This window comes from Clostridium sp. 1001283B150210_160208_E6, assembly GCF_015669365.1.
Taxonomy (GTDB): domain Bacteria; phylum Bacillota; class Clostridia; order Clostridiales; family Clostridiaceae; genus Clostridium; species Clostridium paraputrificum.
On record NZ_JADPAA010000001.1, the window covers coordinates 403,700 to 445,045 of the forward strand.

At 26.7% G+C, this 41,346-nt stretch carries 51 protein-coding genes and 1 pseudogene (1 of these 52 running past the window's edge); 13 read left to right on the plus strand and 39 right to left on the minus strand.

Annotated features, from left to right (window positions below; all coding sequences use genetic code 11):
- Positions 1 to 297: the 3' portion of a hypothetical protein gene (locus tag I4V16_RS02065; protein ID WP_111937656.1), read on the plus strand. Its footprint begins 135 nt before the window's first position; the window shows 297 of its 432 coding nt (coding positions 136-432); its start codon lies off the left edge, out of view; it ends in the stop codon at positions 295 to 297.
- A gap of 131 nt (positions 298 to 428) precedes the next feature.
- Here the strand turns inward: I4V16_RS02065 and I4V16_RS02070 are convergent, their stop codons facing one another.
- The 4 genes from I4V16_RS02070 to I4V16_RS02085 form a co-directional block, all read right to left on the minus strand.
- Positions 429 to 1,175, minus strand: a complete 747-nt coding sequence (locus tag I4V16_RS02070) for a hypothetical protein (RefSeq protein WP_099329681.1) — start codon at positions 1,173 to 1,175, stop codon at positions 429 to 431.
- Entirely contained in the window at positions 1,147 to 1,716 is a 570-nt protein-coding gene (locus I4V16_RS02075) for a sigma-70 family RNA polymerase sigma factor (protein ID WP_099329682.1), read from the minus strand. The genes I4V16_RS02070 and I4V16_RS02075 overlap by 29 nt, the downstream gene beginning before the upstream one ends.
- Before the next feature lie 290 nt (positions 1,717 to 2,006).
- Positions 2,007 to 2,189: a hypothetical protein gene (locus I4V16_RS02080; RefSeq protein ID WP_049180075.1), complete on the minus strand. Its 183-nt coding sequence runs from the start codon at positions 2,187 to 2,189 to the stop codon at positions 2,007 to 2,009.
- A 204-nt stretch (positions 2,190 to 2,393) separates the two neighbouring features.
- The gene (locus I4V16_RS02085; protein ID WP_049179644.1) at positions 2,394 to 2,729 is read right to left on the minus strand and encodes a hypothetical protein; all 336 of its coding nucleotides are present in this window, start codon (positions 2,727 to 2,729) and stop codon (positions 2,394 to 2,396) included.
- Between the two features lie 138 nt (positions 2,730 to 2,867).
- Between I4V16_RS02085 and I4V16_RS02090 the strand changes: the two genes are divergently transcribed.
- On the plus strand, positions 2,868 to 3,437 hold the full coding sequence (locus I4V16_RS02090) for a hypothetical protein (RefSeq protein WP_099330165.1): 570 nt from the start codon (positions 2,868 to 2,870) through the stop codon (positions 3,435 to 3,437).
- A gap of 140 nt (positions 3,438 to 3,577) precedes the next feature.
- Here I4V16_RS02090 and I4V16_RS02095 read toward each other — a convergent pair whose 3' ends face one another.
- Both I4V16_RS02095 and I4V16_RS02100 read right to left on the minus strand, forming a co-directional pair.
- Positions 3,578 to 4,066 (minus strand): hypothetical protein, encoded by a 489-nt coding sequence (locus tag I4V16_RS02095; RefSeq protein ID WP_099330166.1) that lies wholly within the window; start codon positions 4,064 to 4,066, stop codon positions 3,578 to 3,580.
- A gap of 100 nt (positions 4,067 to 4,166) precedes the next feature.
- A complete protein-coding gene (locus I4V16_RS02100; protein WP_099330167.1) occupies positions 4,167 to 4,631 on the minus strand; it encodes a hypothetical protein in 465 nt (154 codons plus the stop codon).
- 174 nt (positions 4,632 to 4,805) lie between these two features.
- Between I4V16_RS02100 and I4V16_RS02105 the strand changes: the two genes are divergently transcribed.
- The 3 genes from I4V16_RS02105 to I4V16_RS02115 all read left to right on the plus strand — a co-directional run bounded on the left by I4V16_RS02105 (position 4,806) and on the right by I4V16_RS02115 (position 5,592).
- Positions 4,806 to 4,994, plus strand: a complete 189-nt coding sequence (locus I4V16_RS02105) for a YvrJ family protein (protein WP_099330168.1) — start codon at positions 4,806 to 4,808, stop codon at positions 4,992 to 4,994.
- A 105-nt stretch (positions 4,995 to 5,099) separates the two neighbouring features.
- Positions 5,100 to 5,330, plus strand: coding sequence for a DUF1659 domain-containing protein (locus I4V16_RS02110; RefSeq protein ID WP_027098061.1), 231 nt, complete (start codon positions 5,100 to 5,102; stop codon positions 5,328 to 5,330).
- 43 nt (positions 5,331 to 5,373) lie between these two features.
- Positions 5,374 to 5,592, plus strand: a complete 219-nt coding sequence (locus I4V16_RS02115; protein ID WP_055183723.1) for a DUF2922 domain-containing protein — start codon at positions 5,374 to 5,376, stop codon at positions 5,590 to 5,592.
- A gap of 138 nt (positions 5,593 to 5,730) precedes the next feature.
- On the opposite strand, the gene I4V16_RS02120 is transcribed toward I4V16_RS02115, so the two are convergent.
- From I4V16_RS02120 to I4V16_RS02140, 5 genes are read right to left on the minus strand one after another with little or no spacing between them, the layout of a single operon-like run.
- The gene (locus I4V16_RS02120; protein WP_027098063.1) at positions 5,731 to 6,228 is read right to left on the minus strand and encodes a GrdB-related putative oxidoreductase; all 498 of its coding nucleotides are present in this window, start codon (positions 6,226 to 6,228) and stop codon (positions 5,731 to 5,733) included.
- A gap of 15 nt (positions 6,229 to 6,243) precedes the next feature.
- A complete protein-coding gene (locus tag I4V16_RS02125) occupies positions 6,244 to 7,572 on the minus strand; it encodes a PTS sugar transporter subunit IIC (RefSeq protein ID WP_195541972.1) in 1,329 nt (442 codons plus the stop codon).
- A gap of 19 nt (positions 7,573 to 7,591) precedes the next feature.
- Entirely contained in the window at positions 7,592 to 7,912 is a 321-nt protein-coding gene (locus I4V16_RS02130; RefSeq protein WP_027098065.1) for a PTS sugar transporter subunit IIB, read from the minus strand.
- A gap of 18 nt (positions 7,913 to 7,930) precedes the next feature.
- Positions 7,931 to 9,028 carry a MupG family TIM beta-alpha barrel fold protein gene (locus I4V16_RS02135; RefSeq protein ID WP_195541973.1) on the minus strand — a complete coding sequence of 366 codons (1,098 nt, stop codon included), beginning with the start codon at positions 9,026 to 9,028 and terminating at the stop codon, positions 7,931 to 7,933.
- A 14-nt stretch (positions 9,029 to 9,042) separates the two neighbouring features.
- On the minus strand, positions 9,043 to 12,066 hold the full coding sequence (locus I4V16_RS02140; protein WP_347707991.1) for a glycoside hydrolase family 2 TIM barrel-domain containing protein: 3,024 nt from the start codon (positions 12,064 to 12,066) through the stop codon (positions 9,043 to 9,045).
- A 182-nt stretch (positions 12,067 to 12,248) separates the two neighbouring features.
- Here I4V16_RS02140 and I4V16_RS02145 point away from each other — a divergent pair, with 182 nt between their 5' ends.
- Complete coding sequence (locus I4V16_RS02145) at positions 12,249 to 13,088, plus strand: AraC family transcriptional regulator (protein WP_195572833.1); 840 nt, start codon at positions 12,249 to 12,251, stop codon at positions 13,086 to 13,088.
- A gap of 174 nt (positions 13,089 to 13,262) precedes the next feature.
- On the opposite strand, the gene lepB is transcribed toward I4V16_RS02145, so the two are convergent.
- From lepB to I4V16_RS02160, 3 genes are all read right to left on the minus strand, one after another.
- The gene (gene lepB, locus I4V16_RS02150) at positions 13,263 to 13,781 is read right to left on the minus strand and encodes a signal peptidase I (protein ID WP_195966466.1); all 519 of its coding nucleotides are present in this window, start codon (positions 13,779 to 13,781) and stop codon (positions 13,263 to 13,265) included.
- Positions 13,782 to 14,073: 292 nt separating this feature from the next.
- Positions 14,074 to 14,274, minus strand: a complete 201-nt coding sequence (locus I4V16_RS02155; RefSeq protein WP_195572839.1) for a hypothetical protein — start codon at positions 14,272 to 14,274, stop codon at positions 14,074 to 14,076.
- A gap of 95 nt (positions 14,275 to 14,369) precedes the next feature.
- Entirely contained in the window at positions 14,370 to 14,909 is a 540-nt protein-coding gene (locus I4V16_RS02160; RefSeq protein WP_099330174.1) for a hypothetical protein, read from the minus strand.
- A gap of 364 nt (positions 14,910 to 15,273) precedes the next feature.
- Here I4V16_RS02160 and I4V16_RS02165 point away from each other — a divergent pair, with 364 nt between their 5' ends.
- Positions 15,274 to 17,322, plus strand: coding sequence for a family 16 glycosylhydrolase (locus tag I4V16_RS02165; RefSeq protein WP_195966467.1), 2,049 nt, complete (start codon positions 15,274 to 15,276; stop codon positions 17,320 to 17,322).
- A gap of 58 nt (positions 17,323 to 17,380) precedes the next feature.
- Here the strand turns inward: I4V16_RS02165 and bilS are convergent, their stop codons facing one another.
- The 3 genes from bilS to I4V16_RS02180 all read right to left on the minus strand — a co-directional run bounded on the left by bilS (position 17,381) and on the right by I4V16_RS02180 (position 18,700).
- The gene (gene bilS, locus I4V16_RS02170) at positions 17,381 to 17,881 is read right to left on the minus strand and encodes a flavodoxin family protein BilS (RefSeq protein WP_049178826.1); all 501 of its coding nucleotides are present in this window, start codon (positions 17,879 to 17,881) and stop codon (positions 17,381 to 17,383) included.
- Between the two features lie 136 nt (positions 17,882 to 18,017).
- On the minus strand, positions 18,018 to 18,503 hold the full coding sequence (locus I4V16_RS02175; RefSeq protein ID WP_049178828.1) for a DUF6773 family protein: 486 nt from the start codon (positions 18,501 to 18,503) through the stop codon (positions 18,018 to 18,020).
- A 2-nt stretch (positions 18,504 to 18,505) separates the two neighbouring features.
- Entirely contained in the window at positions 18,506 to 18,700 is a 195-nt protein-coding gene (locus I4V16_RS02180) for a helix-turn-helix transcriptional regulator (RefSeq protein ID WP_027098072.1), read from the minus strand.
- 552 nt (positions 18,701 to 19,252) lie between these two features.
- On the opposite strand from I4V16_RS02180, the gene I4V16_RS02185 reads away from it, so the two are divergent.
- Positions 19,253 to 20,728 (plus strand): S41 family peptidase, encoded by a 1,476-nt coding sequence (locus tag I4V16_RS02185; RefSeq protein WP_195541976.1) that lies wholly within the window; start codon positions 19,253 to 19,255, stop codon positions 20,726 to 20,728.
- Positions 20,729 to 20,924: 196 nt separating this feature from the next.
- On the opposite strand, the gene I4V16_RS02190 is transcribed toward I4V16_RS02185, so the two are convergent.
- From I4V16_RS02190 to I4V16_RS02240, 11 genes are all read right to left on the minus strand, one after another.
- On the minus strand, positions 20,925 to 21,098 hold the full coding sequence (locus I4V16_RS02190; RefSeq protein ID WP_155849294.1) for a hypothetical protein: 174 nt from the start codon (positions 21,096 to 21,098) through the stop codon (positions 20,925 to 20,927).
- 212 nt (positions 21,099 to 21,310) lie between these two features.
- Complete coding sequence (locus I4V16_RS02195) at positions 21,311 to 21,526, minus strand: helix-turn-helix transcriptional regulator (RefSeq protein WP_027098074.1); 216 nt, start codon at positions 21,524 to 21,526, stop codon at positions 21,311 to 21,313.
- Positions 21,516 to 21,722, minus strand: coding sequence for a hypothetical protein (locus I4V16_RS02200; RefSeq protein ID WP_027098075.1), 207 nt, complete (start codon positions 21,720 to 21,722; stop codon positions 21,516 to 21,518). The genes I4V16_RS02195 and I4V16_RS02200 overlap by 11 nt, the downstream gene beginning before the upstream one ends.
- A gap of 291 nt (positions 21,723 to 22,013) precedes the next feature.
- Positions 22,014 to 23,045 carry a helix-turn-helix transcriptional regulator gene (locus I4V16_RS02205; RefSeq protein WP_027098076.1) on the minus strand — a complete coding sequence of 344 codons (1,032 nt, stop codon included), beginning with the start codon at positions 23,043 to 23,045 and terminating at the stop codon, positions 22,014 to 22,016.
- Between the two features lie 514 nt (positions 23,046 to 23,559).
- Positions 23,560 to 23,922, minus strand: coding sequence for a hypothetical protein (locus tag I4V16_RS02210; protein ID WP_008676058.1), 363 nt, complete (start codon positions 23,920 to 23,922; stop codon positions 23,560 to 23,562).
- Between the two features lie 47 nt (positions 23,923 to 23,969).
- Entirely contained in the window at positions 23,970 to 24,602 is a 633-nt protein-coding gene (locus I4V16_RS02215) for an ABC transporter ATP-binding protein (RefSeq protein ID WP_005212002.1), read from the minus strand.
- Positions 24,603 to 24,613: 11 nt separating this feature from the next.
- Positions 24,614 to 25,972: an FtsX-like permease family protein gene (locus I4V16_RS02220; RefSeq protein WP_032116772.1), complete on the minus strand. Its 1,359-nt coding sequence runs from the start codon at positions 25,970 to 25,972 to the stop codon at positions 24,614 to 24,616.
- A 208-nt stretch (positions 25,973 to 26,180) separates the two neighbouring features.
- Positions 26,181 to 27,623, minus strand: a complete 1,443-nt coding sequence (locus tag I4V16_RS02225; RefSeq protein WP_032116773.1) for a HAMP domain-containing sensor histidine kinase — start codon at positions 27,621 to 27,623, stop codon at positions 26,181 to 26,183.
- Complete coding sequence (locus I4V16_RS02230; RefSeq protein ID WP_005211993.1) at positions 27,623 to 28,288, minus strand: response regulator transcription factor; 666 nt, start codon at positions 28,286 to 28,288, stop codon at positions 27,623 to 27,625. Before I4V16_RS02230 ends, I4V16_RS02225 begins: the two co-directional genes overlap by 1 nt.
- Before the next feature lie 658 nt (positions 28,289 to 28,946).
- On the minus strand, positions 28,947 to 29,456 hold the full coding sequence (locus I4V16_RS02235) for a hypothetical protein (protein ID WP_099330152.1): 510 nt from the start codon (positions 29,454 to 29,456) through the stop codon (positions 28,947 to 28,949).
- A 333-nt stretch (positions 29,457 to 29,789) separates the two neighbouring features.
- On the minus strand, positions 29,790 to 30,197 hold the full coding sequence (locus tag I4V16_RS02240; RefSeq protein WP_207745401.1) for a hypothetical protein: 408 nt from the start codon (positions 30,195 to 30,197) through the stop codon (positions 29,790 to 29,792).
- Between the two features lie 324 nt (positions 30,198 to 30,521).
- Between I4V16_RS02240 and I4V16_RS02245 the strand changes: the two genes are divergently transcribed.
- The 4 genes from I4V16_RS02245 to I4V16_RS02260 all read left to right on the plus strand — a co-directional run bounded on the left by I4V16_RS02245 (position 30,522) and on the right by I4V16_RS02260 (position 33,974).
- Positions 30,522 to 30,839, plus strand: coding sequence for a PTS sugar transporter subunit IIB (locus I4V16_RS02245; protein WP_049177770.1), 318 nt, complete (start codon positions 30,522 to 30,524; stop codon positions 30,837 to 30,839).
- A gap of 68 nt (positions 30,840 to 30,907) precedes the next feature.
- On the plus strand, positions 30,908 to 31,834 hold the full coding sequence (locus tag I4V16_RS02250) for a haloacid dehalogenase-like hydrolase (protein WP_195966469.1): 927 nt from the start codon (positions 30,908 to 30,910) through the stop codon (positions 31,832 to 31,834).
- Between the two features lie 16 nt (positions 31,835 to 31,850).
- On the plus strand, positions 31,851 to 33,161 hold the full coding sequence (locus tag I4V16_RS02255; protein WP_049177767.1) for a PTS sugar transporter subunit IIC: 1,311 nt from the start codon (positions 31,851 to 31,853) through the stop codon (positions 33,159 to 33,161).
- Between the two features lie 93 nt (positions 33,162 to 33,254).
- On the plus strand, positions 33,255 to 33,974 hold the full coding sequence (locus I4V16_RS02260) for a GntR family transcriptional regulator (protein ID WP_053089714.1): 720 nt from the start codon (positions 33,255 to 33,257) through the stop codon (positions 33,972 to 33,974).
- A gap of 224 nt (positions 33,975 to 34,198) precedes the next feature.
- Here I4V16_RS02260 and I4V16_RS02265 read toward each other — a convergent pair whose 3' ends face one another.
- The 6 genes from I4V16_RS02265 to I4V16_RS02290 form a co-directional block, all read right to left on the minus strand.
- A complete protein-coding gene (locus I4V16_RS02265) occupies positions 34,199 to 34,519 on the minus strand; it encodes a hypothetical protein (RefSeq protein ID WP_049177765.1) in 321 nt (106 codons plus the stop codon).
- A 158-nt stretch (positions 34,520 to 34,677) separates the two neighbouring features.
- Complete coding sequence (locus tag I4V16_RS02270) at positions 34,678 to 35,019, minus strand: hypothetical protein (protein ID WP_143759169.1); 342 nt, start codon at positions 35,017 to 35,019, stop codon at positions 34,678 to 34,680.
- A 185-nt stretch (positions 35,020 to 35,204) separates the two neighbouring features.
- A complete protein-coding gene (locus I4V16_RS02275) occupies positions 35,205 to 35,921 on the minus strand; it encodes a hypothetical protein (RefSeq protein WP_049177762.1) in 717 nt (238 codons plus the stop codon).
- Between the two features lie 13 nt (positions 35,922 to 35,934).
- Positions 35,935 to 36,450: a YcxB family protein gene (locus I4V16_RS02280; protein ID WP_049177761.1), complete on the minus strand. Its 516-nt coding sequence runs from the start codon at positions 36,448 to 36,450 to the stop codon at positions 35,935 to 35,937.
- Between the two features lie 244 nt (positions 36,451 to 36,694).
- Positions 36,695 to 36,841, minus strand: coding sequence for a hypothetical protein (locus I4V16_RS02285; protein WP_153246614.1), 147 nt, complete (start codon positions 36,839 to 36,841; stop codon positions 36,695 to 36,697).
- A gap of 145 nt (positions 36,842 to 36,986) precedes the next feature.
- Positions 36,987 to 37,289, minus strand: coding sequence for a hypothetical protein (locus I4V16_RS02290; RefSeq protein ID WP_049177759.1), 303 nt, complete (start codon positions 37,287 to 37,289; stop codon positions 36,987 to 36,989).
- 343 nt (positions 37,290 to 37,632) lie between these two features.
- Between I4V16_RS02290 and I4V16_RS02295 the strand changes: the two are divergent.
- Positions 37,633 to 37,833 (plus strand): annotated as a pseudogene (locus I4V16_RS02295) (helix-turn-helix domain-containing protein); the annotation flags it as partial.
- Positions 37,834 to 38,004: 171 nt separating this feature from the next.
- On the opposite strand, the gene I4V16_RS02300 reads toward I4V16_RS02295, so the two are convergent.
- From I4V16_RS02300 to I4V16_RS02320, 5 genes are all read right to left on the minus strand, one after another.
- Entirely contained in the window at positions 38,005 to 38,460 is a 456-nt protein-coding gene (locus I4V16_RS02300) for a hypothetical protein (RefSeq protein WP_195619594.1), read from the minus strand.
- Between the two features lie 121 nt (positions 38,461 to 38,581).
- A complete protein-coding gene (locus I4V16_RS02305) occupies positions 38,582 to 39,136 on the minus strand; it encodes a DUF1629 domain-containing protein (RefSeq protein WP_049180078.1) in 555 nt (184 codons plus the stop codon).
- Between the two features lie 52 nt (positions 39,137 to 39,188).
- Positions 39,189 to 39,476 (minus strand): metal-sensing transcriptional repressor, encoded by a 288-nt coding sequence (locus tag I4V16_RS02310; protein WP_049180077.1) that lies wholly within the window; start codon positions 39,474 to 39,476, stop codon positions 39,189 to 39,191.
- A 33-nt stretch (positions 39,477 to 39,509) separates the two neighbouring features.
- A complete protein-coding gene (locus tag I4V16_RS02315; RefSeq protein WP_195541978.1) occupies positions 39,510 to 40,838 on the minus strand; it encodes an MATE family efflux transporter in 1,329 nt (442 codons plus the stop codon).
- 241 nt (positions 40,839 to 41,079) lie between these two features.
- Positions 41,080 to 41,262, minus strand: a complete 183-nt coding sequence (locus tag I4V16_RS02320; protein WP_195541979.1) for a hypothetical protein — start codon at positions 41,260 to 41,262, stop codon at positions 41,080 to 41,082.
- Positions 41,263 to 41,346 lie beyond the last annotated feature (84 nt).

Consider the following 41,346-nt stretch of genomic DNA (forward strand, 5'->3'; position numbering starts at 1 on the left):
GCTAAAGAAGAAAACGCAGTTTTTGATAAGAAAAAAGAAGAAGCTCAACCTGTCACTAAAATAAACTTTTCCTCCCCTCATCTTCAGGATAATAGACATAAACCTCAACCAAATGGTATTACCCCTCCTATAAATGGAGAATTTTTTGAAGTCCGTAGATCTTATTCTTTTAGAAAATCTACCATAATAAAGCTTAATCAAATTAAAGGCACAAGCCATGACTACAGTATTTATATGAATACTATACTAGATAATGCTATCTGCTTTTACTATGATCATATAATGAAAAAAAGTTGAGATTAATCTTTCTCAACTTCTATCTTCTAAGTAACTTTTTATTGCACAATTTCTTAGAATTGCGAAATAAAAAATACCGTTTATTCATTTTGAAATAATACAATATTTTCACTAATTTATATTTAATTTTATTAATCATTTTTATTTAACATTTTTAAATAGTTAATACATTCATCATAATCATCATTTCCGATTAATCCTTTTAATATAAATCCATCTTTTAAAACTATTTGGAATTTTTCAGATGTTACATCTTGAATTGATTTTAATATAGAATATATTATTGTTCCTAATCCTGATATAGTAAATAATATCCCTAAAAACTCAATTCTTAATTTTCTAGTTATAAAGAATCCTATTATTGCAATTATCGACCATATTATTGCTGCAATTTTTACTTTATTCATTTTTATCACTAACTTTGGAAATCCATTTTCATCTTCTTTAACCTTAACTATTTTATTAGTAAAAAGTATTCCTAATACATCATCTAACCTCACAAACTTGTGTTTTAATTCTTCATTTATTACGTTTGTATCTACAAAGAAAATTCTTTTATTAGTAAAAAATAAATCATCAAATACTCCGTATTGTAGTGAACCCCCTAAAGTACCTCCTGCAACTGAAGCCGCTGTAGTTGCATATATAGCTGTTATATTTCTTACCTTAATTATCTTTTCTATTTTCTCATCATCTTCTAACTCTTTTTCAATTCCACTAGAAATATTTTTTAAATTATTAATTATAAATTTTGATTTAACCGCACCACTAATCCTTTTATATTTTTCCTCCTCTTCTTCTGATAAATTTATATATTTTTGTATTTCAGATTCTTTATAATTTATCTTATTAAAGCTCTTTATTATATTGTCTGACATTTCTTACACCTCCCAATTCTTCTTTTATTTTTTTCCTTCCCCTAGATAACCGAGTATATATATAATCTTCACTTTTATTTAAACTTACTGCTATTGTTGCAATTTCTTCATCAAAATAGTATCGTCTAATAAATATTTCCCTGTCAAAATCACTTAAACAACCTAACAATTCATCAAAGTTCTCTTGCTCTATTATACAGTCATAGTTGTATGTGCAATATTGTAAATCGTTATCTAATTCTTTTTCAGAATAACGTTCTCTTCTTCTTGATACTTTTCTTATATAATCTATGGCTGTATATTTAGTTATACTTATAATAAAATTCCTCAGCACACTTTTTTCTTCATCATATTCAATTATTGAATCCCATATCTTCATTAATACCTCATAAAATATATCCTCAAAATCACTCTCACTATCCTTCTTATTGATAGTATATTTTATTACGCCGTATATTAATTTACCGTACTTATCAATAAGAATTTCGATTCCTTTTTGTTCCCTTTCTTTTAAACATCTTACAACTTCTTTATCATTCATTTACCTTTTTCACCCCTCCCTCTATATATTCGTTTTCTACTTAACAATTTCTGTCACATTTTTTTATATTAATTAAATAACTTCTCTAATATATGTAAGCTATATTATAGCTATATAATGAAAAAAAGTTGAGATTAATCTTTCTCAACTTCTATCTTCTAAGTAACTTTTTAATGCACAATTTCTTAGAACTACGAACAAAAAACACCGCATATTCAGTTTTAAATAGTACGGTGTTACCATTAATTTAATATTGCATTTTACTTTCTTAATATATTTAAGTTATTATTTTAAAATTCATTTTTATTTGAATCTAGTACTTTATCTATCTTAGATTCAAGTCTATTTATTCTTATATATAGTTCTTTAACATATAACGATTGTTTTTCTTCTTGTTCCTTTAACTTAGCTGGCATATAGAATATAACCATAAATATAGCTACTAAAATTATTCCTATAATAATTAACCCCATCTAATACTCTCCTTCTGAATTTATTTTATTTATATCTAGCTTTTTTACAATTATGAGTTAATTATAGCATATTTTTCAAATACCGTACTATTCAATTTTCTAAGATCACTTAGTTCGCAATATCTACATAGTTTGTACTTTCTTAGAATTACGATATAAAAAATACCGCATATTCTTTTGAATAATACGGTATTTTTATTTTAACTATTTTTTTTCAAAATAAAAAGCAATCTCTCCACCTACTACTATTATAGTATTTTTATTGGTTATAGTACCACCATTACATCTTCTATTACAATTAACATTTTTATAGGTAATATCATAATTCTCATCTAAAATAATAATAGCAGATTTTTGTCCCTTTTTTACAAATTCATAAGTTAAATTGTAGGAATTTTTATCACTTTTATTCAAAATATAGATACCTGGTTTATAAGTATTATTAATTGGAAAAATTTCTTCATCTGCCTTTACTTTAGAGCTTGATATTGCTAAGCATAATAATATTATTGACACACAAGTTAAAACTTTCTTTTTCATAAAATCACCTCAACTATATTATTTACTTATACAAAAAAATTATTATAACTCATATGTAAAATCACAATCTCATTTCACCTTCTTCCTAATATATGTTATATTTTGTATATAAATTATATTTATGGTAGGGGTGATTTTTTGTATAAATTCAATGAACTACTTTATAAAAAGACTAAAAAACCTTCTTTATTGGACTTTATATTTATTCCATTGTTATTAATAATTATTATTTTTGTATTCTTAAACTTAAATAACAAAACTGGTAATGATAAAAATCTATATCTTGTAGTTTTATGTATGTCTACTATTTTTTTATTTCTTATGTTATTTGAACTTTTAATTCCAAAAAGAATGAGTCCATTAACTAAAAAGTTATTAAAACCTGAAATAGATAAACTAATAGAGCAAGGAAAATCTTTAGAAGCTAATATATTAGATAATTCAGTAGAGTTTAGGGGCATAATGAAGGTAGCTGTTAATTCATCAAGTAACAATTATGTAGGAAAATCTTTTTCAGAAATAATTATTTATTTTAATGAAATAAATGAAGTTTTAATAAGAAATGATAATGTAATAATAAACTACAAGAAAGGTTCTTCTAGATATAATTTTGGAGTATCTAATTACTTTGAAAACTCTATAGATTTTGCACAGGAGCTAAAAGAAAAGCTTATAAGAAATAATGACTCTGTACATTTTAATTATTAAATTTATTATAAATATATAAATAACATATTGATGTTATTGAATTCTTACTCATCTTAATTTAATCCTTCAATTTCTGAAAAAAGAGGCCTGCCCATGCAAGCCTCTTTTACTTAAATTAAAACAATACTCTACTTTAATATTTATTTTTTGCTTTGGTTTATTGTATCAACAACAATTTCAATTCCTTTACTAAAGAAATTTATTTTTCGCTTGCTGAACACATCATTATTTGAAGAAATTGATACATTGGCAACTGCCAATTGATCTTTTTCCGTATATTTAGGATTTCCCATTAAAGTAGTCCATTCTATATTTACATCTGATTTAGAAATTGGTTTATCATAATCTAATACATATTGTGTTTTTTCAAAAAAGCCAGAATTAGAATCTGCATTAACAATGATATCATCATTTTCTGTATTCTGATAAATTTGTATTGTATAATTCACAATATCCTCACCTGAGGTTACATATTCCTTATTTGGAGATATGGTTTCCTCACATATTAACTCATCATTTGCAGTAGGTATGAACGAGCTATCATCCTTGTTGCTATTTTTTGATGAACAACCAATAAAAGTAGTAAATATCAATAAAATCAAAAGAACTGATATTCTACATCTCTTCATTTTATTTTCCTCCCTTGTTTATTTTTATCTCTTCAATAAGCTAATTAACAAACTGGAATTTATAAGGAAACATAGATTTAAATCCGTTATTTTTCAGAACTTAAATATTAATAAATCTCAATTCTTTTTCAGCTTCTAATTTAGATTCATAAAATATAACTTCATTGTATGGTTTAAGATTGTTTTTCCAATTTTTAGTTGTTTCTAAAAACTCTTTCCCGCTATTTGCAATTAGAAAACATTCTTTATTTTTGTTGATATAGCATATTGGTAAATCACGTTGTAAATCTGTAAATGAGCCAACAGTTCCAATTAAACCACCTTCGCTATCTGTTGCGAAAACATCTACTTGAGGAACCGTATAAAATGATAATTTAATAATATTATCATCAAAAATAAAATGTATATCATACTCATCAGCATATTGTTGATAAGTTTCATTTTTATCATTTGAATCCATATGATAAACAGTACTACCTGATTTAATAACTTCCGTATCTTTTATACCTATACATATAGCTGGACAATTTTCTCTTTTTGTTACATCTAAATATACTTTATTCATTTCCCCTCCATAAATTCTAATTTATCTGTCTATAACTTAATACTATTATATCATCTTTTCCAATACTCTATTATTCAGTTTTCAAAGTATATGATAGTAAATTTCCTAATAATTTCACAATCTAACTAAACACTCATCTCCTATGCATATATGAGTATTAGGAGGTGATTTTTCATGGAACTAAATGAACTTGTAAATTTAATTGGTAATGTTGGTTTCCCTGTTGCAGTTAGTGCTTATCTCTTGATAAGGCTAGAAAAACAAATAACCACCCTTACCTCTTCTATAAACAAGCTAAACACTATAATATCAACAAAATTAGGTGTTGTAATCCAAACTGAAAAAGATGATACAGTAGCTTAATTTACCATCAAAAAGGCATACATAGTTATGTCTTTTTATTTTACATATTACTTTTTTAACTTCTGCATATATCATTTATGAATACTTTGAAAGGAGGAATTTATTATGGCAATTACTAAGGTTTTAGCTAGTTCTGCTTTAGTTATTGAAGTAGAAAATGGATCAGACAAAAACGGAGCTCCAACTTATAGAAAGAAATCTTTTGCTGGAGTTAAGGGAAATGCTGCTGTTGAAAATGTATATGCTGTTGCAGATGCTGTGAAAGCAGTAATGAAGAATCCAACTAGAAACTACTACCTAAATGACTCTAACTTGCTTGACAACGACCAAGAGTAATAGGGGTAATTTCTAAATCTTAAAGAAAGGGAGGAACTAGGTTATGGAGTTTACTTTATCAATGACTTTCACTACTTCTAATGGAGATAAATCTACTATCTCTATTGAAGGAGTTAAGGAAAACTTAACTCAAGCTGAAGCTTCAACTTTAATGGATACCATCATAGAAAAAGATATTTTCCTTACTAAGAATGGTACATTAACTGGCAAGTATTCAGCTCAGTTAGTACAAAAACAAGTTACTAAGTTTAATGTAGCTTAATAAAAAATATGGGATAGATATTTATTTTCCTTGTTCCATCGCAAGCTCAAATTCACAGAAAAATAAAATTCTATCCCCTTCCTACTTAAGGTAAGGAAAATAGGCTTGCAAGTAACTGCAAGCCTATTTTTTCTATATCTATTCTATTTCATTACTATCTACTAATCTTTTTGCAACACTACAAATATTCTTAAAAGCTTCTCTAAGTCCACTTTCTCCCTTATTAGGTGTCTTAATAATTGTAATTTTATCATTATACATATCAATTACTTCTGAGCGATCTTCTGAAATTGCTGCTAAAGCTTTTGTACTAGTTGTTGTTACAATATCATAAGCTACTTTTGCACACATAGAAGCAGAATCTGCATAACTTAATGAAGGGCCACATATTACAACATCCGGATTTAACCTTTTAACCATGCCACAAAGTTTACGACTAACCTCCTCTGGATTTTCAAGATATGTTCCAGTTCCACAATAAAGTGTTGCAACTATATTACCATCTATTTCTTTTAAATAAGGCTTCATAATTACCCCTGGTCCAATTATCTCCTTTGTTCCAGTAAGAGGAATCATTTTATCATTTTTTGTTCCATATCCAGATTGAACTTGATCTAATATCATTATAACTTTCATAATTAACTTCCCATCCTATAAATCGTCAAATGATAAATCATCAAGAGAGATATCATCATCTGCGCTTTCACTTGCCTGTAATTCTTCCTTTTTATATTGCTTATCCATCATCTTTACAAATGGCATATAAATGAATACACCTAAAATTACAAGAATTAATTGAAGAAGTGCTCCTCTCCAGCCAGTTGTTAAAAATCCAGATATAATAACAGGAGTTGTCCATGGCATACTTACTCCGCTAGTAAATGGAACTAGTCCACTAACCATTGAAAAATATGATATTAAAATATTTATAAGTGGTGTTAATAAAAATGGAATTAAAATTGTTGGATTTAATACTACAGGTAATCCAAATATAACAGGTTCATTTATTCCAAATAATGCAGGTACAATTGAAATCTTACTTAAGTTTTTAATACGTTGTGATCTACATACAATAATCATCGCAATTAACATAGATAATGTTGATCCAGCTCCTCCAAATGTAGTGAACAAGTCATAGAACTGTTGATTTATTACATTTGGAAGTACAGTTCCTGCTTGGAATGCTGATAAATTTTCCATTGAAAGCGGTGTTAATATAGGCTGCATTATACTACCAACAATAGAACCTCCATTTATTCCAAAGAACCAGAAGAAATGTTGGAATCCCATTGCAACTAATACTGCACCTAATGTATTTCCTAACACTAGAAGTGGTTGTTGTAAAAATTTAAATATAAAATTAAATGCATTATCATATGGTGTAATTGCTATTAAACTATTAGCTAAAAAGAATACTCCAAGTACTACTGCTGAAGGAACTAACGCTGCAAATGATTGAGTAACTGCTGGTGGAACACCTTTAGGCATTTTAATTATCCATCCTTTTTTAATTACCCATGCGTATATATGAACTGATACAAATGCAGTTATTATTCCTATGAATATTCCTTTAGAACCAACCCAATCTAATGGAATTCCATTTAATGTTACACTTCCATCTGTAACTTTATATGGCATTAATATAAACCATGATACTACAGCTACAGCAGCTCCTGATAATTTATCTACATTTAATTCTCTTGAAAAAGAATATGCAATTCCAACTACAGCTAAGATAGCCATAATATCAAATGTTGCACTTGTTGGTTTAGCCATATAGGCTGTCCAATTTTCTCCAAAAAATCTTGCCCAAAATTCTGTCCAATTATTAATTGGGAAGTTTGCAATAAGTAAGAAGAATGATCCTATAATTAATAAAGGTGTTGTAAGTAAAAATCCATCTCTAATAGAAATTAAGTATTTATTTTTCCCAATCTTTTCAGCAAGTGGCATAAAAATTGATTCTAATTTATCTAACATTAATAATCACCTCACTTTTTTATTTATTACTTTTTATAAGCTTTATAGCATGTTTTAATATTTTTTCTCCATTCATCATTCCATAATCATCAGAATTAATTACTTCAATTGGAATCCCACTATTTTCATAACGTTTTGAAATTTCCTTATATCTATACTTTACTTGAGGACCTAATAAAATTACATCTGGATGTTTTTCTTCAACAACTTCATCTATCTTCCCATCTGGAAAAGCTTTTATTTCTAGTGGAAGCTTATGCTCATTAGCCACCTTTTGCATATTATTAGCTAACATACTAGTTGACATTCCTGCACTACAAAATAAATATATTTTTTTCATTCTACCCTCTCACTTTCTTTATAAGTTTTTCTTGAATGTAAATATTTTTCTAGGTTCCATATAATTAAGTAAAAATAATTCTTCCTTTGGTATATGCCCAATTACATTCTTTCTTCCATCATTAGGCACATCTTTTAGTACAATGTGAAGCTCACCTTTATATCTTGAATATTCATCATTTAATATAACAACGTCTCCTCTTTTCATATCCACAGCATTTGCTTTTTGAATAGATTCATTAGCAAATGTTCCTCTTGGAGCACTAGAACGAGCCATATATTCACTAACGTCTCCTCTATTTGCATGATTTTCCTTGTAATATAAAATTTCATATTCTACTTCAGTTAATTCTTTATCTAACTCAATTCCAAATGTTAAAATTCCAGGATTAATTTTTGAACATGCTTCTAATTCTTCTTCTGAAGCATAAGCATTTCCTATCATAACGTCATCAATCATTCTAGTAGCAAATAGATGTCTTACTTGTAAATCTATAGGCAAATCACGATGCATTTCTAAAGTACATAACCCTTCCCTTACTGGCCAAGGCCCAAATGTATCATTATTATTACTAGATACAAAAGCTGCTGTATGTAACCCATACTCTTTCATTGCTTTATTACAATTATTAAAGTGCTCTAAACTTAAACCTGTATATCTTTGTGGGTAAAAATTGTGACAAGTAATAACCTTATCTTTGTTTGGAAAATTACTCATTACATTATCTAAGTACCCACTACCTCCACTTGCATTTAGCTCTATTTTTAAACCACCTTGGTTATATGTCATAAGACTTTCTTTTACTCCATCAAAACCTTCATCTAATCTTATTCCATCTGCATGTATCTCACTAAATAAAGATAAATCATCATAAGATACACCAAGATCTTTAAAAACTACTGGATTAACATCAAGAATTACTTCCATGCCCTCTTCATGTGCAACATCAATTAATTCTCTAAATTCATCTATAAGCTCTTCCCTTGTCTTTTTTCCTATACTTAATAGACATGTAAAAACTCTTTTAAATCCATATTTTCCAGCTAAACGAATGTATTCAATATCCTTTTCCTTTGTTGAATGTTCTGGATATATAGAAATTCCAAGTCGTGCCATTTAAATCCCTCCTGTTACCTTTCTTCAAACTTTAAATAGAAATTAAACTTCATAGATTTTTCATTTAATCTGTATTTATGATCTAATTCTGGACCACAGCTATTAGACCCAATTCCACTTTGTTTGTAGTCAATTATTAAATAGGTTGCATCATCTTCAACTAATTCAAAGTTATGCTTTTTATTTGTTAATTCTTCAGTTGAAAAATGAGATACATTAAAACTGAAATCATCCTGTGACGCTACATAAATACTTGAATTTTCATTATAGATTTCAACTTCTTTACATAAACTTCTGCTTCCATTTTCCTGTGGACGAATATAGTCTTCATGGATTTTTGAAACACTTGAATTAAATCTTCCTAAATAACTAGCATAATGTTTATCTTGATAATTCTCATAAGGTCCTAACCCAAAATAACTTAAATTCTCATAAGATTTATCTAATTTAATTTCAACTCCAAACCTTGGTAAGAAAGGTGAATTAACATTTTTAACTGCATCAATCTCAGATTTTATCAAACCATTTGGTAATATAATCCACTTAATTACAATATCTAATACTTTCTCACGGTATATAGGAATCAAACTCAAATGACTGGTAATTGTTATAGAACTTTCTTTATTTTCTATTGTAGTTTTGTATACTCTTGACTCTAAGTTATTAAAGCCAGCTTCTATCCACTGAAATTTTATTTTTCTATCATTGTCAGTAGGAGCACGCCATACTTTAAACTTCATAGAATCTTCAATAAATCTACATTTTTTATTTTCTATTAATTTGAATAATGCAGTGTTTCTATCATAAATATAGTTAAAATCTCCATTGACTATATTTATTTCTTCTGCACTTTCATTCACTATAAATACTTCTTCACAACTTTTTACTTCTGTAATACTTTCAAAAGATTTAAGACTTTTCACATTATTTGACCAAACTATTTGGTCATGTCCTAATTTCAAGCCTTCTTTATATAATAGAAAATCAGCTTTTACAATGTATTCAAATAATATAGTTACAATTGTATTTGGTATTTCTGGCAAATCTAAAGAATACCATTTTTCTTCCTTAGATTTTAAAGTATCAATAAGCAATTCTTTGTCACTAATAACATTTCCATCAGAAAAAAGCTTATATTTAACCTTTAAAAAGTTACCTATATCCTTGAAATCCATCGTATTTTTAAGCTTAACTTTTTTATTAACTTCATCTACCTCAATTAGCCTTATTGGTCTATTAATGTTTTGATATTCCAAAAGTCCTGTATGAGGAACACGATTTGGATATACCAATCCATCAACACAGAAGTTTCCATCATGAGATATTTCTCCAAAATCACCACCATAGCCATACATTGTTTTGCCATCTTTACTTTTTCCCATATCTATAGCATGATCGCACCATTCCCATACATAGACCCCTGCAAATTCTTTATGATCTTGAATTAATTCATCATATTCTTTTAATCCACCAGGACCATTTCCCATTGCATGTGCATATTCACATAATATAAATGGCTTATCTATCCCCTTGTTGAAATACTCTTTTATTTCATCAATGCTAGGATACATTCTACTTATAACATCTATATTGCTAAAGTCATTTTCTCTATTTTTATCAGCATAAAATGCACCTTCATAATGTAATAACCTAGTGTTATCTAACTCTCTAGCTCTTATTAACCCTTTCTCAAAATTACACCCAAAACCTGATTCATTACCAACTGACCACATAAAAATACATGGTCTATTTTTATAAGGAATAATAGAAGCCTCAATTCTATCTTCTATAACTTTTTCATAAATAGGATCATTTGCTATCATATTATAGTTTTCAAGATATCCAAGGCCATATAATTCAACTACACCATGAGTTTCAATATCTGCTTCACTGATAACTAGGAATCCATACTCATCGCACATTTCATAAAAAATTGGTGATTTGGGATAATGAGCTGTTCTAATTGAATTAAAGTTATATTGTTTCATTAGCCTTAAATCTAAAAGTAAATCCTCTTCTGTCATAACATATCCATTTAAAGGATGGCTATCATGATGATTTACACCACGTAATTTCACATTTACTCCATTTAGCTTTAAAACACTATCTTCAACTGAAATTACTCTCATTCCAACTTTTTCTTTAATAACTTCATCCTCTGTCTTAATTAATAAAGTGTATAATAATGGTTCTTCAGGATTCCAAAGTTCAACATCCTCTATTTTTAAAGTAACATAATCATTATTTATAAGGCCTGACTGAATAACTTCACCTTTAGGATTTAATAAACTATAAGTAATATTAGGATTATTTACCTTGTCTGTAACTTTGAAATTTAAAAATCCTATTTTATTTTCTAAGTTAATATCAGTATCTATTTTATAATCTACAATTCTTGGCTTAGCTCTCTCCAAAATATATACATCTCTAAAAATACCAGACATTCTAAACTTGTCCTGATCCTCAAAATAAGTACCATCACACCACTTTAAAACAAGTACTGCCATTGTATTTTTTCCTTCTAATATTTCTTGTGTTATATCAAACTCTGAAATACTATGAGAAATCTGGCTATATCCAATAAACTTACCATTTAACCAAATATAAAAGCATGAATCTACTCCTTCAAAGTTCAAGTGGTAATCCTTATCCTTAGAGAAATCATCTATTTCAAAATCCCTTATATAAAACCCACATGGATTATTATTTGGCACAAATGGTGGATTAAAACCGATAGGATATTTAACGTTTGTATACTGATGATTATCATACCCCTGCATTTGCCAAACAGAAGGAACTTTTATTAAGTCAAAATTTTCATTTTTATTATTTAAAAGATTATCAATATTAATATTTCCTAAGCTATTGAAGTACTTAAAGTTCCAAGTACCATTTAGTGATTTAAAACTCTTTTGATTATCTCTACTAATCTCTTTAAGTGATTCATTAACACTTTCAAATGGAACATAATAACTTCGTCTAGGCATCATATTTACATGTAAAAAAGAAATATTTTCATGATATGAATTTAATAACACCTTTACCCACCTTTCTTCAAATATATAGATTATGAAAAGTCATCATAAACATATATTTTTGTTTTAAGAAAGCGCTTACTTAAATACATTTATATTATAATTGATAAATATTTACGTTTACATAGAATTATAGCGCTAAAATATGTTATAATGTTTCCAAATTATTTCCTGGAGGTAAAAAGATGCAAATTTTATGGAATAAATATAAAAGTAATAATTTTGAAGCAAATTTAGATGAATGTGGAATTGAACAAGGCACCCCTGGGGCTGGTTATAATTATAAAGTAGAAAAAAATGCTGTTATACATTATATTTCTAAAGGTAGTGGGACCTTTAAGATTAATGATAAAATTTATACATTAAAAAAGGGGGATGGTTTTATTCTATTAAAAGATATGAATGTAGAATATATCCCTTCTATTGATGATCCTTGGAAGTATTATTGGATAGGATTTAGCGGACAAAGTTTAAATGAATATCTAAAAAGAACTTCAATCATAGATTCATGCGTTATTAACTTTAGTAAAAAATCGAAAATTCCTAATCTGATAATTGATATGTGTAATATTTCAAAGAAATATGATCAAACTTCCTCTGATGATATATTACTATTAAGTAAATTACATCTACTTTTATACTACATATCATCAGAATTTCCTAAGGCTTTTAAATATGATAACAATCTAACTCATACTTATATCCAAGAGGCTACTAAATTTATAAATAATAATTATATGAACCCAATAACAGTACAAGAAGTAGCTGATCATGTAAACTTAAGTAGAAGTTATTTATATAAGATGTTTATTAAACATTTAGGTGAATCTACTCAAAGTTATTTGATTAATATTAGAATGTATAAGTCCTCAATATTATTAAAAGAAACTAGTTTATCTATTGCAGAAATTGCAAATAAGGTTGGCTACAGTGACCCCTTATTGTTTTCTAAAATTTTTTCTAAACACTTTTCTATGTCAGCTTCAAAATATAGAAAAAGCCATCAAAAAAATAAGAAATTATAGATTTTGTTAACTGGTAAGTATTCAGCTCAGTTATTACAAAGACAAGTACCTAAACTTGTTGTAGCTTAATATAAAATGTGAGATAGCTAATTAAAATTTTATACTTTCCGATATATAAAAAAATAAGAGGCTTGTATACGCAAGCCTCTTTTTCTTAAGTGGAAAAAGTATTCATCACTCTTTATATTTCCATATAATTGATACTATGTCATCTTTATCAATAGGACCAATACCCCTTGAATCGTAACTATTACTTCTATTATCACCCATAATGAAATATTGGTTTTCACCTAATTTAAATGTAAAATCATCAACACTTTCCTCCCTATAATATGCATATGGTTCTTCTAAAATATTATCATCTATATATACATTTTTTTCTTTTATATTTATGGTTTCATTAGGTAACCCTATTATTCTTTTGGCATAGTGACAATATCCATAAATAGGGTCTTCTACCCCAACAGAAACTAAGTCACCTCTTTTTATTTCTCCTATAGAAGCATTTACAACTAAAATTTTAGTACCATCAGAAAATGTTTTTTCCATTGAAGAACCGTTAATTACAGATGAATATACCCCTAACTTTAGAATTGTTCCCCCCCCAAGCATAAAGGAAGCTAAAGAAAATAAACTAATAATTAATATAAACAGTGCTTTATTTAGTTGCTTTTTTCTTAAATACTCTTTCATAGGAAATACCCCCAGCATCGAATAAAGAACATTACTATAATACCAAGCACATAGAATATAGGAATTAGGAAAATAAGATATTTAATTAAATCAATAAAGGAATACTCTTTCATTGTTTATGCCCCCTTTTTCAATTTTAAATAATAAAATATATAATACAATTACGTATTAATTATAACATATTTTGTAAATTTCCTATTATTCAATTTTCAAAGATCATTTAGGTCATAATATCTACACATTCACAAGTATATAAAAAAGAACCCTGCCATCAGGATTCTTCTAAAGCTTTCTATTCTATTTTCTCTATTTTATCAAAATAAAGAGATATTTCACCACAATTACTACATACAGCAGCCTTTACTTTTCCTTTGGTATCAGAAAAAATTCCAGTTCCTTTACCTAACATAACTGATGCTTGTGCAGTAATATTCTCTGTCTTTAACATATAACCTTCACTCATTGTTTCGCCACATCTTAAACATTTTCTCATAGCTAACCCTCCAAATTTTAAATTTATTAGTTATTTTTGAGTAATTATACCACAGCTCACATCACAATATAACCTTCCCCTACCATCTTTACTAACTAATTAAAAATCAAATACAATGTTAAAATTAAATTATACCCTATTAGCCTAAAATTCAGCTTTCTAATTAGCTTATTATCTCCAATTAATTTTATTATTACTAATGTTAAAGCAGCATAAATCCCAATAAAAACAATATATTGAAAGGTAACATTAGTACCCATTAAAATTGCTAACTGTCCTTCATCATTATTTTCCAAGATTGTAGTATTAAATCCTATTCCAATAAAGAAAATTATAATGCAATTAAACAATCTAGATATTATAGAAGCTAAGCCTATAGTCCCCCAAAGTTTGCTTCTCTTACTATCCATATAAATTAGGATTATGCAAATAATACTTAATATAACATTGAAAAACGTCCCCCCAAGCACCCCTAAAAACGTTATTCTATCAGATATAGTCATCCCATAACTAATTGTTGCTGGCACTCCATCAATAACAAATCCTAGTAAATGTCCAAATTCATGTAACATTGGTATAAGTATAACTAGTATAATTATTAAAATCTCCCTACTTTTTCTCATCTCAATCCCCACAATCTATCCCCCTTCATCTTTATTTTATCTACTCTATAAACTTAAATTTACTATAATAAATTTTCATGAAGTCCTAATTGCTTTAATAATTAACATAAATGCAATAACTACAGTTATTATTGCATATTCTAGCCATTGTTTCCCATTGCTACAGCCAATATTAATAGTTTTTTATAAAAATTAACATATTTTTTATAAGAATAGGTTTACATAAAAGCAATCATACTTTATAATTGGTTATATAAAATAATTAATTAACGCGTTTTTTAATGAATTTTATTAATAAAAATTATAAAATATTATTAATAAAAGAGATACTTTTACTACACTATTAACAAATTCTATGGCTTAAAGGAGATTAACTATGAAGAAACATAAAAAAGCATTATCTTTATTAGTTCTATCAGGTATTGTTGGAGGATTAATTACAAATATACCACTTAAAGAAGTATCAGCATCAACAGTAAAACATCAATATGAACTAGCAGACTTACAAAATAGTAACTTCATTAAGAATGGTAATTTTCAAGAAGAAAACAACTATTGGAATATAGTAGGACAAAATAGTTCTGTTATAACAGACAAGGATAATAACAAATATGGAAAACTAGGAAAAACTACAGATCCTCATGCTAATGGACATATATGGCAAGACGTTACATTAAAACCAAATACAACATATATATTAAAAGCAAAAGTTAAGGTTTTAAGTGATGATGAAAATAGCTATGTAACTTTAGATGTAAAAAAAGGAGGAAGTTCTGAAGCTAAGTATTTTAAAGATAAAAAAGTAACAGCAATAAATAATGAATGGCAAGAAGTTTCTTTAGAATTTACAACAGATGCAACAACTAAATATGCAGTAGGTATTGGACGTTGGGAAGATAATGCTTCAGCTTCATTAAAGGATTCAGAAGCATATATTGATGATGTAAGCGTTGAATATAAGGATTCTATTGATAAAGAAAAATATGATTTTGTATGGGCTGATGATTTTAATAATGAAAATTTAAATTTATCTAATTGGGAATATGAATTAGGTTCTATTAGAGGAATTGAGCAACAACATTATGTTAATGATCCAGAAAATGTTTCTATAAGAAAGAATGGAGACAATGGAGAATTAGTTTTAAAAGCAACAGACAGACCTAAAGAATTACAATATAATAACCCTAGAAATAATGATAGAAAAGTAATTTATGATTCTGGAAGTGTTAGAACTCATGGTAAGCAAGAATTTTTATATGGACGTATTGAAATGAAAGCTAAACTTCCTAAAGGTAAATCTGTGTTCCCTGCCTTTTGGACACTTGGATCAGATTTTACATTAGATGGTGACGTAAGTTCTAAGCAAGGATATGGATGGGCACGTTGTGGAGAAATAGACATCATGGAACTAATAGGTTCTGAAGAAAATCAAGCTGGTAACAAAACTGTATATCAAACTATTCATACATCAAATAAACCAGATTCAAATACTGACCATAAACTTTTAGGGACAAGCTATACAATAGATGAAGACTTTTATGATGACTACCATATCTTTGGAATTGATTGGTCAAAAGGAAAGTTAGATTTCTATGTTGATGATAAAATAGTTTCATCAGTTGATTATTCAAATGATGAAATTGCAAGAAAATGTTTAGATAGACCACAATATATTCAATTTAACTTAGCAATGGGAGGAGCTTGGCCAGGAGAAATTTCAGAAGGCTTAGCTGGTACTGAATTTGCAATTGATTATGTATACTATGCTCAAACACCACAACAAAAAGCTGATGCAGAAGCATATTATAAAGATGCTCCTAGATTAAGTGGATATAAAGATTTAACAATTTATGAAGGTGAAACAGATGCTATATTAGAAAATGTAGTTGCTGAAAATGGAGATGTAGATTTTTCAATAACTGACCAACCACAATTTAATAAAAAAGAGCAAAATGCAACATCTAATAATCCTCTTACAAGTGTAGACTTATTATGTACAGGAAAAAATGATTTAGATTCTTTAGCTAAGTTACCAGCTGGTGAATACACATTATATTACACTGCTTTACCAAAGAACATGCAGTTAGAAAGCTCAAACCCAGAAGATCCAAATAGTCCAATGGTTCCATTAGCAAGTGAAGAATATAAATTTGATAGGAAAGCCGTAAACTTAACAATTAAAGAACGTAATTCAAATGAAGAAATTCCACTTACCCCTATTGAGCCTGCTGATCCTATAGTTCCTGATAATCCTAATAATAACAATAACAGCAACAATAATAATGTTTCGGGTACTGAAACACCTGACCTTCCTAAAACAGGTGATACTTCTAAGACAAATTTATTATTTTATATATTAGTTGCATCTGGAGGATTAGCAATATTTTCATTCAGTAAAAAAGCTAAAAAGAAAATAATAGAATAGATACTTAAAAATAAAAAGCATTTTCTTAAATTTAAGAAAATGCTTTTTACTTTTTGCATTAATTTATTATACTTTCTATCCACTTTTTAACATTGCTTATATCATCATAGTTTGGATGTAGTAACGCTTCATCAAAATTTTCTATAGATACTTGAATATTCTTATCTTCAGGATTTTCAGTAATTAGTTTCACATATCTATCACGAATACTCATTGGCATTTTGCCTTGGCAATAAAAATATCCTAGTATAGTATTGCTACTGTCTATTACTTCTTTTACACGATTATATAGTTTTTCATAATACTCAATGGAACCTCCGAAGCCAGCTGTTCCAAAATAAGCAATTTTTTTATTTTTTAACTGCTTTAAAAATTCTGTAATCTTCTTTGAACACATTCCTTTATCTGTCCAAGAACCTACAATATACAAGTCTGCTTCAATTTCTTTTTCTGGTTCTCCAAAATAAACAAGATTTGATTCATTTATTTCTTTTTTTATCTCTTCTGCTATCTTCTTTGTATTTCCTGTTATGCTATCATAGATAATTGCTATTTTCATACGTCTTCTCCTCCTCAAATTCTAATTTATTAAGTAATGTAGTAAGCATCTAACCCATATAATAACGCAATTATACACCCATATGTCCACACTTTCCATATTTAAATTAGCATAGCTTTATTCAATTTTCATTTAATTACTTCTCCTCTTCATCATCTAACTTTGAATCAATTTTCATTTGTTTTTTCTTATTTATAAAGTACAATCCTTGAAGAACTACAAATGTTGAAGCTGATGCACATAGAAAAGTAATTAGTGATGCAAGTAACATATCCCCCATCTCATTTTTGAATAAATCTCTGAATTTAATATAATTAAGAGTAGTATTTATAATAGCTACTATGATTCCACAAATAATACTATTTATAATTACAAATCTTTGATTTACTTTATTAGACTCAAAAATATTGTTTCCAACTGTTATATTTCTTACTATAACATACAAGGCACCCACTATAAGTAGGATCACCTCAACTGCATATTGTGAAAAATCAGCATTAAATATATATGATTGCACAAAAATAGATAAAAATAAGCCTAAAAAAATTATTTGAAAGGCATCATTTCCAATTTTTCTTTTTTGTGATAAAACTCTTTCATCTTGAACTATTTCTTTCTTCATTACTATTCCTCCCAAAATAAATCGTTTAATGTTTTTCCAAGTGCTTTACATATTGATACACAAAGATTAAGTGTAGGGTTATAATCTCCTGATTCAATTAATCCAATAGTTTGCCTTGTGACACCTACAGCCTTTGCTAAATCTTCTTGTTTCATATCACACTCTATACGTGCTATTTTCATTCTCTTATTTTTCATATACACCCTCCTTATATTGCACATTGTAATATATATATTGTTAAATGTAAACTATATATTGCATTTGCTGTGTAATTTTATTTTTTATGATTCTCTTTTCCTCACTCTTTTTTAGTTCCATAAACACACCCCTTATATAAATTTTCTAATAAGGAAAAGCTAATCTTTACAAGTTTTTCAGTCTAATTACGTTGTAACTTATTCTCCTGTTTTTGTATCAGAGGTCACATTCTTATAGTCTCAATTTCATATTTCCTAATAAATTTCTCTAGAATTTATCTCAGACACAGTTCTTCAACCCCGCATTTTTACTATATATTTATATAAATATACATTTATATATTTAAAACAACACTTAAATATATATTTATCCAAGTAAAATTTATAGAAAAACGATTTTAAAATTGCTGCTAAATCACTAAAAAATAAAATGACAACTTCTCTTTCCTTAATGCTTAAAGTAATACGTACAAATGAAATCTAAATTAATATATTTAAATTGTTAGTTCTAAAAATAGTATAATAATCTTATAAGATAAGGAGATGTAGTTGATGAATAAAAAAACAGTGTTATTTGCTTTAATAGTTACTTTGTTTTTATTTGTTATTTTAAATTATAAAGATAACAAGAATTATGAATTTGTTCAGCAAGTTAATAGTGAGAGATTGTTAGAAGCTAAAGAAGCAAAGAACTCTATTTATGAATCCATAAAATTGCCCTCTTGTAATATGTCTCAAGAAGAGATGTATTCTTTGTTTATAACAAAAGATAATATGAATATAGCAAGAAATTATTATAACTATGATAATAATGTAGTATTAAAAAAGGATGCCAAAGAAGATATAAACTTACTTTTTAAGGCACTTAAGTTTGGCTATGGTGGTTATGAAATATTTGGTGGCGATGAAATATTCACTAAAGCTAAAAATAACATTCTAAAAGAAATTAATAATCATGATAATTTGCTTGTAAAAGATTTAGAAACTATTTTGATAAATAACTTAAGTTTTATAAAAGACAACCACTTTAGAATTAATGAAAATCCTGTATTTAAAGAAAAATATACTTATTATTATAATGACCACCCTATAATAAAAGATGGCCAAGAATATTACATGAACTTTGAGAATAAAAAATATAAGATAGAAAGTATAAATAAAGACAAAAATATTGAAAATTACATTCGCTATACTTTAAATAAAAATGGAGTACTATCTTATGAATTAGGAATTTTATCTTTAGAGAATAAACAGCTAGAGGTTCTGATTTCTAACAATAACCATAAGAAAACAATCTCTATTAATTTGGAACAGTCTAGTAACACAGTTAAAAATGCTAGTATAAAAGATAGCAGTATTGGCTATATAAAACTAAATAGTATGAAAAAAATATCGGATGATATTTTAAACAAAACAAAGTCTATTAAGAATAATAGAGTAAATATTTTAGATCTAAGAGGATGCTCAGGAGGTAGTGATCTTGAGGCACGTAAGTGGTTTGAAACTTATTTTAATTATAAAATAGGAATAAATGGTACTATTTTCTTTAAGTATACTGAATTTATAAAAGAGATGTATCTAAATGAAATAAAAACAACATATGATCTTGGTTTGTGTTCAGAAGAAGAATATAGTAATGAAGTTAAGAGAATATCTGATTTCTACTCTAAAGAAAAGATGAATAGTATTGTCCCATACACTGAAGTAGATGAGATTCTAGATAATGATAACTATCTATTAGTTTTAGTTGATAATACTGTTCCATCTTCTGCTGAAAGCTTATTAATTTATCTTAGAACAGTAAAAAATGTAATTTTTATAGGTACTAACTCTTCAGGAACCACAAAGATTATGGACAAACTTGGTTTTTTATTGCCTAATACTAAAATAGTATGTGCTTTTGGCACAAAGGCCTATAATTATAGTTCATTTGAAATAGAAGAAGGTAAAGGCTTAGAACCAGATATATGGCTTGGAACAGAAGATATTCTAGATAGAACATATAAATTTGCTAAAACTTTAAAATAAGTTTTAGATGTAAAATTATTGGAGATAGCAGAAGTAAGAGGCTTGCTAATGGAAGCCTCTTCTTTTATCAGATTACTACAACATTTCTTAGAATTGTGCACTAAAAAATACCGTATATTTTTTTAAATAATACGGTATTTCATGAATTCAAATTTTAACTTTTTGTATATAACAAATAATATTATTTTTAATTCTATTATTTATTTTCATGATTACTTCTATAATTAAAAATCATTCCGCTAATTAATATACACAGTGATAAAACAACACCACCTATTTTTATTGGTGTTGTAAAATCTCCATACAAAAATGATCCTATTAACCCAACTCCAGCACCAATCAGTAATGGATAAATAATTTTTTTTGCCATAATTATCTCTCCCTTTATTATCATTACGAATTCATTATAACATATTTTGTAAATACCGTACTGTTCAATTTTCAAAGATCATTTCCGTCCCACTTTTCACATATTACTTCAAAAAAATACCGCATATTCAATTTGAACATTGCGATTTTTAAACATAACATTTATTTTTCACTTCATAATTTAATTATCTATAAACTAAATTTTATTGATTCCTATTCAAAATAAAAAACTTCTTCAAACTTTTTATCTAATGCAATACATAATATTAATGCTAACTTTGCTGTTGGATTGAATTGCTCAGTCTCAATAGAACTTATTGTATTCCTAGAAACTCCAACACGATTTGCTAAATCAGTCTGTGTCATACCTTTTTCAGCTCTTATAGATTTTAAATTGTTGTTAAGTTCTAAGTTATGATTACGTTCCATTGCTAAGAGCATCTCCTACAAAAACTATAATCATAATAATTCTTTCTAGAATTACTAAAATCATAGCTACTTTTTCAAAAGATGATTGTTTTCTATCACTTTTTATAAAGCTGTATAAACATTTACCTATTACCATACTTATTAAAACTACTTTTGCAGAAGATGTATCATATGATTTAAGAAAGGAAAGACACATAACAAATATAAATCCTATTGTTCCAGTTATATATCCTCATTCAATAGCTAGTCTATCTGTATTTTTTTGACGCTCATCTCCTAGAAAATTTTCTTTTCTACTCTTTTCTAAAATTTGATTTTTATCTATAATCATCCTCCTTTACAAGTGCACTTTATATTTATAACATATCATACCAAGTATACTTGTTAACGACTATTATTAGTTTCTATAATTCATAGTATATTAGCGCCACTTACAAACTTCTCGTTTATCTTTTTTTATATTTATAAAATCATATAAACTTTGGACTTATAATAAGATAGATTTTATCCTAGAATCATTTTTTACAAAATCAAGAGTCTTATCTTTCTTAATTGCCTCTTTCACCATTTTCTCGTATTTATCTTTACTAATGCTTGAATTTACATTAAACTTCATATGTCTATATAATTTTGACTTCATAGAATTATTCATACTATTTGCTTCACTGACTATTTTTATAATCATTTCTATAGTTTTATCTTTATCACGTTTTTCTTTTGCTAAGGATAAGTCTAATTGATATTTATAGTATTCACCAAACTCAAATACTTCAATAATCTTTTTACAAAACTCAACATACTCTTCTGCTTCGTTAAATTTATTTTCTTTATATAATAGGTTTATTATAAAAGATAAAATTCCAAATACTTCATGAGAATCTTTCCATAACTTACTTTCATAAATGCTATAGGCTTTCTCATATTCTCCACTACTTTCAAATAATAATGCCTGCTGAATTTTTTTATCTATATCTATCTCTGGAATCTTATCTAATATTTCTTGAGCCTTCTTATATTCTTTTTTCTCTCTATATATTGCCGATAGGTCTAGTTTAGCCATAGAAGCTATTTTTTCTTTATTGCTTGATGCTACAAGTTCAAGCCACTCAATAATTTTAGTTTCATATTTATATTTATCCTCAATACTAGGTTCTAATAAATATATTCTTAACACTGTTGATATCCCAATTGTTAGCTCATCACAATTGGGATATTGTTTAATTAAAGCACAGCTTCTTTCAAATCCTTTTTTAAACCCTTCCTTGGATATTATTTCACCTATCTCTTTTGTAATTTCTTTCACTTCTGTGTCTGTTAACTCCTTATTAAATTCCAATAAAGTATTAACATCAATTTTTAATACGCGTGCAAGAGAAGATAGTAAAGTTATATCTGGATATGATATTCCATTCTCCCATTTATTAACTGCTGGTGCACTTATATTTAGATAATTAGCGACTTGCTCTTGAGTAAGATTTTCCTTTTTCCTATAATATCTAATTACTTCATTTATTTTCATAATAGCCCCCTATTTATATCATCCATTAAGTTTGAATTTGTTAATTAAATAATATCAAAGCTATCTATTTTAAACAATTGAAGTGTTTTCATATTTTTTTCACAAAAAATAACTGTTAGTTATTTTAATATTCCAACAAAGATACTACACTCTTGCTTATTATATATTTTTTTCACTTACAAAAATCACCTCACTTATTTATGGTATGGTTCTCCGTATCGGTGTTAAGTGAGGTTGTAAACTTGCTCATTACTTTTCTCCTTTTCTAATATACTTTTAAAATTATAATTTAATTATGATCTACATCCCCATATTATTCTATATAGTAATGTTCAAATTCAACATAGTTGCTCCAAAACTTCTTAACCTAAAAGAAGAAGGAGCACCCTTAACTGATACTCCTTCTCAAAACTTACTTTAGTTATCCCTTACCATCTTGCCCCATTACCCTAACATCATAATAACTTTCTCAAGTGAATATCAAGAGTTTTCTAAATTAATCCTTAACAGCTAGTTAATCTTTTAAATATTCTATTAATTCTTCTAATTCATTATCATCTTCATTTAATTTATTAAAGTCTTCTAAATCAGTTTTTATATCTTTTTCTACTTCCCTTTTAACATTTAATTCATTGATAATATATCCCATAGAAAATGTTGCTATTGAATAAAATGCATACGGTAATGATGAATTAATGTAATATGTTATTACCACTAATATACTTTTACTTACCACAATCTTACCTGATGCTACAAGTGATAATATATATACATGTGAATTATATATAGTTAATAATGTATATGCTAATATAATTATTGAAATAACATATAGTACTTTACTTATTAAATTTACATCTTTAAAATGTTTTACTTTCATACTTAATTATTCCTTCTAAAAACTTATTGTTAATAATATAATTTTTATTAATTAATCTGTGTTAGTTTTTTATTTTTTAGAACAAGTACAACATCTACTTTTTTAGCTAATTCCTTACTATGAGTAACCACTATTACACACTTTCCATGTTTATGTGCACTTGTTTTTAATATTTCTATAATTTCATCAGCTGTATCACTATCTAAATTCCCCGTTGGCTCATCTGCTAATATTACTGGTGAATCTGTAACAAGTGTTCTTGCAATGGCAACACGCTGTTGCTGTCCCCCTGATAGTTGTAATACGTTTCTATTAATTTCATCATCAGCTAACCCTAAATTGTTTAATATTTTCTTATTCACCTTGGGATTAACTATTTTTAAATTTTCTAAAGGTGTCATATAATCAATTAAATTATAATTTTGAAATATTAATGAAATATTGCTTTTTCTATGATTCTCATATCCCTTTACTTTTATATTTTGATTATTATATAATATTTCGCCATTTCTAGGTTCATCTAATCCAGCCAATAGTGATAATAACGTTGATTTTCCTGAACCCGAAGCCCCTAAAATAGCGTAAAGTTTTCCTTCTTCAAATTCCATGCTTATATCATTTAAAACTTTTTTTCCATTTTTATATGAATAATTAACTTTATTTAATGCTAAAATTGACATTTATTTTCCTCCTAGCTCATTTTGGATAATATTTCTTTTGGTTTTAATCTAATTATTGATGCTGATGATGCCATTACTGAAAGTATGATAATAACTGTTCCTATAACATATACATAAATTAATTCTTCAACCTCTACTTTTACATCTATTTCATCTACTGTACGAGTTGCTAAAGAACTATTAACATCATTTCCTAATGAAAATCCTCCAAATCCACTTTGAACGTCTTGAACCGCTTGCTTACCTGCTTGTGCAACTATTGTATTTCCTATATTTTGTGAAATTACCTTACTTGAGAAATATGATCCTCCAAAAGCTAATATACTTATAAGTAATAATTCAATTATATATTGAGAAATAATATTAAACTTTGAAACTCCTATTGAAAGTAATATACCGGTTTCATGAACTCTTCCTTGAATCCAAAATGCTAACACTAATGAAAGTATTATTACTCCAGCTATTATTGCTCCAATTAAAACCATATTTATAATCTTATCTAAAGAATCAAAAGACTTAGATAAAGCTAAAAATGTATCTTCACTTTTTACTATTGTATACTTATTCCAATCAGTAGAAATATCTTTAAATTTTGATGTTACTTTATCTACATCAGTATCTGTATTGAAAGTAGCATTTGTATATTTTACATTTCCATCTGAATATCCATATAAAGTTTTAATAGTATCTACATCAGTAATTAAAAGATTTTCTGGCATTTCTAATTTATGTCCAGCTCTTTCAGTATTTTCACTTTCAAAAATACCTACAATTTCAAGGTCATAATCACTTTTAGATAAAGTTGATGCATTAAAATCTCCAGCACTCTTTGTTGCTTTTATAGTATCTCCAACTTTTAAATTATTTGCTTCTGCTAAATCCTTATGAATTAATACCTTGTTTTTATCAGTAGCAACAATATGTCTACCATCAATCAGCTTTAATGATTTACTTATAAACTTAATATCATATTCTGAACTTTTATGTGCTTCTACAGAAAAAAGTTTTTCATATTTATAATCATCATTATATTGAACTACATTTTTTTCAGGTTTTATATAATTTACATTTTCTAAATCTAAACCAGCTCCTTGAATTGCTGCATCATAATTCTTAACACCTTCTACCTTTGAAACCTTATCAATTAAATTTTCTGGAATTGTTCCTTCAAAATTACCCGCAAAATTAGCTTGTAATTCAAAAGTATTTGCCATATCCTTATTTGAATCTTGTCTTGCTATATTTGCTGCCTTTTTAATTGAAATTCCACTTAAAACTGCCGTTGCTATTCCAAATAATATAAATAACATAATAATACTTTTTATTTTTTTTCTTGTTATATATAATATTGATCTCTTAAATACATTCATATTTATGTCCTCCTTGTTTATTAACTTGAGTACATTCTATCAACCTAATATGAAATATTTATGAAATTTAAAAATTAAGTTTATAAAATTCATTAAGAATCGTATTAATTAAATTATTTTTTATAAAAAAATAAGGATATTATTAATCTAATACCCGTTATTTTTCAACTATTTTATTTTTTATTAAACATGAACAAATTTCAAATATTTAATTAAAATCAACTTCAAAACTCATTCCAGTTAATATTGATTTAAAAGAATAATCTAAATTATACATTTTTAAAATTTGTTGAACTATGTATAATCCTAACCCATTCCCCCCACTACTCTTATTTCTATCAAAATCAACTCTATAAAATGCCTCAAAAATATGTGCTAAATATTCTTCTGAAATTGGCTTACAATCATTTTCTATAATAAGTTTTTTATCTTTTATATATATTCTTATTTCCTTTCCTTCATCAGTATAATTTACTGCATTAGAAATAATATTAGAAATTGCTTTAGTAAATAATTTTTCATCTACTTTAATATTAAAAGACTCTTTTAAATTCATTTTAATATTAATTTTCTTTGACTTAGCTATTAATTTATATGGTTCTATGTTCTTTTGAACTAAACTACCTAAATCTAATACACTTTCATTTTTATTATTTATTATATTAAGTTTTGAAGTATCTAAAATTTCCTGAACCATTTTACTTAATTCACTAACTATATCCTTACATTTTTCTAAATATATATAATGATTTTTATATTTTCCTATATCATATAGCATATTTTCAATCATTATATACATACTCATTAGTGGTGTCTTAAGCTCATGTGATGCGCTTCTTAAAAAATCCACCTTAATTTTTTCAGATTCACTTACATTTTTTATTTCCTCTTCCAATGATACAATTGTATTTAATAAATTTTCATATAAACTATTTACATTAGCTGCTAATATTCCTATTTCATCTTCAGTTTTTACCTCACAAAAGGCTTCTTTATTTAAATTCTCCATTTTTTTTGTAACATCACAAATTTCTTTTATTGGAGTTGTAATTTTTCTTGCATATATATATGATGCAATAAGTGCTATAAGCAAGCTTATAAAAATAGAATATGGAAGTATTTTTAATATAATATCTCTTGTTTCTGTGAATGATTCTAAATCCATTACTATTTTAGCACTTCCATTTACATCATTACTTTTTTTAAAGTCCCTACTTTTTATTATTGATAAATTATTTATATTAATATATTGACCGAATATTTCTCCATTTTCATCATCAAAACTTTCTATAATATTTTCACCACTTAAATTAGGAATTATTAAAGAGTTTTCTGTAATTTCCTCTTCATTAACATATATATCTACTTTGTGCAAACCTTGAAATACCCTTTTTTCATCTCCTATAGTAAGTAAAACTTGAATATTATATTTTTCAGCAAAATTCTTTGCTATCTTAAATGATTCCTTATTATCAGATTTATTTACTTGTTCAATTAAATCTTCAATAATTTTATCAGCTTCCTTTTGTTTATTATTCACATATACCTTGGGTAATGCTAAATAAATTAAAACATTTGAAATTAAAATTATTACACTTATTATCCCCATGGTAAATATATATGTTTTTGAAAATAGCTTTAACTTATTCATCATTGCTCCTCAAATTTATATCCAATTCCCTTAACTGTTACTATACAATCTAATAACAACTTTTTTCTTATATTTTTAATATATACATCAATAACCCTATCATTTGGTGCTTCTTCAATCCTCCATAAATTATCTAAGATTTGTGCTCTTGTTAAAACCTTTCCCTCATACTTTAATAATAACTCTATTAATTTTATTTCCTTAGGTTTTAAATCAATATTTTCGCCATTCTTTCTTGCTGAATATCCTTCAAAATCAATTTCTATATCTCCATAACACCACTTTTTATTTTCACTAACTTTTACTCCTCTTCTAAGAAGTGCTTCTATTCTTTTATGTAAAACTATTATTGAAAATGGCTTTGTAATATAATCATCTGCCTCTTCATCAAAACTCATAATTTGGGTATAATCATCACTCATTGCTGTTAACATAATTACTGGAACATTGCTTTCTTGTCTAATTTTATTTAAAACAACAAATCCGTTAGCCTTTGGAAGCATTATATCTAAAATTACTAAATCAATTTTATTATTCTTAAATAATTCTATTGCTTGCATTCCATCTTCTGCACTTATAACGCTATATCCAACCTCTGCTAGATATTCACTTACGCCTTCCCTTATTTCTTTTTCATCTTCAACAATTAATATATTAATTTTCATTTATATTTTCCTCCATTTTATATAATATATATCAAAATGAATTTATTTTATAAATACATAATAACATAAAGTTTCAATTATATTATAAATATAAAAGTGCTAATTTCATAAATTAACACTCTTAACATTAAATTAATAATATTATTTATATACCAATTCCACATATAATTTATCACTAAAGTTCTATATATAAAGGCTTACTTAAATGATAATATTCTCAACCCTCTCCTTCTCAAATTCCCTTATTTATTAACCTAATTTCAGTAAAAACCTCACTTACTTATGGTACGGTTCATCATTAATTATTCTAAACCACTACCTAAAATATTCTGCTCACATTAATTAACTATTTAAAACAATACTTAAATATACATTTATGCAGATAAAATTTCTAGAAAAACAATTTGGAAATTTGAGATTGCTAGAATAAAAAAGATTTTATGATATCAAAAGATGCTGTTGATAGTTTTTGTTTTACTTATAAAATTAGAAAAGAGACTTGTTAATTCAAGCCTCTTATTCTTATTTGCTATTCTATTTTCTCTGTTTTATCAAATTAAACATTTTCTCATAGCTCCCCCTTCAAACTCAAATTAATTTCATACTTATTTATCTACTCTATAAACTTAAATTTGCTATAATAAACTTTCATTAAGTCTTAAGGATTTATAAATATAATAATTAACATAATTGCAGATGCTAATGCAACTATAAATGCAATAACTACAGTTAGTGTTGCATATTCTCCACTATTTTGTAAGTCATCTCTAAAAAATCTTGAAATTCTTGCATCTGTGTATTTAACATCAATTATTGTACTCTTTTCCTCTCCTCCATATGGAGAAATAATCCTCCCATGAACTATAAAGTCCCCCAATAATATTGGATCATTTACTACTCCGTATGGCAAGTTTCCTATTAATTCAATATAATATGGTTCTATATCTTTATCAGGATACTTTTCTTTTAATATATTCTTTAGCTTATTTTTATCTTTATCTACTTTAAAAACTGGCCCAGTATTTCCGCTAGTTCTTTCAACTTTTATACTAATATCTTCACTTGTTAATGGAACCTTTGGTGTTATTCTCACGGGAATAAAATAAAATGCTAATATTCCTATACTAATTAATAATATAACAATTAAAACTTTTTTTATCTTTTTCATCTTATTAGAGCTCCCTTCAACACCTATTAACTTCCTAAAATTATTTATTAAATTTCTAATTTTATACCTTTGTAAAATTATACTCTTTCTTTTCTTATCTCATATGTAGATTATATACTTGATAAAAATATTATACTAAGCCATAGGTATATTAATGCTATACAACAAATAAATGTATTTGCTGATGTATTATTCTTATTATCTCTAATCTTATATAGAATAGAAATCACATTATTCACCAAAAGTACTATACATATAATACCAATAAGTAACACACAAAATATCATTTTAACTCTCCCATTATATAAATCTATAATAAACTTAATGCTAAACTTAATTATTTAATAACTCAATTACTTTCTTAATAGAATCTTTATCTTTAAAGTTATTTGATATCCTAACCATCAATTCAGATCCATTTTCTTCTTTAAATACTTTTTTTAATTTTTCTTTATTATTAAGCATAACTTCCTTTATCTGAATAAATAAATATTCAATACTTGTAGGCCACTCGTCTGAAGGAACACCTTTATATTCATTTAATGCAATATATGCCTCTTGTGCAGTAACAATACTTGCATACTCTTGCAAATAGTTTTTATCATTTTCTATATTTCCAGCAGTAGTAGCAAACTTTTGAATATGCTGTCTTGTAATTCTTGATAAGTTTTCTTTATAATTATTAATTTTATAATTCTGATAAAAAATATATCCAAATAGAATTATGAATACTATTCCCATCAAAATAAGTTTGGACTTATTCTTCAATATATCACCTCCCCTCCACCTGGTAATTATACACAAACGAACCTGTAATTTGAATATTTTAAAGCTATATTTTTTATATTTCCTTGATATAATCACTTAATATACCTTCCATTTTTATAGCATTATTGTTATAACAAGTAGAAGGATTCCTACAAATAAACTTGATATATTTGTAAAAAAATATAATAATTTAACAAAAAAATTCGTTGACAAAGCTTTGAAAACGATTATAATAAAAATATAAATCCTAACTTGTTATAACAAGTTCAAATATATATATTAGAAAGGACGATTAAAATGAAAAAATTTTATTTGTTTTGTAGTGCAGGTATGTCCACAAGTATGCTTGCAAAAAAGATGCAAAATTGCGCCAATCAAAATAACTTAAAAGTTGAAATTAAAGCTTTTTCAATATCTGTTATGGATGATATTGTAAAAACTGAAAATCCAGATTGTATACTACTTGGTCCACAAGTTAGATATTTATTGGATGAAACTATAAAGAAATATAGTCCAATACCAATTATGGCTATTAATATGATTGACTATGGAAAAATGGATGGAGAAAAGGTATTAAAGTCTGCAATCTCTTTATATAAACAAAGTAATAAATAGATGATATTAAATAAAGTAGGATTTGTTTAAACATTTTTATAATTAGAGTATTTATTAGGAGTGATAAAATGAAAAAAAGACTACTAGATTATGGAGGACAAGATTTTTTAAATGTATCTCCAATTGATTTAAAACAAAGTATTTTAGCATCAGAAGGAAGAACTATAATGGCAGAAAACGTCCCAACTGGAGGATGCTTTCTAAATGGAGTTACTAACGCTGAAATTGAAAGAGCTGCTGGAGCAGATTTAATAATGTTCAATGCCTTAGATTTATTTGAACCTAAAATAGTAGGTGTCCCTAATGATATAAAAGCAGATGAACAAATTACTTGGGTAAGACAAGCAATAGCAAGACCTATTGGTATTAATCTAGAACCAGTTGACTATAATGCAAAAATGAATGAAAATCGTTCAGAAATTTCAATTGGTCGTATAGTATCCCCTAAGACACTAGAACTAGCAGATAAGTATGGTTTTAGTTTTATATGCTTGACAGGAAATCCAGGAACAGGAGTATCTAACTCAGCAATTAAAGAGTCTATAAAAATGGCAAAAAAATATTATAGTGGATTAATTATTGCAGGTAAAATGCATGGATCAGGTGTTGATGAACCAGTTATGAATGTTGATATTGCTAAAGAATTTATAAATGAAGGAATTGATATACTATTAGTTCCAGCACCATATACAGTTCCATATTTTAGAGAAAAAGATTTATATGAAATTGTAACTTTAGTAAAAGAATTCAATAAAGGTAAGTCCATTGAAGATAAAATTTTAGTTATGACCGCTAATGGTACTAGTCAAGATTCTGCTGATATTGAAACAATTAAAAAAATTGGTTTAGTATCAAAAGCTTGTGGAGCCGATTTACAACATATAGGAGATTCATTTAATGGGATATGTTTACCAGAAAACATATTTGCATTAGGACAAGCTATTAGAGGAAGAAGACACCAACTAATAATGTTATCCAGATCTAATATTCGTTAATTATGAGGTGAAATCAATGAGGAATAAAGCTAGTTTTGAAAGTAAAATCCAAGTTTTTGCTGGTAAATTTACGTCGCAAAGACATTTGGTTGCATTAAGAGATGCTATGGCTACCGTTATGCCATTAATTATAATTGGTTCTATATTTATGTTAATTGCACAATTTCCATATCAACCATTTACTGATTTTTTAAACTCAATAGGTTTACAGGCAATTCTAAATAAGGCTAGTGATGCTACTTTTGGAATATTGGGATTTGCCGTAACATTTACAGCTGCTTATAATTTAGCAAACTATTATAAATTAAATACAATATCAGCAGGATTAATATCGCTTTCTTCATTTATATTATTAACACCAGTTATAACAGGTGAATCTGGGACAGGATTCCCAATAAAATACTTGGGAAGTTCAGGACTTTTCGTTGGAATATTTGTTGCAATGATAAGTACAGAAATTTTCAGATGGTTTGTTGTTCGTAATATTATGATTAAAATGCCAGACTCAGTTCCACCAAATGTAAGTAAGGCATTTTCATCCATTATACCAGGATTAGCAGTTATAGTTTTTTGGTTACTAGTATTATTAGGGCTTAATGCATTTGGAGTTGATAATATTCATGACTTAATAGCAGATACAGTTGGAGCATTATTGGGTGTATTAGGTAGTACACTTCTAGGAATATTATTTGTTATATTTGTACAATGTTTTTTCTGGATGTTTGGTATTCATGGAGCTCAAGTTACTGCGCCTATAATAGAGCCTCTACTTCTTCAAAATTCTGATATGAATCGTATAGCATATCAGGCTGGACAAGAATTACCAAATATTATAACATATGAATTTTTATATAACTTTGTATTTATGGGAGGGGCTGGATGTCTGTTTGCTTTAGCACTATTATTATTCTTTAAGTCAAAGAGTAAAGAAAATAAGGCATTAGGAAAAATGTCCTTAGCTCCAGTAAGTTTTCAAATTGCCGAACCAGTATTATTTGGTAATCCTATTATAATGAACTTAAAAATGGTTATACCTTTTATATTAGCACCTGTTATTACAGCTATTATTACGTATTTTGCAATGGATTTGGGATTTGTACCAAAACCAATTGGAGCAGTAATTCCATGGACTACACCTCCCATTATCGCAGGATATTTGGCAACAGGGGGTTCCATAAGTGGTGCCATAATACAAATCATAACCATAGCAATAGATGTCTTAATTTACTATCCATTCTTTAAAATAGATGATAGATCTAAACTTTTAGCAGAACAAAATACAACTACTGATGTAGATAGTTTTAATTTGGATGATATAGATTTATAAGCTATAATAAATGGGGGGATTATTTATCCCCTCCTTTTAAGTATACAAACAAATAATATTGATATTATAATAAATTAAGTAGAGGTGCTGAGTTTGCTTAGTAGTGAAAATAAACTTCCTTTATATCTTCAATTAGTTAAAACTTTAAAAAAACAAATTAAAGAAAATATGAAGGAAAATGATAAGATACCATCAGAAAAAGAAATTTGTGATATGTACTCTGTTAGCAGGACAACAGTGAGGCTTGCAATGGCTGAATTAGAAAAAGACGGATTTATATATCGATTACAAGGAAAAGGATCTTTTGTATCTGATTTAAAAAAAGTATCTTCAAATTCATTTATTGAAGTTGATGAGAGAAAATTATTAGAAAAGCTATATTATAATTTATATGAATACATATTAATCATGATTGGGATGACGTCAATTTTTGATAAAGACATAACAAGTTTAGCTGAAGAAATGAAAGCTTTACTTATGCAATACTTAGTAATAATAAATGACAAAAAATCAATTTTAGTAGATTATTACTTTTTAGATAATAAATTTAATAGTATTGATAAAAGTTCTTTAGAAGTTAATAGTATTGATGATCTGCTAGATAAAATGGAGATAAAGATAAGTAGGGTAGAAGAAAGTTATGTAATCGAGTCTACATCACAAGAATTAAGTAATAAATTAGATATAGAAATTAATCACCCCTTATTATGTGTTAAAAAAAAGTTTTATGATTCAAATAACGAAATTATACTTATTTCTATAAAGCATATTGTAACAGAAAGATATACTTATACAAACTTTATTAAGAACTAATTTTAAGAAAATTAATGTTTCGAGATGAGAAAATAGATTCTGAAGAATAAACTCTTTTTTATTAAAAAGTATCTTTAGTAAATAACAAAATCCAGTGCCCCATAGCATTGGATTTTGTTATACAAATACTTCGCCTTATCTTAGAATAGCACACTAAAAAATACCGCATATTCAGCATTAAATAATACGGTATTTCTACAAATATATTTTTATTTTCTTAATTATTATGATTCTTCTTTAGCACCTATATATCCTTTTTTTCTAGAATAAAATTCTAAAATGTAGTTTAATCCCCAAAAAATTATTGGAGTCAAAATAATAAATAAGAATTCATTTTTACTAAATATATACCATGCAATGTAAAAAATAAGTAATAAGAATGAATTACATAATCCCAAAATTAATTGTATAGTATAATAATGAGAATTTAGAATAGCATACTTATCACTTAACATATAAATAGACTTTTTATTTTTGTAGCACATAATGTTGTAAACAATAAATATCGTTGCAATAATACATCCAAGAGAAAACAATAAAATCATAATAACTCTCCTTTATATTGTTAAACAGCATGGTCAATTACAAATCAATTATACCATATAATGAGCTTTAAATTTCAATTACTTTAAGTTTTTCCTATATCAATCCATAGGATTCCGATTAATAATCAAGATATATTTATTAGAATTCTACTAGTATTTTATTTTTTCAATAAACGTTCATTAAAATAATCAATGTTTTCTATGGAGTATATATACAAAGGCAAATTACTTTGTTTTTCATCTTTATATGAGACAATCCATTCAGCACCTTCTTTAATTCCTCCAATTGTTAATAGACCTGAGCAATCTAATTTACCTTCTGAGCCTACTGGAACATCACCTATGTTAACACCAGAAACAGAATCAAAATCAACAATTTTAACTTGCATCATTTTTGTTTCATAATCTTTTGAAATTACTTCCACACGCAAATATGCGTAATCTCCATTTAATTCAGATAGATTAGTTGAATTTTTATCTGTACCTGGTTGGGATTTCATGTTTAAGCAACCTGTTAATATTAGCAGACACAGTATAAAAATAGGTATAATTAATAATATTTTCTTCATATATATCTTCCCTTTAAATTATAATTTATCTAGATCAAATCATAATTATGATTCGATTATAGCATATTTTGTAAATACCATACTATTAAATTCATTGTATCTTTAAACATAACAAACTAAATTTTTTCCGTGTAAGATGGCGGAGCTACTCCTGTGTTATTTTCAATAAGCCATTCAATTAATTTATAATCTGTAATTTTTCTTCCAACCAAATTAGTTTCATTTGATATTTTTTCATCAATCGAACTTTTATACTCTTCTGGACTTACAATAATCCAATTATCATCAACATATGCTATGTATCCAACTAAATTATCATAGGTAGTAACAGGACAATCATCATAAGCAAAATAGATTTCAGTTCCTTCTGTAAATATATTAGCTATACTATATCTACTTTCATCTCCTTGATATGAAACTAACTTTTTGAACATTTCTATATCTGTCTTATTTTTTGTCACTTTATTATCACTAGCTCTAACAGCTGGGTCTATAAATACTTTAGTAACATCACCAGACTTTGGTATTACAAAACTTTCTGTTTTATAACAATCGGTATTATCAGAACCAACCAGGGTAAATAAATTATAATTAGAATCCTTCCCGTATGCATATACTTTAAACTCTTTATCCTCTGTACGCCCTAAATATTCTGCTTCTGTAAAATCCGAAAAAAAACTATCCATCATTGCCAATTGCCCGTTATATTTAATTATTCCCCTACCGCCTTGTAAGCCTTTGATTGTTGGATTTTTTATATTATAAATTACAATGCCACCTATTATAATCACTATAAATGAAACACTTGCAATTATCTTTTTACTCAGATTCATAAATTTTCTCCTCTTACATATCTATTTTATAAGATAATAACTGTTTCAATTCTTCTATTTCATCCTTTGTTAAATCATTTTGGTCTACTAGAATCATTTGCTTATCTTTTCTTTCAATATAAAAATATTGACCCATAGTGCCATATTTTTTAAAAGCGTTCCAATAATTCTTACCATATCCAAGTTCAGAAACAATTTGAATCCCCTCTTCATCGAAAATATATTCAATAACTCCAGAGCGAAAAGAACTATCTAAAAGTTTTTCTGATTTTCTTAAAGCATATCTTTGAAAAGATTTTGCATTGATTGCTAAGAACAGCATAAATATACCAATTACTAATATGACTATACTAGAAATGCTTAAACGCTTTGTACAGAAATATATTCCCACAATAATTTCAACTATACCTACAAGCGAACTTAATGGAACAATTATCTTTCTTCTACGAACATTCTTTTCTCTATTTAAAGCTATTTCTATAGCGGTTTCTCTTTTTTCATCACTTAAATCCATTTTATATCGAATCATGCTATCACCTCAAATTCTAATTCACACTTTAACAAAAACTTCCAAATAATATAATAATCCAATTCTTCCTTGATTACAACATATTTTGTAAATACCGTATTATTTGTAAATGCCGTGCTATTCAATTTTCAAAGAACATAAAATTAGTTTCTTTTACTGTACACTCACTACTTTATATAGTTTTACTATATAATCCATTTTTGTGATATTTTCTCTATTTCTATAGATTTTTTAATATTAAATTTTACAAAAAATAGTTCCAGTTTCCTGGAACTATTTCACCTTTTCTACTTCTTCTATTTAATAATTCTGTTATTATTGTAATTGTTTTTAAATATATAATATCTAACAATTTTTTAGCCATTTCTATTTTTTCTTTTATTACTCCCATAAAATAACTACTTATAAATATAGCCTATATAATTAATAAGACACCTCTTTTAAATATTTTAAAATATTTAATTAAAAAATTATTATCGTCTTTTATACAAAAATAACCTTTAACCCTTTCATAATTCTCATCTACAAGGAATTAATCACTTTATTTTTTTGTACTTCCTAATATTTTGAATTAAAAATAAATAAGCATAATCAGCGCCTAATCCCAAGACCATTGCTAAACAAACAGTTATATACATATTAATATTTGATAAAGTAATAAATATTATTACAGTACTTATATTTAAAATTAATCCAATAACAAAATCAAATACATTAAAATCACCATCTTTTTCAAATGTATTTTTACATCTAGAACAAACTATTCTTTGATTATTGGTAGAAGCTAATTTAAATCTTTCTGTAAAAGTAAACTTACTTTTACACTCTGGACATTTCATATATTCGCCCCCCATTTTTATTATATACTTAAAAATAAACTCTTGTTATAATGATAAAATTATAGATATTTTCAACTTAGAACATAGCCACTTGATAACTATTTGGTGGGTATGGATTATACTCTGCTACATATTTACCTGCCCATTTAACGATTAATAAGTTATTTTACTATCATTTATGTATAAAAATTTATTGACTAATCGTAAAATGAAATTGAACTAATAAAAAAATCCATAGTGGATTATTCTGTGTTATGCTTTAATCGCCAAACCAAAACATACACGGAGGATAATCACTATGGATCACTCAAATATTAACACAGAATAAAACAAAAATAAACACTTGAATTTTTCAGAGCGTATGACTATAGAGCTTCGTTTAAAAGATGGATTTTCAGCATATAAGATATCTAAAGAACTTGGCAGATCAATAAATACCATTCTAAATGAAATACGTCGTAGTACGACTACTCAAATAAAAAAAGGAAACCATGTTGAAGTATACCTTTCCGATACTGGCGAAGCTGTATACAAAAAGCATCGTTCAAATTCTTGTCGTAATTTAATACTATTTTGAATCCATTATAACATATTTTGTAAATACCGTACTATTCAATTTTCAAAAATCACTTAGTTCGCAATATCTACAAGTTCCAAAATAGAAAACACCGTATATTCTTTCTTCAATAATACGGTATTTTTAGTGATCTAATATTTAATTTATATTTAATTTAGCTTTTATAGGTAATTTATTTTTTATAACATCAATTATTTCATTATAATCTTTTCTTTTAAAGTAAAATATTTCTTCCATAAAACTACCTGTTATTGTGATTTTTATATTATCTGTAATTACAATTGTTAATTTGCTAATTTCATTCCACTTTATTATTCCTTTACCACGCCTCATAGATGAAAAACCTTCTGTAGTAATTCCAATTTTAATCCACATAATTGTAAGCCAAATAATTGCTAATACACCTAACAAATAATGAATCCAAGTTTTAGCCCCCATGTAAGTCATTCCTATGAAAAAACTTATAATAAGTAAAAAAATAATATTTTCTACATGACTTTTACTTGTTGGTATTATTAACTTTCTTTTTATTCTTATATCTCTTATAATCATTAAAATGAAAAACAATAGAATAGCAATATCAATTATTTTCACTTTACGCCTCCTACATAATTTTAAATTGGTAAAGTTTTGTTATGAATTACAACTATGAATTGATTATAACATTTTTTAGAAATACTATACTATTCAGTTTTCATAAGATTTCTTCTCTTTTCTAATTAAATTCATATAATTCTTCAAAAAGTACACCTGTAACCTTATTATCCTGTAATAATTTCTTAAAATCATCACTTATAAATATTGCCATATTCCATCTAAATCCCTTTAAATTTAATTTAAAGATAGGAATTTGCTTAACAATATCTAGAAATACATATTCATCAACTCCAACAATATACTTGCCACCGACAATATGTAGTTTTGATTTTTCATAGTCAATTCCTTCTACGTACTTTAAAATATTCATAATATATAATTTGTTATCTTCTTCATCAAATACTTCTAAAAATTGAAGTTCATCCGAATATATATTTTCTAATATAGTTTTTACTTTTTCACTTACAAAAATTATTCCGCTATATGACCAGCATTGTGATATATCTCCTATAATCTCTGAATTTTCATCACCCTTTTCTATTTGTATAGCTTCCCAATCACTAATCATCTCTCCTGTATTTAATTTATTCTTGATATCTTCGAGAATTGATTCATTATCAACCCAATAGCCTAAATATTTGTTGACATCACAATATAATCTCCATATTTTCATATTACCCAGTCTCCATTTTCAATAATACGGTATTGATCTAAAAATATCCTTTTTATTTCATAAACTTATCTATTGCATTATTTAAATCTGCGATAACCTTCTTATCGCCTGTTTCTACAGCATCAACTAAACAATTTTCAATATGATCTTGTAAAATTATTTTTCCAATATTATTAATTGCTGATTTTACAGCAGAAACTTGTATTAATACTTCACTACAATCTCTACCATCTTCCACCATTCTCTTAACAGATTCCAAATGACCAATTGCTCTTGAAAGTCTATTTACTACAGCCTTTGTATTCTTGTGTGTATGCTTATGTTCATGATTTTCACTCATATAATTCCTCTCCTTATTCACTAGTTATATTAATTATATAACTATCATCTCCCATTTTCCATTTAAGAAACGTTTTAGCAATAAAATCCCTCTTATTGTAATATCAAGAGCATAAGCCATCCATACACCTAACAACCCTAACCCTAATATATCCCCAAGCAAATAACCTATTCCAACTCTAATTACCCAAATACCAATTAGTGTTGCATACATAGGAAACTTAGTATCTCCTGCCCCCTGTAATGCACTTGTGAAAATTTGAGTTAAAGCTGCAAATGGTTGAAATAAAGCTATTAATCTTAAAACATTAATAACCATATCTTGGACTTCTTTTGTATCTGTAAATATCTCTGCAAATTTTGGTGCAAAAACAAAAAATATTACTCCAATAGTAACCATAAAAATAGTAGTAATAGCATTTGCTAGAAAAACTAATTCTTTAGACTTTTTAATGTTATTTTCACCAATAGTAATTCCAACTAAAGCCGCTGTAGCTACTCCAAATCCCATTGCTGGTATATAGGAGTAACTTTCAACATTCCCTGCTATATTATGTGCTACATATACTGACATACCAATAGATATAATCATACTATTATAAACTAACTGCCCTAACCTCATAATTAATTTTTCAATTCCTGCTGGTAATCCTACTTTTATAATAGATTTAATGATATTCTTATCAATACTCAAACTTTTTATATTTACTCTAACCCCATCTTTGCCACGCTTTAATCTTATTAAAAGTATCACTACATTTATTGCACGCGAAATCGTTGTAGCTAAAGCTATTCCGACAACACCCAGTCCTAACTTTACAAGAACCAAGTTTAATATTATATTTATTACATTTGCAACCCCAGTTGCTATCATTGGTGTCTTAGTATCTTTAATTGATCTTAAACAACTAGATAAAATAAGAGTTAAACAAAGGAATACAACTGGAACTACAACAATCATATAGTATGGTTTTGCAAAAGTTAACACTTCACCTGAAGCTCCTGATATCATTAAGATTTGTTCATAAAATATAAGATTAATAACACCAACTATTAGACTAATTATTCCTCCTAATATAACAGATTGCTTTATGGCCAAGTTTACTTTTTCTATATCTTTTCTCCCAAAATTCCTGGCAACTATAGTGCTTGTCCCTATACTAATAGCAGTAAAGAATGCTATAAAAATGTTAATGATTAAATTAGTAACCCCAATTGCTGCAATTGCATTATCGTTAATATTCCCTGCAAAGTAAGTATCTACAGTGCCTAAAAGTGTTTGAAGAACATTTTCAATTGTTACAGGTATCGCCAAAATAAAAATAGTAATAAGATTTTCTCTATTATTTCTTAAATATGTCATTGTACTTCCACCCCTTTTATCATCCCCCTATAGGGGATAATAAAAGGATAGCATCTATATTTTAAATCTTCAATATAGCATTATTAAATTTTCATAGAACATTTAGTTCGCAATATCTACACAGCTTGTACTTTATTAGTATTGCGCACTAAAAAATACCGCATATTCAGTTTTGAATAACACGGTATTACCATTAATTTAATATTGCATTTTACTTTCTTAATATATTTAAGTTATTATTTTAAAATTCATTTTTATTTGAATCTAGTATTTTATCTATCTTAGATTCAAGTCTATTTATTCTTATATATAGTTCTTTAACATATAACGATTGTTTTTCTTCTTGTTCCTTTAACTTAGCTGGCATATAGAATATAACCATAAATATAGCTACTAAAATTATTCCTATAATAATTAACCCCATCTAATACTCTCCTTCTGAATTTATTTTATTTATATCTAGCTTTTTTACAATTATGAGTTAATTATAGCATATTTTTCAAATACC

Coding starts and splice junctions, on each gene's coding strand:
- I4V16_RS02070 (WP_099329681.1), bottom strand. CDS start 1,175: ATGTCAGACAATATAATAAAGAGCTTTAATAAGATAAATTATAAAGAA.
- I4V16_RS02075 (WP_099329682.1), bottom strand. CDS start 1,716: ATGAATGATAAAGAAGTTGTAAGATGTTTAAAAGAAAGGGAACAAAAA.
- I4V16_RS02080 (WP_049180075.1), bottom strand. CDS start 2,189: ATGGGGTTAATTATTATAGGAATAATTTTAGTAGCTATATTTATGGTT.
- I4V16_RS02085 (WP_049179644.1), bottom strand. CDS start 2,729: ATGAAAAAGAAAGTTTTAACTTGTGTGTCAATAATATTATTATGCTTA.
- I4V16_RS02095 (WP_099330166.1), bottom strand. CDS start 4,066: ATGAAGAGATGTAGAATATCAGTTCTTTTGATTTTATTGATATTTACT.
- I4V16_RS02100 (WP_099330167.1), bottom strand. CDS start 4,631: ATGAATAAAGTATATTTAGATGTAACAAAAAGAGAAAATTGTCCAGCT.
- I4V16_RS02105 (WP_099330168.1), top strand. CDS start 4,806: ATGGAACTAAATGAACTTGTAAATTTAATTGGTAATGTTGGTTTCCCT.
- I4V16_RS02110 (WP_027098061.1), top strand. CDS start 5,100: ATGGCAATTACTAAGGTTTTAGCTAGTTCTGCTTTAGTTATTGAAGTA.
- I4V16_RS02115 (WP_055183723.1), top strand. CDS start 5,374: ATGGAGTTTACTTTATCAATGACTTTCACTACTTCTAATGGAGATAAA.
- I4V16_RS02120 (WP_027098063.1), bottom strand. CDS start 6,228: ATGAAAGTTATAATGATATTAGATCAAGTTCAATCTGGATATGGAACA.
- I4V16_RS02125 (WP_195541972.1), bottom strand. CDS start 7,572: ATGTTAGATAAATTAGAATCAATTTTTATGCCACTTGCTGAAAAGATT.
- I4V16_RS02130 (WP_027098065.1), bottom strand. CDS start 7,912: ATGAAAAAAATATATTTATTTTGTAGTGCAGGAATGTCAACTAGTATG.
- I4V16_RS02135 (WP_195541973.1), bottom strand. CDS start 9,028: ATGGCACGACTTGGAATTTCTATATATCCAGAACATTCAACAAAGGAA.
- I4V16_RS02145 (WP_195572833.1), top strand. CDS start 12,249: ATGCAAATTTTATGGAATAAATATAAAAGTAATAATTTTGAAGCAAAT.
- lepB (WP_195966466.1), bottom strand. CDS start 13,781: ATGAAAGAGTATTTAAGAAAAAAGCAACTAAATAAAGCACTGTTTATA.
- I4V16_RS02155 (WP_195572839.1), bottom strand. CDS start 14,274: ATGAGAAAATGTTTAAGATGTGGCGAAACAATGAGTGAAGGTTATATG.
- I4V16_RS02165 (WP_195966467.1), top strand. CDS start 15,274: ATGAAGAAACATAAAAAAGCATTATCTTTATTAGTTCTATCAGGTATT.
- bilS (WP_049178826.1), bottom strand. CDS start 17,881: ATGAAAATAGCAATTATCTATGATAGCATAACAGGAAATACAAAGAAG.
- I4V16_RS02175 (WP_049178828.1), bottom strand. CDS start 18,503: ATGAAGAAAGAAATAGTTCAAGATGAAAGAGTTTTATCACAAAAAAGA.
- I4V16_RS02180 (WP_027098072.1), bottom strand. CDS start 18,700: ATGAAAAATAAGAGAATGAAAATAGCACGTATAGAGTGTGATATGAAA.
- I4V16_RS02185 (WP_195541976.1), top strand. CDS start 19,253: ATGAATAAAAAAACAGTGTTATTTGCTTTAATAGTTACTTTGTTTTTA.
- I4V16_RS02190 (WP_155849294.1), bottom strand. CDS start 21,098: ATGGCAAAAAAAATTATTTATCCATTACTGATTGGTGCTGGAGTTGGG.
- I4V16_RS02195 (WP_027098074.1), bottom strand. CDS start 21,526: ATGGAACGTAATCATAACTTAGAACTTAACAACAATTTAAAATCTATA.
- I4V16_RS02200 (WP_027098075.1), bottom strand. CDS start 21,722: ATGTGTCTTTCCTTTCTTAAATCATATGATACATCTTCTGCAAAAGTA.
- I4V16_RS02205 (WP_027098076.1), bottom strand. CDS start 23,045: ATGAAAATAAATGAAGTAATTAGATATTATAGGAAAAAGGAAAATCTT.
- I4V16_RS02210 (WP_008676058.1), bottom strand. CDS start 23,922: ATGAAAGTAAAACATTTTAAAGATGTAAATTTAATAAGTAAAGTACTA.
- I4V16_RS02215 (WP_005212002.1), bottom strand. CDS start 24,602: ATGTCAATTTTAGCATTAAATAAAGTTAATTATTCATATAAAAATGGA.
- I4V16_RS02220 (WP_032116772.1), bottom strand. CDS start 25,972: ATGAATGTATTTAAGAGATCAATATTATATATAACAAGAAAAAAAATA.
- I4V16_RS02225 (WP_032116773.1), bottom strand. CDS start 27,623: ATGAATAAGTTAAAGCTATTTTCAAAAACATATATATTTACCATGGGG.
- I4V16_RS02230 (WP_005211993.1), bottom strand. CDS start 28,288: ATGAAAATTAATATATTAATTGTTGAAGATGAAAAAGAAATAAGGGAA.
- I4V16_RS02235 (WP_099330152.1), bottom strand. CDS start 29,456: ATGAAAAAGATAAAAAAAGTTTTAATTGTTATATTATTAATTAGTATA.
- I4V16_RS02240 (WP_207745401.1), bottom strand. CDS start 30,197: ATGGGAATAGTATTCATAATTCTATTTGGATATATTTTTTATCAGAAT.
- I4V16_RS02245 (WP_049177770.1), top strand. CDS start 30,522: ATGAAAAAATTTTATTTGTTTTGTAGTGCAGGTATGTCCACAAGTATG.
- I4V16_RS02250 (WP_195966469.1), top strand. CDS start 30,908: ATGAAAAAAAGACTACTAGATTATGGAGGACAAGATTTTTTAAATGTA.
- I4V16_RS02255 (WP_049177767.1), top strand. CDS start 31,851: ATGAGGAATAAAGCTAGTTTTGAAAGTAAAATCCAAGTTTTTGCTGGT.
- I4V16_RS02265 (WP_049177765.1), bottom strand. CDS start 34,519: ATGATTTTATTGTTTTCTCTTGGATGTATTATTGCAACGATATTTATT.
- I4V16_RS02270 (WP_143759169.1), bottom strand. CDS start 35,019: ATGAAATCCCAACCAGGTACAGATAAAAATTCAACTAATCTATCTGAA.
- I4V16_RS02275 (WP_049177762.1), bottom strand. CDS start 35,921: ATGAATCTGAGTAAAAAGATAATTGCAAGTGTTTCATTTATAGTGATT.
- I4V16_RS02280 (WP_049177761.1), bottom strand. CDS start 36,450: ATGATTCGATATAAAATGGATTTAAGTGATGAAAAAAGAGAAACCGCT.
- I4V16_RS02285 (WP_153246614.1), bottom strand. CDS start 36,841: ATGGGAGTAATAAAAGAAAAAATAGAAATGGCTAAAAAATTGTTAGAT.
- I4V16_RS02290 (WP_049177759.1), bottom strand. CDS start 37,289: ATGAAATGTCCAGAGTGTAAAAGTAAGTTTACTTTTACAGAAAGATTT.
- I4V16_RS02305 (WP_049180078.1), bottom strand. CDS start 39,136: ATGAAAATATGGAGATTATATTGTGATGTCAACAAATATTTAGGCTAT.
- I4V16_RS02310 (WP_049180077.1), bottom strand. CDS start 39,476: ATGAGTGAAAATCATGAACATAAGCATACACACAAGAATACAAAGGCT.
- I4V16_RS02315 (WP_195541978.1), bottom strand. CDS start 40,838: ATGACATATTTAAGAAATAATAGAGAAAATCTTATTACTATTTTTATT.
- I4V16_RS02320 (WP_195541979.1), bottom strand. CDS start 41,262: ATGGGGTTAATTATTATAGGAATAATTTTAGTAGCTATATTTATGGTT.